53 protein-coding genes, 1 rRNA gene and 1 pseudogene (1 of these 55 only partly in view) are annotated in these 56,229 nt (G+C 55.5%); 28 read left to right on the top strand and 27 right to left on the bottom strand.

All coding sequences use genetic code 11. The annotated features are described in order from the left end of the window. Positions 1 to 710: the 5' portion of a glycosyltransferase family 9 protein gene (locus ACTJJ1_RS23915; protein ID WP_440835615.1), read on the bottom strand. 382 nt of this gene lie to the left of the window's left edge; only the first 710 of its 1,092 coding nucleotides appear in the window; the start codon lies at positions 708 to 710; its stop codon lies beyond the left edge, outside the window. 1 nt (position 711) lies between these two features. Next, positions 712 to 1,668 (bottom strand): polysaccharide deacetylase family protein, encoded by a 957-nt coding sequence (locus tag ACTJJ1_RS23910; RefSeq protein ID WP_440835613.1) that lies wholly within the window; start codon positions 1,666 to 1,668, stop codon positions 712 to 714. 212 nt (positions 1,669 to 1,880) lie between these two features. On the opposite strand from ACTJJ1_RS23910, the gene rfaQ reads away from it, so the two are divergent. From rfaQ to ACTJJ1_RS23895, 3 genes are read left to right on the top strand one after another with little or no spacing between them, the layout of a single operon-like run. Continuing rightward, a complete protein-coding gene (gene rfaQ, locus ACTJJ1_RS23905) occupies positions 1,881 to 2,963 on the top strand; it encodes a putative lipopolysaccharide heptosyltransferase III (protein WP_421414557.1) in 1,083 nt (360 codons plus the stop codon). After that, positions 2,960 to 4,087 carry a glycosyltransferase family 4 protein gene (locus tag ACTJJ1_RS23900; protein ID WP_440835611.1) on the top strand — a complete coding sequence of 376 codons (1,128 nt, stop codon included), beginning with the start codon at positions 2,960 to 2,962 and terminating at the stop codon, positions 4,085 to 4,087. The genes rfaQ and ACTJJ1_RS23900 overlap by 4 nt, the downstream gene beginning before the upstream one ends. Before the next feature lie 2 nt (positions 4,088 to 4,089). Beyond that, positions 4,090 to 5,187: a glycosyltransferase gene (locus ACTJJ1_RS23895; protein WP_409443919.1), complete on the top strand. Its 1,098-nt coding sequence runs from the start codon at positions 4,090 to 4,092 to the stop codon at positions 5,185 to 5,187. A gap of 33 nt (positions 5,188 to 5,220) precedes the next feature. On the opposite strand, the gene ACTJJ1_RS23890 is transcribed toward ACTJJ1_RS23895, so the two are convergent. Further along, positions 5,221 to 6,234, bottom strand: coding sequence for a glycosyltransferase family 9 protein (locus ACTJJ1_RS23890; RefSeq protein ID WP_020439994.1), 1,014 nt, complete (start codon positions 6,232 to 6,234; stop codon positions 5,221 to 5,223). Positions 6,235 to 6,358: 124 nt separating this feature from the next. Between ACTJJ1_RS23890 and waaA the strand changes: the two genes are divergently transcribed. The 3 genes from waaA to coaD are packed head-to-tail and all read left to right on the top strand — an operon-like array spanning position 6,359 to position 8,899. Beyond that, on the top strand, positions 6,359 to 7,636 hold the full coding sequence (gene waaA / locus ACTJJ1_RS23885; protein WP_006328922.1) for a lipid IV(A) 3-deoxy-D-manno-octulosonic acid transferase: 1,278 nt from the start codon (positions 6,359 to 6,361) through the stop codon (positions 7,634 to 7,636). After that, positions 7,637 to 8,410: a glycosyltransferase family 2 protein gene (locus ACTJJ1_RS23880; RefSeq protein WP_004953322.1), complete on the top strand. Its 774-nt coding sequence runs from the start codon at positions 7,637 to 7,639 to the stop codon at positions 8,408 to 8,410. It begins immediately after the preceding gene. Positions 8,411 to 8,413: 3 nt separating this feature from the next. Then, entirely contained in the window at positions 8,414 to 8,899 is a 486-nt protein-coding gene (gene coaD, locus ACTJJ1_RS23875) for a pantetheine-phosphate adenylyltransferase (protein WP_004953325.1), read from the top strand. On the opposite strand, the gene mutM is transcribed toward coaD, so the two are convergent. From mutM to radC, 4 genes are all read right to left on the bottom strand, one after another. Then, the gene (mutM, locus tag ACTJJ1_RS23870; RefSeq protein WP_004953327.1) at positions 8,900 to 9,709 is read right to left on the bottom strand and encodes a bifunctional DNA-formamidopyrimidine glycosylase/DNA-(apurinic or apyrimidinic site) lyase; all 810 of its coding nucleotides are present in this window, start codon (positions 9,707 to 9,709) and stop codon (positions 8,900 to 8,902) included. It abuts the gene before it with no gap. A 79-nt stretch (positions 9,710 to 9,788) separates the two neighbouring features. Continuing rightward, complete coding sequence (gene rpmG, locus ACTJJ1_RS23865) at positions 9,789 to 9,956, bottom strand: 50S ribosomal protein L33 (protein ID WP_002208990.1); 168 nt, start codon at positions 9,954 to 9,956, stop codon at positions 9,789 to 9,791. A gap of 11 nt (positions 9,957 to 9,967) precedes the next feature. Beyond that, a complete protein-coding gene (gene rpmB, locus ACTJJ1_RS23860) occupies positions 9,968 to 10,204 on the bottom strand; it encodes a 50S ribosomal protein L28 (RefSeq protein WP_004953342.1) in 237 nt (78 codons plus the stop codon). A gap of 263 nt (positions 10,205 to 10,467) precedes the next feature. Further along, positions 10,468 to 11,151, bottom strand: a complete 684-nt coding sequence (gene radC / locus ACTJJ1_RS23855) for a RadC family protein (RefSeq protein ID WP_013815028.1) — start codon at positions 11,149 to 11,151, stop codon at positions 10,468 to 10,470. Between the two features lie 180 nt (positions 11,152 to 11,331). On the opposite strand from radC, the gene coaBC reads away from it, so the two are divergent. The 3 genes from coaBC to slmA all read left to right on the top strand — a co-directional run bounded on the left by coaBC (position 11,332) and on the right by slmA (position 13,965). Continuing rightward, the gene (coaBC, locus tag ACTJJ1_RS23850) at positions 11,332 to 12,549 is read left to right on the top strand and encodes a bifunctional phosphopantothenoylcysteine decarboxylase/phosphopantothenate--cysteine ligase CoaBC (protein WP_020439996.1); all 1,218 of its coding nucleotides are present in this window, start codon (positions 11,332 to 11,334) and stop codon (positions 12,547 to 12,549) included. Continuing rightward, positions 12,527 to 12,985: a dUTP diphosphatase gene (gene dut, locus ACTJJ1_RS23845; protein WP_013815030.1), complete on the top strand. Its 459-nt coding sequence runs from the start codon at positions 12,527 to 12,529 to the stop codon at positions 12,983 to 12,985. Before coaBC ends, dut begins: the two co-directional genes overlap by 23 nt. A gap of 383 nt (positions 12,986 to 13,368) precedes the next feature. After that, complete coding sequence (gene slmA / locus ACTJJ1_RS23840; RefSeq protein WP_004953358.1) at positions 13,369 to 13,965, top strand: nucleoid occlusion factor SlmA; 597 nt, start codon at positions 13,369 to 13,371, stop codon at positions 13,963 to 13,965. A gap of 47 nt (positions 13,966 to 14,012) precedes the next feature. Here the strand turns inward: slmA and pyrE are convergent, their stop codons facing one another. Continuing rightward, complete coding sequence (pyrE, locus tag ACTJJ1_RS23835) at positions 14,013 to 14,654, bottom strand: orotate phosphoribosyltransferase (protein ID WP_004953362.1); 642 nt, start codon at positions 14,652 to 14,654, stop codon at positions 14,013 to 14,015. A 93-nt stretch (positions 14,655 to 14,747) separates the two neighbouring features. Then, positions 14,748 to 15,464 (bottom strand): ribonuclease PH, encoded by a 717-nt coding sequence (gene rph / locus ACTJJ1_RS23830; protein ID WP_122289672.1) that lies wholly within the window; start codon positions 15,462 to 15,464, stop codon positions 14,748 to 14,750. A gap of 126 nt (positions 15,465 to 15,590) precedes the next feature. On the opposite strand from rph, the gene ACTJJ1_RS23825 reads away from it, so the two are divergent. Beyond that, a complete protein-coding gene (locus tag ACTJJ1_RS23825) occupies positions 15,591 to 16,454 on the top strand; it encodes a YicC/YloC family endoribonuclease (RefSeq protein WP_006328929.1) in 864 nt (287 codons plus the stop codon). A gap of 54 nt (positions 16,455 to 16,508) precedes the next feature. Here the strand turns inward: ACTJJ1_RS23825 and ACTJJ1_RS23820 are convergent. After that, positions 16,509 to 16,815: pseudogene (locus tag ACTJJ1_RS23820) on the bottom strand (hypothetical protein). Positions 16,816 to 17,159: 344 nt separating this feature from the next. Here ACTJJ1_RS23820 and ACTJJ1_RS23815 point away from each other — a divergent pair. Next, entirely contained in the window at positions 17,160 to 18,344 is a 1,185-nt protein-coding gene (locus tag ACTJJ1_RS23815; RefSeq protein WP_004953372.1) for a NupC/NupG family nucleoside CNT transporter, read from the top strand. Between the two features lie 30 nt (positions 18,345 to 18,374). Here the strand turns inward: ACTJJ1_RS23815 and ACTJJ1_RS23810 are convergent, their stop codons facing one another. Further along, positions 18,375 to 18,809 carry a DUF3574 domain-containing protein gene (locus ACTJJ1_RS23810; RefSeq protein ID WP_062789484.1) on the bottom strand — a complete coding sequence of 145 codons (435 nt, stop codon included), beginning with the start codon at positions 18,807 to 18,809 and terminating at the stop codon, positions 18,375 to 18,377. A 298-nt stretch (positions 18,810 to 19,107) separates the two neighbouring features. Between ACTJJ1_RS23810 and ACTJJ1_RS23805 the strand changes: the two genes are divergently transcribed. Beyond that, positions 19,108 to 19,725 carry a trimeric intracellular cation channel family protein gene (locus tag ACTJJ1_RS23805; RefSeq protein WP_006320142.1) on the top strand — a complete coding sequence of 206 codons (618 nt, stop codon included), beginning with the start codon at positions 19,108 to 19,110 and terminating at the stop codon, positions 19,723 to 19,725. A 6-nt stretch (positions 19,726 to 19,731) separates the two neighbouring features. On the opposite strand, the gene ACTJJ1_RS23800 is transcribed toward ACTJJ1_RS23805, so the two are convergent. Further along, entirely contained in the window at positions 19,732 to 20,625 is an 894-nt protein-coding gene (locus tag ACTJJ1_RS23800; RefSeq protein WP_440835598.1) for a LysR family transcriptional regulator, read from the bottom strand. A 116-nt stretch (positions 20,626 to 20,741) separates the two neighbouring features. On the opposite strand from ACTJJ1_RS23800, the gene ACTJJ1_RS23795 reads away from it, so the two are divergent. Continuing rightward, on the top strand, positions 20,742 to 22,301 hold the full coding sequence (locus tag ACTJJ1_RS23795) for an MFS transporter (RefSeq protein ID WP_004953380.1): 1,560 nt from the start codon (positions 20,742 to 20,744) through the stop codon (positions 22,299 to 22,301). Positions 22,302 to 22,308: 7 nt separating this feature from the next. Here the strand turns inward: ACTJJ1_RS23795 and ligB are convergent, their stop codons facing one another. After that, the gene (gene ligB / locus ACTJJ1_RS23790) at positions 22,309 to 24,012 is read right to left on the bottom strand and encodes an NAD-dependent DNA ligase LigB (protein WP_440835595.1); all 1,704 of its coding nucleotides are present in this window, start codon (positions 24,010 to 24,012) and stop codon (positions 22,309 to 22,311) included. A gap of 284 nt (positions 24,013 to 24,296) precedes the next feature. On the opposite strand from ligB, the gene gmk reads away from it, so the two are divergent. Genes gmk through recG form a run of 5 tightly spaced genes read left to right on the top strand, consistent with a single transcriptional unit; the run spans position 24,297 to position 30,159 of the window. Then, positions 24,297 to 24,920, top strand: a complete 624-nt coding sequence (gene gmk, locus ACTJJ1_RS23785; RefSeq protein ID WP_004953384.1) for a guanylate kinase — start codon at positions 24,297 to 24,299, stop codon at positions 24,918 to 24,920. A gap of 54 nt (positions 24,921 to 24,974) precedes the next feature. Further along, on the top strand, positions 24,975 to 25,250 hold the full coding sequence (gene rpoZ, locus ACTJJ1_RS23780) for a DNA-directed RNA polymerase subunit omega (protein WP_004953385.1): 276 nt from the start codon (positions 24,975 to 24,977) through the stop codon (positions 25,248 to 25,250). A gap of 18 nt (positions 25,251 to 25,268) precedes the next feature. Continuing rightward, positions 25,269 to 27,380 (top strand): bifunctional GTP diphosphokinase/guanosine-3',5'-bis pyrophosphate 3'-pyrophosphohydrolase, encoded by a 2,112-nt coding sequence (gene spoT / locus ACTJJ1_RS23775; RefSeq protein WP_006320163.1) that lies wholly within the window; start codon positions 25,269 to 25,271, stop codon positions 27,378 to 27,380. A gap of 5 nt (positions 27,381 to 27,385) precedes the next feature. Further along, positions 27,386 to 28,081, top strand: coding sequence for a tRNA (guanosine(18)-2'-O)-methyltransferase TrmH (gene trmH / locus ACTJJ1_RS23770; RefSeq protein ID WP_004953390.1), 696 nt, complete (start codon positions 27,386 to 27,388; stop codon positions 28,079 to 28,081). Then, entirely contained in the window at positions 28,078 to 30,159 is a 2,082-nt protein-coding gene (gene recG / locus ACTJJ1_RS23765; RefSeq protein ID WP_004953393.1) for an ATP-dependent DNA helicase RecG, read from the top strand. The genes trmH and recG overlap by 4 nt, the downstream gene beginning before the upstream one ends. A 57-nt stretch (positions 30,160 to 30,216) precedes the next feature. On the opposite strand, the gene gltS is transcribed toward recG, so the two are convergent. Next, the gene (gene gltS / locus ACTJJ1_RS23760; RefSeq protein WP_004953394.1) at positions 30,217 to 31,428 is read right to left on the bottom strand and encodes a sodium/glutamate symporter; all 1,212 of its coding nucleotides are present in this window, start codon (positions 31,426 to 31,428) and stop codon (positions 30,217 to 30,219) included. Between the two features lie 241 nt (positions 31,429 to 31,669). On the opposite strand from gltS, the gene ACTJJ1_RS23755 reads away from it, so the two are divergent. Further along, the gene (locus tag ACTJJ1_RS23755; RefSeq protein ID WP_006328945.1) at positions 31,670 to 33,070 is read left to right on the top strand and encodes a nucleobase:cation symporter-2 family protein; all 1,401 of its coding nucleotides are present in this window, start codon (positions 31,670 to 31,672) and stop codon (positions 33,068 to 33,070) included. 131 nt (positions 33,071 to 33,201) lie between these two features. After that, a complete protein-coding gene (locus ACTJJ1_RS23750; RefSeq protein WP_440835591.1) occupies positions 33,202 to 34,863 on the top strand; it encodes an AsmA family protein in 1,662 nt (553 codons plus the stop codon). Positions 34,864 to 34,901: 38 nt separating this feature from the next. On the opposite strand, the gene fabY is transcribed toward ACTJJ1_RS23750, so the two are convergent. The 5 genes from fabY to typA all read right to left on the bottom strand — a co-directional run bounded on the left by fabY (position 34,902) and on the right by typA (position 39,825). Continuing rightward, positions 34,902 to 35,849, bottom strand: a complete 948-nt coding sequence (gene fabY / locus ACTJJ1_RS23745; protein WP_004953403.1) for a fatty acid biosynthesis protein FabY — start codon at positions 35,847 to 35,849, stop codon at positions 34,902 to 34,904. Between the two features lie 23 nt (positions 35,850 to 35,872). After that, complete coding sequence (gene dtd / locus ACTJJ1_RS23740) at positions 35,873 to 36,310, bottom strand: D-aminoacyl-tRNA deacylase (protein ID WP_440835589.1); 438 nt, start codon at positions 36,308 to 36,310, stop codon at positions 35,873 to 35,875. Continuing rightward, on the bottom strand, positions 36,307 to 37,197 hold the full coding sequence (locus ACTJJ1_RS23735) for a virulence factor BrkB family protein (protein ID WP_409443914.1): 891 nt from the start codon (positions 37,195 to 37,197) through the stop codon (positions 36,307 to 36,309). Before ACTJJ1_RS23735 ends, dtd begins: the two co-directional genes overlap by 4 nt. A gap of 49 nt (positions 37,198 to 37,246) precedes the next feature. Further along, positions 37,247 to 37,837: a glucose-1-phosphatase gene (gene yihX, locus ACTJJ1_RS23730; RefSeq protein WP_004953418.1), complete on the bottom strand. Its 591-nt coding sequence runs from the start codon at positions 37,835 to 37,837 to the stop codon at positions 37,247 to 37,249. 164 nt (positions 37,838 to 38,001) lie between these two features. Then, positions 38,002 to 39,825 (bottom strand): ribosome-dependent GTPase TypA, encoded by a 1,824-nt coding sequence (gene typA / locus ACTJJ1_RS23725; RefSeq protein WP_006328953.1) that lies wholly within the window; start codon positions 39,823 to 39,825, stop codon positions 38,002 to 38,004. Between the two features lie 370 nt (positions 39,826 to 40,195). On the opposite strand from typA, the gene glnA reads away from it, so the two are divergent. The 4 genes from glnA to ACTJJ1_RS23705 all read left to right on the top strand — a co-directional run bounded on the left by glnA (position 40,196) and on the right by ACTJJ1_RS23705 (position 44,500). Continuing rightward, positions 40,196 to 41,605: a glutamate--ammonia ligase gene (glnA, locus tag ACTJJ1_RS23720; RefSeq protein WP_004953429.1), complete on the top strand. Its 1,410-nt coding sequence runs from the start codon at positions 40,196 to 40,198 to the stop codon at positions 41,603 to 41,605. 188 nt (positions 41,606 to 41,793) lie between these two features. After that, the gene (glnL, locus tag ACTJJ1_RS23715; protein ID WP_004953431.1) at positions 41,794 to 42,843 is read left to right on the top strand and encodes a nitrogen regulation protein NR(II); all 1,050 of its coding nucleotides are present in this window, start codon (positions 41,794 to 41,796) and stop codon (positions 42,841 to 42,843) included. An 8-nt stretch (positions 42,844 to 42,851) separates the two neighbouring features. Then, positions 42,852 to 44,264, top strand: a complete 1,413-nt coding sequence (gene glnG, locus ACTJJ1_RS23710; RefSeq protein ID WP_004953434.1) for a nitrogen regulation protein NR(I) — start codon at positions 42,852 to 42,854, stop codon at positions 44,262 to 44,264. Positions 44,265 to 44,377: 113 nt separating this feature from the next. Further along, a complete protein-coding gene (locus tag ACTJJ1_RS23705) occupies positions 44,378 to 44,500 on the top strand; it encodes a YshB family small membrane protein (RefSeq protein ID WP_006320185.1) in 123 nt (40 codons plus the stop codon). A gap of 35 nt (positions 44,501 to 44,535) precedes the next feature. On the opposite strand, the gene hemN is transcribed toward ACTJJ1_RS23705, so the two are convergent. Together hemN and yihI are read right to left on the bottom strand one after the other, a co-directional pair. Then, entirely contained in the window at positions 44,536 to 45,909 is a 1,374-nt protein-coding gene (gene hemN, locus ACTJJ1_RS23700) for an oxygen-independent coproporphyrinogen III oxidase (protein ID WP_004953436.1), read from the bottom strand. A 182-nt stretch (positions 45,910 to 46,091) separates the two neighbouring features. Next, on the bottom strand, positions 46,092 to 46,640 hold the full coding sequence (yihI, locus tag ACTJJ1_RS23695; RefSeq protein WP_020440002.1) for a Der GTPase-activating protein YihI: 549 nt from the start codon (positions 46,638 to 46,640) through the stop codon (positions 46,092 to 46,094). A gap of 743 nt (positions 46,641 to 47,383) precedes the next feature. On the opposite strand from yihI, the gene yihA reads away from it, so the two are divergent. Beyond that, entirely contained in the window at positions 47,384 to 48,031 is a 648-nt protein-coding gene (yihA, locus tag ACTJJ1_RS23690) for a ribosome biogenesis GTP-binding protein YihA/YsxC (protein WP_004953443.1), read from the top strand. A gap of 275 nt (positions 48,032 to 48,306) precedes the next feature. Here yihA and ACTJJ1_RS23685 read toward each other — a convergent pair whose 3' ends face one another. Together ACTJJ1_RS23685 and polA are read right to left on the bottom strand one after the other, a co-directional pair. Continuing rightward, a complete protein-coding gene (locus tag ACTJJ1_RS23685) occupies positions 48,307 to 48,354 on the bottom strand; it encodes a spot 42 RNA, inhibition of DNA synthesis (protein ID WP_071892919.1) in 48 nt (15 codons plus the stop codon). Between the two features lie 208 nt (positions 48,355 to 48,562). After that, positions 48,563 to 51,364: a DNA polymerase I gene (gene polA, locus ACTJJ1_RS23680; protein WP_440835583.1), complete on the bottom strand. Its 2,802-nt coding sequence runs from the start codon at positions 51,362 to 51,364 to the stop codon at positions 48,563 to 48,565. Between the two features lie 499 nt (positions 51,365 to 51,863). On the opposite strand from polA, the gene ACTJJ1_RS23675 reads away from it, so the two are divergent. Further along, on the top strand, positions 51,864 to 52,760 hold the full coding sequence (locus tag ACTJJ1_RS23675) for an acyltransferase (protein WP_020440004.1): 897 nt from the start codon (positions 51,864 to 51,866) through the stop codon (positions 52,758 to 52,760). A gap of 43 nt (positions 52,761 to 52,803) precedes the next feature. Here the strand turns inward: ACTJJ1_RS23675 and dsbA are convergent, their stop codons facing one another. From dsbA to ACTJJ1_RS23660, 3 genes are all read right to left on the bottom strand, one after another. Then, positions 52,804 to 53,427, bottom strand: a complete 624-nt coding sequence (gene dsbA, locus ACTJJ1_RS23670; protein ID WP_004953465.1) for a thiol:disulfide interchange protein DsbA — start codon at positions 53,425 to 53,427, stop codon at positions 52,804 to 52,806. A gap of 29 nt (positions 53,428 to 53,456) precedes the next feature. Next, the gene (locus tag ACTJJ1_RS23665; RefSeq protein ID WP_041417270.1) at positions 53,457 to 54,443 is read right to left on the bottom strand and encodes a serine/threonine protein kinase; all 987 of its coding nucleotides are present in this window, start codon (positions 54,441 to 54,443) and stop codon (positions 53,457 to 53,459) included. Between the two features lie 103 nt (positions 54,444 to 54,546). Further along, positions 54,547 to 54,816 carry a YihD family protein gene (locus ACTJJ1_RS23660; protein ID WP_004953469.1) on the bottom strand — a complete coding sequence of 90 codons (270 nt, stop codon included), beginning with the start codon at positions 54,814 to 54,816 and terminating at the stop codon, positions 54,547 to 54,549. 151 nt (positions 54,817 to 54,967) lie between these two features. Here ACTJJ1_RS23660 and mobA point away from each other — a divergent pair, with 151 nt between their 5' ends. Both mobA and mobB read left to right on the top strand, forming a co-directional pair. Continuing rightward, positions 54,968 to 55,561 (top strand): molybdenum cofactor guanylyltransferase MobA, encoded by a 594-nt coding sequence (gene mobA / locus ACTJJ1_RS23655; protein ID WP_440835580.1) that lies wholly within the window; start codon positions 54,968 to 54,970, stop codon positions 55,559 to 55,561. Continuing rightward, on the top strand, positions 55,554 to 56,069 hold the full coding sequence (gene mobB, locus ACTJJ1_RS23650; RefSeq protein WP_440835578.1) for a molybdopterin-guanine dinucleotide biosynthesis protein MobB: 516 nt from the start codon (positions 55,554 to 55,556) through the stop codon (positions 56,067 to 56,069). Before mobA ends, mobB begins: the two co-directional genes overlap by 8 nt. A gap of 73 nt (positions 56,070 to 56,142) precedes the next feature. Here the strand turns inward: mobB and rrf are convergent. Beyond that, positions 56,143 to 56,229 (bottom strand): 5S ribosomal RNA (gene rrf / locus ACTJJ1_RS23645); the annotation flags it as partial.

The raw sequence follows: 56,229 nt of genomic DNA, 5'->3' as shown, positions 1-56,229 counted from the left end.
ACAACACGCACCTTGCCGTGTTTGGCCACCAGTTCGTCCGCCAGCCGGACGAAATGCGAGACCGGCCAGCAGCGTGATTCAGTAGAAGCGCCCAGTTGAAAACCAATAGTACAGTGCTCGCTACTTTTGATACCCGGCTGATAAGGCGCAGGGATTTCCATGGTGGGATCGTCACTGCGACAACCCAAAATTGAAATCAGCTCCAGCTTGCGGCGAATAAAATGACCGTAATAATGGAAGATATAATTGGTTAGCCAAGGTTCAAGCCCGCAAATCCCGGAGCTGTAGTTATCGCGGATAATATATTTCGCACCGGATAATACCGCGCTGATGATGTCGTACGGCAGATGCGAATGCAGGATTAGCGCCAAATCCGGCTGATGCTCGCGCAGTGACTTCAGCAGCGGCCGCATACTCTTGATTTTACTGTCCCAATACACCACGCGATCGTAGTAGCGGCCATTCTCCACCAGTTCCTGATTCTTCTTGTGCACCACCAGCGTAATGTGCGCATCGGGATAGCGTTCCCGCATCGCCCGCAGCGCGGGGGTGTTGAACATAAAATCACCCAACGCCGTGGTCGAATAGATGACGATATTGTCAAACTGAAGCCGACTGTCGAAAGTCGCCTTATCCTGGAAACGGCCGGACTTTGCGGTATAACGTCGCAAAAACCAATCCGCGACCTTAATTTTCCATTTTTTCGACATGTCAGTTCACTTTAAGTTGATAATATTCGGCCAGCGTCATGCCCACCGTACGCTGCTGTAGCCAGGCGAACAGCTGCTCTAAATCGCGATACAGCACTTCAATGTCCTGCTCGGTTTTAAACGTCGGGCTGCCGCCCGGCATAAACTCGGAAGAGTGCAGCATAAACTCGACGTAGTCATGTCCCTGCAACAGGCAACGTTCGGCCACCTGCTGCATTTTTTCCAGATTGCCACCACTTGGCCGCAACCAGTTTACCGACGGCGAACGCTGCTTGCCACGCAACCGATCATAACCCTGCTTGAGCGTATTCATCAGCGCAGAATGCTTATACTGGATGCTCATCGGCACTTCCAACAACGTTGAGGCTCCCGCTGCGGCGATATTTTCCGGATCGATAAAATAGGCCTGCGACGGGAAGTGCCGGTAGTCGGTACCGCCGTTCCCTTGCGGGTTGCCCGGCGAAAATTGCCAGTTGACGCGTGGCGTGACCGAGCAATCTACCTGATAACCATATTCCAGCAACAACGCCGCATAGTACTCGTTAAACGCCCAGCGCCCGGCGCGGTGGCTGAGCATTTTGGTCTGGAAGGCATCTTCCAGCAGCTTGGTCATATGATCGACCTTGGCGCGAATTTGTTCGGCCGGGTATTCGATCAGATAAGGTTTGTGCCGCCAGTCATCGTCGGTCAATGGCGTCAGAGGCGGGCTGTTCCAGGCGTGCAGGTGCATTCCTACTTCCCCGGTACCGCGCGCAATCACATCGCGGGCAAACTCGACGTATTCGGCATCTACCGCCATTTCATAGTTGGTAAGATACACCGGCTTGAAGCCATATTTCTCACACAACGCCTGAAAGCGCGGCAAAAAGCGCGTGTTTTCGGTCGAAATACGATCGTGGTTTTGCCACAGATTGTCGCCTTCGGTATCAATGGTGATGAGAAACGCCGGTTTAGTCATAAATATCGGGCCTGATATCAACAGAATGCATATATGTTACGCAGGGCGTTTCGCCAGGGCAAACGACTTTACTGCCTGGTTTGGACAACGTTGAAGGCCTTTTGTCTCTCCTTCGCGCTATTTTTTCACTTCGCGGCAAGAAAACCGTGCAACAGTAGCCACATGCGATCGGGTCATTTAGAATCAAATATTGGTTTCCCTGAAAGCGACTCATGATGAACGACGCGCCAGCCCTAGCTCCTGATACCTCGATACAGCGTATTCTGATCGTTAAACTTCGCCACCATGGCGACATGTTGCTGGTCACACCGGTCATCAATAGCCTGCAGCAAAACTATCCGCAGGCGCAGATCGACGTGCTGCTGTATAAAGAAACCCAGGATATGCTGGCCAGCCACCCGGCGCTGTCGAATGTGTTCGTTATCGATCGCCAGTGGAAAAAACAGGGTACGAAAGCTCATCTGCGCCACGAGCTTAACCTGATCCGGCAGCTCAAAGGCCAACGTTACGATCTGGTGGTCAATCTGGCCGATCAATGGCGCAGCGCCATTATCGCCCGCCTGACCGGCGCGCGCATTCGGCTGGGTTTCGATTTTCCCAAACGGCGAGGCTTCTTATGGCGTCATTGCCACACGCATTTGGTGCCGGTAAGCGATCACGCGCGGTTGCATACCGTTGAACAGAACCTGTCCCTGTTGCGGCCGCTCGGTCTGCCGACCCTCAGCCAGCAGGTGACCATGAGCTATCCGCCGCAGGACTGGCAGACCTGCGAGCAGTTGTTACGGCAGCAGGGCATTACCGGCGATTATATCGTGGTACAACCTACGTCCCGCTGGTTCTTCAAATGCTGGAGCGAAGAAAAAATGGCCGCCACTGTCAGCGCGTTGCAGGCCGACGGTCACCGGTTGGTGATCACCTCCGGGCCGGACACAAAAGAGCGGGAAATGGTGGAGCGCATTCTGGCGCTCTGCCCGACGCAAGGAGTCGTTTCGCTGGCCGGCCAGTTAACGCTGCGTCAGCTTGCCGCCCTGATCGACCACGCTAAACTGTTTATCGGTGTAGACTCGGTGCCCATGCACATGGCCGCCGCGCTGCAAACACCCTGCATTGCGCTGTTTGGTCCTTCCAAGCTGGTGTTTTGGCGCCCATGGCAGGTTAATGGCTGCGTGATATGGGCCGGGGACTTCGGCACCTTACCCGATCCGGACGCCATCAACACCGGCACCGATGAACGTTACCTGGACCTTATCCCTACAGACGCGGTGATTGCAGCCGCGCGGAGCCGGCTAGCATGAAAGCATTTCGTTTGGCGATCGTTCGTCAAAAATACCGCCCGGACGGTGGTGCCGAGCGTTTCGTCTCACGCGCTCTGGAAGCACTGGAGCAACAGAACCTCGATCTGAACGTTATCACCCGCGAATGGCAGGGTGAACCCCATCCGGACTGGCATATTCATTTGTGCAATCCGATAAAGCTTGGGCGCATCAGCCGTGAGCGCGGTTTTGCCGAGGCCGCCAGAGCGCTGTGGCAGAAAGAGAAATTTGATCTGGTGCAGAGCCACGAACGTATCCCCGGCTGCGATATTTACCGCGCCGGCGATGGCGTTCACCGCCGCTGGTTGCTGCAAAGAGCGCGTTTGCTGCCCGACTGGCGCCGCAAATGGCTGTTCTCCAACCGCTATCACCGTTACGTAATGTGTGCGGAACGTGCGATGTATGCCGCGCCGGAACTGAAAGCGGTCATCTGCAATGCGGAAATGATTAAACAGGAAATCATCGACGACTTTGGGGTCCCGGCCGATAAAATCACGGTGATCTACAACGCCATTGATAATCAAAAATTTCTGCCGGCCACGGCCGAGCAGCGGCAGCAATTGCGTCGGCAACACCAGATCCCTCAACAGGCGCACTGCCTGATTTTTGTCGGCTCCGGCTTTGAGCGCAAAGGGTTGGCCGCCGCCATCCGCGCCGTCGCGGCCACGGACAGTTATCTGCTGGTCGTCGGTAAAGATAAGGCTGAAAAGCGCTATCAGGCGCTGGCACAGTCACTAGGATGCGGCGATCGGGTGCGGTTTATGGGCGTGCAAAAACAGACGCTGCCGTTCTATCAGGCCGCCGATGCACTGCTGTTGCCAACGCTGTACGACCCGTTCCCTAACGTGATTCTGGAGGCAATGTCCTGCGGTCTGCCGGTCATCACCAGCACCACCTGCGGCGGCGCGGAATTTATCGCTCAAGGGCAAAACGGCTTCGTTACCGATGCTCTGGATGTCCCCGCCCTCGTCACGGCGATCAAGGCATTGCCACGCCAGGCACTGGGCTCCGCCATGGGTGAAGCCGCGAGAGCGCGTATCATGTCTGCCACCCCGGCGCACCTGTCGGAACAGTTGATCTCCCTTTATAACCGGCTGCTGGATTAACTATGCGTATTTTGATGATTATCGATGGCCTGCCCGGCGGCGGCGCAGAAAAAGTGGTGCTGACGCTGTGTCAGGGCATGCAGGAAATGGGCAATGACGTCAGCCTGATTTCGCTTCGCGACGTCTGTAACTACCCTATCCCGGCCGGCGTTCATTATCAGGTGGTTGCGGATCACAGCCGCACCCCCTGGCGAAAACTGACCGAGCTGTCACGCCGCGCCGCCGCGCTGGATCGGGTGATTGCCGATAACGAACGCCGGCAGGGTGCCTATGATTTGGTGTTCTCGAACCTGCATAAAACCGATCGCATCGTCAGCCGCAGCAAGCTGCTCTCCTCGGATCGCCTGTGGTTTTGCATCCACGGCATGCTATCGACTTCTTATCTCGGCCATCGCAAGGGCCTGGATCGCTGGCTGAAACAGCGGAAAATCGCCGGCGTTTATCAGGGCCAGAATATCGTCGCCGTCTCACAGGCCGTCGGTGACGATCTGCAACAAAACCTGCCTATCCACCCGAACCGGTTGGCAGTCATCAACAATCCGTTTGATATTGCCGCCATCGAACAACAGGCGGCGGAACCCTGTGAACTGGCGGGTCAGGAATATCTGGTGCACGTCGGGCGCTTTCATCCGCACAAGCGGCACGATCGCCTGTTGAAAGCCTATGCGCAATCGGGCATACAGGCGCCGTTGGCACTGATTGGCACCGGCAGCGAAGCCAACGTAGGGGAAGTGAAACAGCTGGCCAATCAGTTGGGCATCGCCGATCGCGTACTGTTCCTCGGCTTCCAGGCCAACCCTTATCCTTTTATTCGGCACGCATCGCTGCTGGTGCTCAGCTCCGACAGCGAAGGCTTTGGCAATGTGCTGGTGGAAGCGTTGTTATGCGGTACGCCGGTGGTCAGCACCCGTTGTCCAGGGGGGCCTGCGGAAATTCTGGAAAAAGCCGGAATGGATAACGCACTGGCAGAACTCAATGAAAAATCGCTGGCGGAAAAAATGGCAAAAATTTATGCCCAACCTCCGGAGATTAATCACCAGCAGTTGCTGAGCTATGGACTGAAATCTATTTGTCAGCGCTATTTGGCGCTCAAGAAATAAATAAGGGCAGGGAATTCCCTGCCCTTACTTTAATTAATCGAACGTTTGTATTTTTTGCCAGACATCGTCAACGGACACATCAATACAATCACCCGATTCGGTCTGCAGAATGTGATAACGCCCCGTCCAGGGATGCCAGGATTCTTTATCCGTATCGCCAAAAAAGACCACCATATCTTTATTCAACGCCGCAGCCAGATGCATCTGCCCGCCATCGCTGCACAATACCCTGTCGCATAAATCAAAACCGGCCAGTAATTCCCGCACCGAGGCCGTCGGGTAAAGCGCCACGCGTTCATTCTGACACAGCGCCAACAACTGCTCTGCACGTTTTTGGTCACCGATATCGTCAGGCGTCAACGTGCCTTGCGGGGACCAGAAAATCAGCACTGCGGTGTTCTGATCGGCGACTAAGCGATTGATAATTTCGGCATAGCGTTCTATCGGCCAGCGACGTTTAGGGCTGCGACTGCTGATATGGACCGCGCAAACTCGCCCGACAGGCGGCAAGAGTTTCTGCAAACGTTGCGCCGCCTGCTGGCGCTCTTCCGGGGCCAAAAACACGCGGACCGGCGGGATCGGGATGCGCTGTTCGGTAATCGCCGATAGGTAGCTGTAAGTATGCTCTACCTGATGCTTGCCGCTGAAATTTTCCTTACGGAAAGGATGATGAATATCAGGCGTACCTAAATCTGCGCCGATAATATTGCTTACCCCCGCCATTTTCGCCAACCGCAGGCTGTACTTGCAAGGAACCGGGTTGGCCAGGATCGCCGCGTCGAATTTTATTTTACGCAGCTTAAGAAAAATCATCAGACGCTCAAAATAAACCCCTAATGTCGTTTCATTTTTCGCCTTGTGCTTTGCCTTTTTATAGACGAAAACCTTTTCAAGGTGCGGGTTGTTTTTAACGACATCCTGGCTGACTTTATTGATTAACAGATAAAGTTTGGCATCCGGATAGGCAATTTTCACCCCTTCAATCAAAGGAGTCGTACAAACAAGATCGCCAATATTGTCACGGCGAATAATTAAAATATTCTTCATTCCAAGCCTATCAGCGAAATCTCTCGCCTGTTGTCTAAAACTGACACCAAAGGTTACCAAATTAGCGCCTTTCCCTTCCAGTTATGGTACTATTCTGACTAACCCATATAATGAAATTGATAGAATGTTGCTGCGTTTATATCAGGTACTACTCTACCTCATCCAACCCCTGATCTGGCTCCGCTTACTGCTGCGCAGCCGCAAAGCTCCAGCCTACCGTAAACGCTGGGCAGAACGCTATGGCTTCTGCGCCGGAAAAGTGGTGCCGGGCGGCATCATGCTGCATTCCGTCTCCGTGGGGGAAACGCTGGCAGCCATCCCGTTGGTCCGCGCGCTGCGACACCGCTATCCCTATTTACCGATTACTGTGACCACGATGACGCCAACTGGTTCAGAGCGCGTTCAGTCCGCTTTCGGTAAAGACGTTCATCATGTTTATCTGCCTTACGACCTGCCCGGCTCCATGCGCCGTTTCCTCGATCAGGTGAACCCCAAGCTGGTTATCATCATGGAGACCGAGCTGTGGCCAAATCTGATTAACGCGCTGCATCAGCGTCAGATCCCGCTGGTGATCGCCAACGCACGCCTTTCCGCTCGCTCTGCCGCCGGTTATAAAAAAATCGGCGGTTTTGTCCGCGACATGCTGCGCCGCATTACGCTAATCGCCGCGCAAAATCAGGAAGATGGCGAACGCTTTATCGAACTTGGCCTGAAACGCTCGCAGCTGACCGTGACCGGCAGCCTGAAATTCGACATTTCCGTCACTCCCGAGCTGGCTGCGCGCGCGATCACGTTACGCCGCCAATGGGCACCGCGTCGCCCGGTGTGGATCGCGACCAGCACTCATGAAGGTGAAGAAACCATTCTGCTGGCGGCACACCGCAAGCTGCTGGAAAAACATCCCGACCTGCTGCTGATCCTGGTGCCGCGTCACCCTGAACGTTTCTCTACCGCCAAAGAACTGGTGCAGAAAGCCGGTTTCAGCTACACCCTGCGCAGCAGCGGTGAAATCCCCTCCGGCAGCACCCAGGTGGTGATTGGCGATACCATGGGCGAACTGATGCTGCTGTACGGCATTGCCGACCTGGCCTTTGTCGGCGGCAGCCTGGTGGAACGCGGCGGGCATAATCCGCTGGAAGCAGCCGCACATGCCATTCCGGTGCTGATGGGGCCGCATATCTTCAACTTTAAAGATATCTGCGCCAAGTTATCGCAGGCCGAAGGGCTGATCACCGTGGCCGACGAGGACTCGCTGGTCAAGGAAGTCGCCACTCTGCTCACCGACGAAGACTATCGCCGCTATTACGGCCGCCACGCCGTGGAAGTGCTGTATCAGAATCAGGGAGCGCTGCAGCGCCTGCTGCAACTGTTGGAACCGCACCTGCCGCCACGGAGCCATTAAATGAGCGACCGCAAAAGCCTGTCGGTGGTGATCATCGCCAAGAACGAAGCCGGGCTGCTGCCGGATTGCCTGAACTCTGTGGCCTGGGCGGACGAAGTGGTCATTCTCGATTCGGGCAGCCAGGATGACAGCATCGCCATTGCCGAAAACCTCGGTGCCAAAGTGTTCGTCCATACCGACTGGCAGGGCTTCGGCAAACAGCGCCAATTGGCTCAAAGCTACGCCAGCCACGACTATATTCTGATGATCGACGCTGACGAGCGCGTCACCCCCGAACTGCGCCAGTCGATTGAACAGACCTTGGCCGCGCCTGACGACAATCAGGTCTACAGTTGTGCGCGCCGCAACCTGTTCCTTGGACGTTTTATGCGTCACAGCGGGTGGTATCCGGATCGCGTCAACCGGCTGTACGCCAACCGACGCTATCGCTATAACGACGATCTGGTGCATGAATCGCTCAATATCGGCGCCGCGAAAGTGGTGCCCCTCAGCGGCGATCTGCTACACCTGACCTGTCGCGACTTTTTCGCTTTCCAGCGCAAGCAGTTGCGTTATGCCGAAGAATGGGCCAATCAGCGTCATCAGGCCGGCAAGCGCTGCGGTTACTCCTCCATACTGACTCATACTCTCGGTGCCTTCTGCAAAACCTGGCTGCTGCGCGCCGGCTTCCTCGACGGTAAACAGGGGTTGCTGTTAGCCGTGGTCAACGCGCAATATACCTTCAATAAATATGCCGCATTGTGGGCATTGGGCCGCAACTCTTCAGAGAAGTGAATCATGACCAGTAAAGCCATTTATCCCGGTACTTTCGATCCCCTGACTAACGGCCACCTGGATTTGGTGACGCGCGCGTCATTGATGTTCGATCACGTCATTCTGGCCATTGCCGCCAGCCCAAGCAAAAAACCGCTGTTCACGCTGGAAGAGCGCGTGGCGTTAGCCACTCAGGTGACATCGCATCTGGATAATGTCGAAGTGTTGGGATTCAGTGAGCTGATGGCGCATTTTGCCGCCCACCAAAATGCCAATATTCTGGTGCGCGGCCTGCGTGCGGTGTCTGACTTTGAATATGAATTGCAGTTGGCGAACATGAACCGCCACCTGATGCCAACGCTGGAAAGCGTGTTCCTGATGCCTTCCGAAGAGTGGTCGTTTATCTCTTCCTCTCTGGTGAAGGAAGTGGCGCGCCACGGCGGCGATATCGCACCTTTCCTGCCGGACGTGGTCACCCAGGCACTGATGGAAAGGCTCGCCGTACAATAATCAGCGTTGGCAGCGACGGCAGAAGAAGGTACTGCGCTGCCCGTGTTTAGCGGATTCAATCGGCGTGCCGCACGCGCGGCAAGGCTCACCCGCACGACCATACACCTGCAATTCTTGCGCGAAATAGCCTGGTTTACCGTCCGACTGCAGGAAATCGCGCAATGTGGTACCCCCTTGCTCAATCGAGCGTAGCAATACCGCCTTGATAGTCTCCACCAGCAACTCAGCTTCCGTTTTGCTCAGCGAAGCGGCCGGGCGATCGGGCAGGATCCCGGCGGTGAACAGTGATTCGCTGGCGTAGATATTGCCAACCCCTACGACCAGCTTGTTATCCATCAGCCAGGGTTTGATCAGCGTGCGCTTATTGCGCGATTTTTCGTACAGGTAGGCGCCAGTAAAGGCTTCACTTAGCGGTTCCGGCCCAAGGTGGGCCAGCACATTGCTGTTCGCCAGGTCTTCGCACCACAGCCAGGCGCCAAAACGGCGGGGATCGGTATAACGCAGCGTCATGCCGTTGCTGATCACCAGATCAACATGGTCGTGCTTACCGGCTTCGGTTTCCTCAGCCAGCATACGCAGGCTACCGGACATCCCCAAATGGACGATAATCCAGCCGTGGTCCAGTTCAATCAGCAGATACTTGGCGCGGCGTTGTACGCTGCGTACCGGTCGGTCGCTCAGCGCCAGAATTTGCTCGGAAACAGGCCAACGCAGCCGCGCGTTGCGCACCACCGCATACTGAATGCTATGGCCGACAAGATAAGGTTCAATACCACGTCGGCTGGTCTCAACTTCTGGTAATTCAGGCATCTAGCGCTCTCCCGTCGGTTTTCTACCCTTATAAAACAAAAAACCCAGCCTAAGCTGGGTTTTTATTAATCCACTAAAATTATTTAATTTTAGCTTCTTTGTACAGTACGTGTTGACGGACAACTGGATCGAATTTCTTCAGTTCCAATTTTTCCGGCTTAGTACGCTTGTTCTTCGTGGTGGTATAGAAGTGACCAGTACCAGCAGAAGAAACCAGCTTGATCTTCTCGCGAACACCTTTAGCCATGATGCAGTTCCTTAATACTTCTCACCACGGGTACGCAGATCGGCCAAGACCGTCTCAATACCCTTCTTATCGATAACACGCATACCTTTAGCAGATACACGCAGCGTTACAAAGCGCTTCTCAGCCTCAACCCAAAAACGGTGTGAGTGCAGGTTCGGCAGAAAACGGCGTTTGGTCGCGTTCATTGCGTGGGAACGGTTGTTACCGCTCACCGGGCGCTTGCCAGTAACTTGGCAGACTCGGGACATGTCTATTCTCCAAAAATCAAATCAGCTCGAGCTTCGTATAGGGTATGGCCGCCTCGTCAGGCTTTTAGAGCCCATCTCAGCAAACTCCATACTGAGGAGACTCCCGTCATCAGGTCAGAAACCACACATCAGGTTAGAAACCTGCTGAGATAGGCTCTTACGCCAAACCCAAGATTCTCAAAGGTGGCGTAGTATACGCTCTGAGGCGTAAGTGCTCAAGTCCCGAACAGCTAAAGATCCCCGAAGGATCGCGAAAAAATCGCTTAAAGCCATCCGCGCTCGGCAAAAGAGACGCATTCACCCCGACCTATCACCAAATGATCGAGCACTCGGATCTCCAATAACAGGCAGGCATTAACCACATGCTCTGTTATCAAACGGTCAGCGTGACTGGGTTCAGCCTTACCCGAAGGATGATTATGCGCCAGAATAATGGCGGCCGCATTAGCCTTCAACGCTTCACGCACAATTTCTCTCGGGTGCACGACGACGCTGCTGATGGTACCAGCAAACATCTCCTGATGGCGAATAACGCGGTGCTGATTGTCTAAAAACAATACCAAAAATACCTCCCGCTCACGGTGCGCCAGTAAGCTTTGCAGATAATGCTGCGTTATTTTGGGATTGAGCATGGCGTTTTCCTGCGCCAGATGGCTGGAAAAGAAGCGAAACGCCAATTCTGAAATCGCCTGAAGCTGCGCATAGCTCGAATTGCCCAATCCTTTGTGGCTGCAGAAAACCTGATGGTCTGCCGACATCAGATGATACAGCGAGCCAAACTGCCCCAACAGCTGCTCCGCCAGTTGCATGACATGCAGGCCGGGAAACCCGGTACGCAGAAAAATCGCCAGCAACTCCGCATCGGACAGCGCCGCCGCGCCGTACCGCAGTAACTTTTCCCGGGGCGCTAACGCTCCCGGCCATAAGGTCATTACCTGACTGCTCATCATCACCCCCCGAAAGCGTCCAAGCATGCCATGCGGAACAAAGGGTAACGACAGGTGTTTGATAACATTGCGAAGTGCTGCGCAAAGCGCAATGTAACGAGCTGCAGAGACAGCGGAATCGCTCACCTGTCTGGCGGTTATGCTAAAATGGCGCATCTTTCGGTTTTCAATCGGACAATCATGATGACGGGACTTTCCGGCAAACATATTGTGCTTGGCATCAGTGGCGGTATCGCTGCGTACAAATGCCCAGAACTGGTGCGCCGCCTGCGTGACAGAGGCGCGGAAGTGCGTGTGGTAATGACCGGCGCGGCGAAAGCGTTCATCACGCCGCTGACGCTGCAGGCGGTTTCCGGCTATCCGGTCTCCGACGATCTGCTGGATCCCGCAGCCGAAGCCGCAATGGGTCACATAGAGCTCGGAAAATGGGCGGATTTAGTGATTCTTGCCCCAGCTACCGCCGATCTGCTGGCACGCGTCGCTGCCGGCATGGCCAACGATCTGCTGACGACCCTTTGCCTGGCGACCGACGCACCGATAGCCGCAGCGCCTGCCATGAACCAACAGATGTATCGCGCCACCGCCACCCAAGCCAATCTGCAAACGCTGCAGGCACGCGGCATGTTGCTGTGGGGCCCGGACAGCGGCAGCCAGGCTTGTGGCGATATTGGGCCGGGCCGCATGCTCGATCCCTTGAACATCGTCGATCTGGCGAACGGTTATTTCTCCGCTTCACAAGATTTGCAACATTTAAAGATTATGATCACCGCCGGCCCAACGCGTGAAGCGCTGGACCCGGTGCGTTTCATCAGCAATCACAGTTCCGGTAAAATGGGCTTCTCTATCGCCCAAGCCGCCGCCGCACGCGGTGCGCAAGTCACCTTGATTGCCGGTCCGGTCAACCAGCCGACGCCGCCGTCGGTAACCCGGGTAGACGTCATCAGTGCGCTGGAAATGGAACACGCAGTACAGCAGCGCGCCGCCCAGCAGGACATTTTCATTTCCTGTGCCGCCGTAGCCGATTACCGTGCCGGGCAGATCGCCGGTGAAAAAATAAAAAAACAGGGTGATGAAATCATCCTCAAAATGGTAAAAAACCCCGACATCGTTGCCGGCGTCGCCGCAATGACTAAAAATCGCCCCTTTGTCGTGGGGTTTGCCGCCGAAACCCAGAATGTGGAAGAATACGCGCGACAAAAACTGGCGCGTAAGAAACTGGATTTAATTTGCGCTAATGATGTATCGCTTGCAGAGCATGGGTTTAACAGTGACACCAATGCCTTGCACCTTTTTTGGCAGAATGGAGAAAAGCGCCTGGCGCTGAGCGATAAGGCACTCCTTGGCCAACGTTTAATAGACGAGATAGTCAGCCGTTATGATGAAAAAAATCGACGTTAAAATCCTCGACCCGCGTATCGGACAGGATTTCCCTTTACCGACCTACGCTACCCCGGGTTCAGCCGGTCTCGATCTGCGCGCCTGCCTGGACACCGCGGTTGAACTGGCGCCGGGTGAAACCACGTTGCTGCCTACCGGTCTGGCTATTCACATTGCCGACACCGATCTGGCGGCGGTGATCTTGCCGCGCTCAGGTTTGGGCCACAAGCACGGCGTGGTGCTGGGCAACCTGGTTGGCCTGATCGACTCCGACTACCAGGGCCAACTGATGGTTTCCGTCTGGAACCGCGGCCAAAAATCCTTCACCATTGAACCTGGCGAACGTATCGCGCAAATGGTCTTTGTGCCTGTTGTGCAAGCTGAGTTCAATCTGGTAGAAGAGTTCGACAGCAGCGAACGTGGCGCAGGTGGCTTTGGCCACTCGGGTCGCCACTAAGCGCAGCCCAAGACTTGATTGTCGGCAGGGAAATGTCGTCCGAAATCTTGCCGCCCAGAGAGAAGGACATTTCTATACCCAAGATAATTGAAGTTGCATCACAACAAAGCCGTGGCTTTGTTGAACAGCGCTTGCGCTGGCCCCTACGGGGTGAGTGGGTGCAGCCAACACAGATGCAGCTTCAAGTATGGCGGGTATATGGCAAGGTTTGTCCGGCAACGATTACAGTGCACACCAGGTCGCGCGGAGAACACAGGTCGTTAAGGCCGCTGACCCCAGCATCGTAAAAAAGCTATCACATAAGCCGCACAGAGATCTCTCTGCAATGGCCGGTGCGCGGGTTTCCGAAAGTCTAAGCAGTTTTAGCAAGGGTCTAATCAGACATGGCAGAAAAAGAAAATACCAAAAGGAACAGGCGCGAGGAAATACTGCAGGCGTTAGCCCAGATGCTGGAATCCAGCGACGGCAGCCAGCGTATCACCACTGCGAAACTGGCCGCTAACGTCGGTGTCTCCGAAGCTGCGTTGTATCGGCATTTTCCCAGCAAAACACGGATGTTCGACAGTCTGATCGAATTTATTGAAGACAGCCTGATAACGCGCATCAACCTGATCCTGCAGGACGAAAAAGAAACCTTTAACCGCCTGCGTCTGATCCTGTTGCTGATCTTGGGGTTTGCCGAACGTAACCCTGGCCTGACGCGCATCATGACCGGCCATGCGCTGATGTTTGAGCAGGACCGTTTGCAGGGAAGGATCAGCCAGCTGTTTGAACGTATAGAGGCGCAGCTGCGGCAGGTACTGAAAGAGCGCAAACTGCGGGAAGGCAAAGGCTTTGTCGTGGATGAAACGCTGCTGGCCAGCCAACTGCTGGCCTTCTGCGAAGGTATGCTGTCACGCTACGTGCGCTCCGAGTTCCGTTACCGTCCTACGCAAGACTTCGACGGCCGCTGGCCGCTGCTGGCGGCACAGCTGCAATAAACCGTTGTCAGGCGCGTTTTGGCGCGCCTGACAACGTGAATAGCGCGTTAAACCCCGTACTGTTCACGATAGGCGCGCACCGCCGCCAGACTCGCCGCCATTTCCGGTTTCTCTTCCAGATAAGCAATCAGATCTTTCAGCGTCACGATGGAAATCACCTTACAGTGATAGTCGCGCTCGACTTCCTGAATAGCTGAAATCTCCGCACGCCCGCGTTCCTGACGGTCCAGGGAGATCAACACCCCGGCCAACGTCGCACCGCTGGCACCGATGATTTCCATCGACTCACGGATTGCGGTGCCGGCGGTGATCACATCGTCCACCAGCATCACTCGGCCCTGCAGCGGGCTGCCCACCAAAGTGCCGCCTTCGCCGTGGGTTTTGGCTTCTTTACGGTTAAAGCAGTAAGGTACGTCGCGTTCATGGTGTTCCGCCAGCGCTACCGCCGTGGTGGTGGCGATCGGGATACCTTTGTATGCCGGGCCAAACAGCAGATCAAAATCGATGCCGGAGTCCATCAGCGCTTCGGCGTAGAAGCGTCCTAACAACGCGAGATCACGCCCGGTATTAAACAGGCCGGCATTAAAGAAATACGGGCTGGTACGGCCGGATTTCAGAGTGAACTCACCGAATTTCAATACCTGCTTGTTAAGCGCGAACTCGATAAACTGGCGCTGATAGGCTTTCATTACTGCTTCTCCTCGTCTGGGTCTGTTAGATCTGTTATTACTGCCACCCGATAGTCGGGCGTAAAAAAGGCGACTCTTCAGTCGCCTTAAAAATTACTCTGCCAGCGCCGCTTTCTGCGCCTGGAAGATGGTTTCGATGCCCCCTCGAGCCAGCGCCAACAGCGCCAACAGCTCTTCGTGGCTGAAAGGTTCGCCCTCGGCGGTGCCCTGCACCTCGATCATGCGGCCGTCTTCCATCATCACCACGTTCATATCGGTTTCTGCCGCAGAGTCTTCGACGTACTCCAGATCGCACAGCGCTTCGCCCTTGACGATACCGACAGACACTGCAGCCACCAGCCCTTTCATTGGGTTGGCCTTCAGTTTGCCCGCAGCAACCAATGCATTAAGCGCATCAGCCAGCGCAACGCAGGCACCGGAAATGGAGGCGGTGCGGGTGCCGCCATCAGCCTGCAGTACGTCGCAATCCAGGGTAATGGTGAACTCACCCAGTTTTTTCAGATCGACCGCCGCACGCAGCGAACGGGCGATCAGGCGCTGAATTTCCAGCGTACGGCCGCCCTGCTTGCCTTTTGCGGCCTCGCGAGCGTTACGGCTGTGGGTAGAGCGCGGCAGCATGCCGTATTCGGCGGTGATCCAACCCTGGCCCTGACCTTTCAGGAAGCGCGGAACGCCCTCTTCTACCGTGGCGGTGCACAAAACTTTGGTATCGCCAAACTCAACCAGCACTGAACCTTCAGCGTGTTTGGTATAGTGACGGGTCAGTGTCAGTGGGCGAACTTGTTGTGGTGCTCTGCCTGCAGGACGCATGGGTTCTCTCCGGCTTCTAATCTACGATTGGCTGCGCATTATACGGGCTTCGTGACGTAATGCCTATCCTGCCCGGAGGTCCAACGTTATAATCGTTCCATCTTTTCCTATTACGGGTACGCATCAATGATCCGCAGCATGACCGCCTACGCACGGAGTGAAATCAAGGGTGAATGGGGCAGCGCAGCTTGGGAGCTGCGTTCCGTTAACCAACGCTATCTAGAAACCTACATCCGTTTACCGGAGCAATTCCGCAGCCTGGAGCCGGTGATCCGCGAACGTATCCGTGGCCGTCTGACCCGTGGCAAAGTGGAATGCAACCTGCGCTTCGAGCTGGACCCGAGCGCGCAAAGCTCGCTGATCCTGAACGAAAAACTGGCTAAACAGCTGGTTGAAGCCGCCAACTGGGTAAAAATGCAGAGCGACGAAGGGGAAATCGATCCTATCGACGTCTTGCGTTGGCCGGGTGTGATGTCTGCTCAGGAGCAGGATCTGGACGCCATCAGCGCACAGCTGATGCAGGCTCTGGATAGCGCATTGGATGATTTCATCACCGCTCGCGAAAGCGAAGGCACCGCGCTGAAAGCCCTGATCGAACAGCGCCTCGACGGCGTCAGCGCCGAAGTGATCAAAGTGCGCGCCCAGATGCCAAACATCCTGCAATGGCAGCGTGAGCGCCTGGTCAGCAAGCTGGAAGAAGCTCAGGTGCAGTTGGAAAACACTCGCCTGGAACAGGAGCTGGTGTTGATGGCGCAACGTATTGACGTTGCCGAAGAGCTGGACCGTCTGGAAGCCCACGTAAAAGAAACGCATAACATCCTGAAGAAGAAAGAAGCCGTGGGCCGCCGCCTCGACTTTATGATGCAGGAGTTTAACCGCGAATCGAACACGCTGGCGTCCAAGTCGATTAATGCCGAAGTCACCACTTCCGCTATCGAACTGAAAGTGCTGATCGAGCAAATGCGCGAGCAGATCCAGAACATCGAGTGATATTTTCTTCACTAACCAAAACCCGCGCTATGCGGGTTTTTTTATGAACCAACCCTATATATACCTAGCCGCCTGCTGTTCGGTAATTAGCCCCAATTTTTGCAGTTGAACGGCTATGGCCCAAGTGGTGCGTTCAAATTCGCTGCTCAATGCCTCAAGCGTTCCGCCCTCTGCATAGCTCTCCTGCAGCCGCTCTTCCGGTGAGAGCTTTACTTTCTTCTGGCGCTCCGGCTCACTCGGCCAATGCAAACAGTAGCCGAATCGCCTCCGGCGAACCGGTCATTGACGCCGTACCCAGCAACTCCCCCGTCTCGGGGTTAATGCCATTTGCCAGCGCCCGCAACATTGCCTGTGTCTTCATATCCGCATCCTCATCCTGAGAAAGTAGGCCGTCTTTTGCGGCGAAATAGTGAACTCTTTTTCTCTCTCAGCGAGGAAAAAATCAATAGTTAAGCGGGATGACGTTCAGATTATGCGGGACAGATTCCAGCCGGCCCGCTCCATCGGCGATGGGTTTACAGGCATCTGCGCCGTAAAAGCGAGGCTTTTACGAAAAACTGCGACGATCACCCAGAGAATGACAATCCATAACCCATACCAGCCGCCCGAAGTATTTTGTTCTAATTATCACGTAAGGTAATGAAAGGCAGGCGAAGCTGTGGCTAAATGTGTTTTTTTCATGCCCGCAAGCCGTACGGACCCTTTATGCCGCAAATTCTGCAATTTATTTTCGCCCTGGTGGTGATCATCGCCCTGGCGTTGCTGGTCAGCAACGATCGCAAGAAAATCCGCCTGCGCTATATTATTCAGCTGTTGGTCATTGAAGGTGCACTCGCCTATTTCTTCCTGCATTCAGAAAGTGGCCTCAGCGTAATCAGACACGTCGCCGGCTTCTTTGAAACGCTGCTGACCTACGCAGCGCAAGGCTCCGACTTTGTTTTCGGTGGCATGAGCAAGGACGGGCTGGCGTTCATTTTCCTGGGCGTTTTGTGCCCGATTATCTTTATTTCCGCGCTAATCGGTATTTTGCAGCACTTTCGTATTTTGCCGCTGATTATCCGCCTGGTCGGCACCCTGCTGTCCAAGGTTAACGGCATGGGCAAGCTGGAGTCTTTCAACGCCGTCAGCACGCTGGTACTCGGTCAGTCGGAAAACTTCATCGCCTATAAGGGGATCATCGGCGATATTTCGCCGCGCCGCATGTACACCATGGCCGCAACCGCCATGTCGACGGTCTCCATGTCCATCGTTGGCGCCTACATGTCGATGATCGATGCGCAATACGTGGTTGCGGCACTGATCCTCAATATGTTCAGCACCTTTATCATTCTGTCGATCATCAACCCTTATCAACTGGACGATGAGCCTGAACTGAAACTGAACAAACTGCATGAAGATCAGAGCTTCTTTGAAATGCTGGGCGAATACATTCTGGCGGGCTTCAAGATTGCGATGATTATCGCCGCGATGCTGATTGGTTTTATTGCGCTGATCTCTGCGGTAAATGCTCTGTTCTCGGCCGTGTTCGGCATCAGCTTCCAGCAAATTCTGGGCTACGTGTTTTATCCGCTGGCCTGGTTGATCGGCATCCCGGCACAGGATGCGTTGCGGGCCGGCAGCATCATGGCGACCAAGTTGGTGGCCAATGAATTCGTGGCGATGATCGAGTTGAAGAAAATTGCGACGGAACTGTCGCCGCGCGGCCTGGGTATTTTGTCCGTGTTCCTCGTCTCCTTTGCCAACTTTGCCTCTATCGGCATCGTCGCTGGGGCGATCAAAGGGCTGAATGAACGACAAGGCAACGTGGTATCCCGCTTTGGCCTGAAGCTGGTCTATGGTTCAACGCTGGTCAGCCTGCTCTCGGCAGCCATCGCAGGGTTGGTGCTGTAAGTCAATATCCCGGCTCCGGCCGGGATCACCTCAGAACGCGACGCACACCGGCGCATCAACGCGCATCACCGAATCCTGCGCAAACTGCTGCTTATAGCTGCTGCGCAGCGCCTCGATGTTGGTTTCACTCTCCTTGCCCGGCGCATGTATCAGCATTAACGCCTTGCTGTTTTCGCGTGCCAGTTTGCCATCATTGCCCAGCCACTGCCCTTTGGCATCAAACACCGACAGACCGTCTTTAAAGCGCGGCGTTACCTGCCGATCGACAAAACCCTGCCACTCTGCTGCGGTAATCACCGGTCCGGTTGGGCGGTTCAAACCGAAATAGAGCGTGGTTTGGACCATCGGATCGCCGGTGCCGCAAACCTTCGGTTTTTGCTGCGTGGCATTTTGGGCCGTTGCAACACAGCCGCTCAACAACAGGGCGGTAACCAAGGCCGCCGCCAGCATGGGAGTATTTTTCATTTTATATTCATATTCCTCGATGGGCACACCCGTCATCAGCCTGAAATACACCGCCGATGCGCAGCGTAAAGATAGAATGCAAAAAGCATAGTCAGCTCTAGAAACTAACACGAAATATCTAATACCTGTATGGTCATTGAAAGGTTAAAAAAGGCCAATAACAAGTCAGATAAACCACTTCCAGATTAATTAAAGTAATCCGAATAGGCATTGGTTAGAAAAACTCAGTAGCGATATGCCCCGTCGGCGATTACCCTTTCGGCCTTACACTCACTCCCGCCCACCCTGTGAATACCTTATGTTACTGAGCATTCTTTATATCATCGGCATCACCGCCGAAGCCATGACCGGCGCGCTGGCTGCCGGCCGCCGCCAGATGGATATGTTTGGCGTGATTATTATCGCTTCGGCCACAGCTATTGGCGGTGGCTCGGTGCGCGATATGCTGCTCGGGCACTTTCCGTTGGGGTGGGTCAAGCATCCTGAATATATCGTGATTGTCGCCATTGCCGCGATTGTCACTACCTGGGTAGCGCCGCTGATGCGCCACTTGCGTCGCCTGTTCCTGGTGCTGGACGCCGTTGGCCTGATTGTATTTTCAATCATCGGGGCGCAGGTCGCTCTGGATATGGGCCACGGCCCTATCATCGCCGCCATTGCGGCTGTCATCACCGGCGTGTTCGGTGGCGTGCTGCGCGATATGCTTTGCAACCGCATCCCTCTGGTTTTCCAGAAGGAAATCTATGCCGGTATTTCCTTCGCCGCCGCCTGGCTGTACATCGGCCTGCAACACTTCAGCCTGCCGCATAACCTGGTCGTCATCATCACGCTGGTCGCCGGCCTGAGCGCCCGCTTGATCGCCCTGCGCTTTCGCCTGGGGCTGCCGGTATTCAACTACCAGCATCCAGACCATTAATACGGCTCACCTCAGAGGCAACATATGCTGCGCCAGGTAGTCTACAAAGACCCTCACCTTGGGCAGCATATGCCGGCTTGACGGCCACAGAGCTGAGAAAAATCCCTGCTCCTGCGTATGTTGATCCAACACCGCTACCAGTTGCCCGGCGTTAATGGCCGAACACAGCGTAAAATCCGGCAGGTAAGCGATGCCCAATCCTTCCTGGGTGGCGTGGATCAGCGCTTCAATGCTGTTGCAGCTCAGCGTCACCGGGATTCGTTGGGAAACCGGCTCTCCCTCAGAAAACAACCTCCACTCCTGCAGTTGCTGGCCCCCCGGGTAGCGGTAGCGCAGGCAGGCATGCTCGAGCAAATCTTCCGGCCCCTGCGGCACACCCCGACGCTGTAAATACTCAGGCGCACCCGCCAGTATCAACCGGAACGGCCCCAGCCGCCGGGCCATCAGCCGGGAATCCGCCAACTCACCGCTGCGAACCGCCACGTCGATTCCCTCGGCGATCAGATCCACCATCCGGTCATTGAAGTCCACGTCCAGCTCAACCTCGGGATAAAGCGCGCTGAAATCAGCAAGCAGAGGTACCAACATTCGATAGCCGATAGCCGGCATACTCACGCGCAGCTTGCCGCGCGGCGCATCGGAGATCCTCGCCATTTCGGCTTCGGCATTTTCAATTTCGCTGACGATGCGTTGGCAGCGTTCAAAAAACAACGCCCCCTCATCGGTGAGATTGATACGCCGGGTGCTGCGGTTAAACAGCCTGACGCCCAACGATTCCTCAAGCCTGGCCACGCTTTTCCCGACGGCAGAGGCGGACACGCCCAGCCGTTCACCTGCGGCGACAAAACTGCGTAGCTCGGCAGCGCGCACAAAGGCCAATAGGCCACTGAGGCTGTCCATAGGATCTCCAATTAGAGCGTTATTGTCCTTAAAGAGTGGAATATAGCCCCATTTTTAGCCAATTAAATCCACTTTATCATCCACCCCAACCGACAATACTGCCGCTGGAGCTCATCATGAACCATCCTCACCGTCTTCCAGACCCCGCTCCCGATCCGCAACGCTGGATTATCCTGTTCTCCGTCTGCCTGGCGGGGTTGATTATGCCGATTAACTTTACCGGCCCGGCAGTCTCTTTACCCGCTATCGCCGCCAGCCTGGGCGGCAGCGTAGTCGCCCTCAGTTGGGTCACCAACGCCTTTATGCTGACCTTTGGCTGCAGCCTGATGATTGCCGGCGCGCTCGCCGATCGCTTTGGCCGCAAACGCGTGTTCATCAGCGGCCTGGCGGTGCTTACCCTAAGCTCAATGGTTATGCTGACGGTGCAAGATATCATCGCCTTCGATGTGATTCGTGCGCTTCAGGGTATTGCCGCCGCAGCGGCGTTTGCCGGAGGAACCGCAGGCCTGGCTCAGGTATTCGATGGCGCAGAACGCGCCAAAGCCTTCAGCCTGTTGGGAACCACCTTTGGCATCGGCCTGGCATTTGGCCCGCTGCTGGCCGGTTTTTTGGTACAGCATTTTGATTGGCGCGCGATTTTTATCAGCGTGTCGCTGTTCAGCGCCATCGCCCTGTTCGCCGGTATACGCTATATGCATGAGTCGCGCGATCCCGCAGCGGCCAAACTCGACTGGCCCGGCGCGGCCACCTTTACGCTGGCTCTGACACTATTGACTTATGCCGTACTGCAAGCCCCCGACAGCGGTTGGAGCAACCGTGGAGTCATCGCCCTGTTCAGCGGCGCGCTGCTTTTCATGATTGCCTTTGTCGCGATCGAGAATCGCGTGCGCAGGCCGATGCTTGATCTGTCTTTATTCCGCTATCCGCGCTTTGTCGGCGTACAGTTTCTGGCGGCCGCCCCAGCCTATTCCTACGTGGTGCTGCTGGTTTTACTCCCGCTGCGCTTTATTGGCATCGAAGGTTACGGCACCCTGGAGGCGGGTATCGTTATGTTCGCACTCTCGGCGCCAATGCTGGTATTGCCTGTGCTTGCAGGCATGTTGGCGCACCGGTTTTCCGCCGGTATCATTTCCAGCCTGGGTTTACTGATCTGCGCCTTCGGCCTGTTATGGCTGGCGCAATATGCGCCGGGGAAACCCTTCGTGCTATTGATTCTGCCGCTGTTGACCATTGGCTGCGGCATCAGCTTGCCCTGGGGATTAATGGATGGCTTGGCTGTCAGCGTGGTACCGAAGGATCGCGCAGGCATGGCTACCGGCATTTTTAGCACCGTCCGCGTGGCGGGCGAAGGTATCGCACTCGCCGTGGTAGGCGCGTTGCTGGCCACCCTGGTTGAACAGCATCTACCGGGCTCTCCTCTGGCCAATGCGGCCGCCGGCGCCCATCGGCTGGCAATGGGCGACCTGCAACAAGCGGCGGCACTGCTGAATGTCGATACTGCGGCCTTGAAACAGAGCTACGAAGCCGCGTTTCATAACCTGCTGTATATTCTGGCATTAATGACGGCGATATCCGCAGGCATCGTTTTTATTTTCCTGCGTCATGCCTCACCCTCGCCGAGCACGCATCCACAGACCACAGACGCAACCTCACTTGTCGAGAGATCGACGGAGTAACAGCACATCACTGGGTTCCGACAAAACCTGTTATTTCCTGTGCCTCCAGCGTGCTGACCAGCGTCAGAAATGGCGGATGCTGTAGAAAACCGGTGATTTGCTCGGCCTTTTTCGCGCCTATCCCGGTCATTTTTCGCCACTCTCCTACGGGGAGTTGCCGTATCTGATGCCAGCTTTTCAGCGCCTGCGTTTGTTGCAGGCTCAGCGGCACGCCTAAGGCTATCAGCCAGCGAGCAAACGGCTGTTGTCGCGCCAGCTGAAATTGCCGGTGGATGCTTCGCCCGCGTTTATCACCGATGCCGGGCGCTGACATCAGTTGCTCCGGCGTCAACACCAACCAATCCAGCAAGTGCCGCACCAGCCCCTGATCAATCAGCACCTGCCAGGTAGATTCACTGACACCGTGCAGGCCGAGTCCCTGTGGGCCGCCCAACCACACCAGCCGCGCCAGAAACTGCTGGCGACACTCCGGCAGCCAGGTAAAGCAACTCAAAGCATGGTAGCGATCGGCAGCCGGCGCACTGGGCTCGATTCTTTCTGTGGCCCGCCAGGCCACTTTATCCAGACGCGGGATCCCATTCCCCATCAGGCTAATAGCCACCTGATCTCCGGGCACAACCGCCCACTGCCGCCAGCGGGGCAGCGATCCCAGGTTAACCCGCGAGACCCATTTATCATCCATCCTGAGAGGATCAAGTTTCAGCACCACGGCAATCTTTCCGGTACGGCCTACACTGAACTCGACATCATTGACCCTGGCGACCTGCTGCACCGGCGGATACTTCCAGGCAACCGCCCAATCACCGGGCTTTGCCTGCCAATAGCGCCCTTGCGGTGAACGCGCCTGATGAATCACCACGCCATCCGTGACGAAGGGCAATGCTTCGCGATACCAACGCTCACGCCATTGCCGCACGTCGTCCAGTGAACTCACGGGCTGTGAATAAGCCAACGCGAGAGGAAATCCCATTGCGGCAAGCTGCTGCAAACGCTGAGTCATTTCCTTTGGGCCATCCGGCCATGCCCAGACAAACAGACCTATCTGTTGCAAGACCGGCGAAAGCCGGTTTTTCATCAGCGCACCGGCTACCGTGGATCGGGCATTGATGCCGCCATGAATCTTTTGCTGATGACCGTTCACCATCAGAAAGAGTTCGCCCTGCAGAATCAACGTCGCCGGAGCGTCCTTCACCGCCGCCGGTATCGCCGGAATAGCCCGCACCTTTTCCAGCCAGTTTTCCCCCTGTAGCCCGTTTCCCCGGCTGACCGCCGCCGCCAGTTCCCCATCGCGATACACCAAAGTAATAGCTACGCCGTCCACCTTTGGCTGAACCCAGACATCGCTACGGCCTCGCAGCCATTGGTCCACGGCGGCAGGATCCGCCAATTTATGCAGCCCGGTGTGCGCCACCGGGTGAGGCGTCTTGCCCGCCGGTAAAAGCGAACTGGGCTCCTCGACCCTTTCCAGCCCGGCGCAACGGTGCCACAACTGCAGCTTTTGCCGCAGGCTGTCGTAGACCTGATCCTCAATTAAACTGTCACCCTGTTGGTAATAGGCCACATCCCAGCGTTCAAGCTGGTTTTTTAACGCGGTTATCTCCAGTTGCAGCCGCTCCGGCCGCCACGCCGGACAACTTTCCGCCCGCAGCGCACCGCAGAACATTAACCCGCCCAACAGCGTCATCCCGACCCGTATTCCATATTTTCGCATGGTGCACCTCCCTGATAACCGGCAGTAAAACCGGGTAGCGACGTCTCGGCAACGGCCAGTTGTCCGTGCTGCCAAGCGGCTCGAGAAAGGAAGGCTGCGTTACATGAAATCGCGGAAATTTGCCGATCCGCTGCGCAAATCCGCCGTTTAGCGGTTTTTTCAGCACAAAGCGGCGGGCAAAATGCGAGCTAACGCTGCACCCGGCGCGTTAGCCGTGTATACTGTGCGGAGAAAATACACATCCGCTGTTATTGGCACATCAACCGCTATCAACGAACATCATCATGGCTCAAGGCACGCTTTTTATTGTCTCTGCCCCCAGTGGCGCAGGGAAATCAAGTCTGATTCAGGCTTTGTTAAAGACGCAACCGCTGTACGACACGCAGGTTTCGGTTTCGCACACCACGCGCGACAGCCGCCCGGGTGAACATCACGGCGAACATTATTTCTTCGTCTCAAAAGATGAATTCCGCCGGATGATTGAGCAGGATGCGTTTCTTGAGCATGCTGAAGTGTTCGGCAACTATTACGGGACCTCACGCGCCGCCATTGAGCAGGTGCTGTCGACCGGCGTAGACGTCTTCCTGGATATCGATTGGCAGGGCGCACAGCAGATCCGCGCTAAAATGCCGCAGGCGCGCAGCATCTTTATTTTGCCGCCGTCGAAGGATGAACTTGGCCGCCGCTTGCGTGGCCGCGGGCAAGACTCCGAAGACGTGATCGCCAAACGCATGGCGCAAGCCGTAGCGGAAATGACGCACTACGCGGAGTATGATTATTTAATCGTGAACGATGATTTCGATCTGGCTCTGTCCGATCTGAAAACCATTATTCGCGCCGAGCGCCTGCGTTTAGGCCGGCAATTACTGCGGCATGACGCTTTAATCAGCAAACTATTGGCAGACTGAAGACAGTTTCAGTATTATGCCCAGTCTTTTCGTCACCTGTGGAGTAGCACAAATATGGCACGCGTAACTGTTCAAGACGCTGTAGAGAAAATTGGTAACCGTTTTGACCTGGTGTTGGTCGCTGCTCGTCGGGCACGTCAAATCCAGACTGGCGGTAAAGATGCACTTGTTCCGGAAGAAAACGACAAGTACACCGTTATCGCTCTGCGCGAAATCGAAGAAGGCCTGATCACCAGCCAGATCCTCGATGTTCGTGATCGTCAGGAGCAGCAAGAGCAGGAAGCCGCAGAAATTCAAGCGGTTACCGCAATTGCTGAAGGTCGTCGTTAATTAGACTGCGAGTCTGCCTTGTACCTGTTTGAAAGCCTGAATCTGCTGATTCAACGTTACCTGCCTGAGGAGCAGATTAAGCGCCTCAAACAGGCATACCTCGTTGCACGTGATGCTCACGAGGGACAGACACGCTCCAGCGGTGAGCCCTACATTACTCACCCGGTCGCCGTGGCCTGCATTCTGGCGGAAATGCGTCTCGACCATGAGACGCTGATGGCAGCGCTGCTGCATGACGTCATCGAAGACACCCCGGCCACCTACCAGGATATGGAACAACTGTTCGGCAAGAGCGTCGCTGAACTGGTTGAAGGCGTATCCAAGCTCGACAAGCTGAAGTTCCAGGATAAGAAAGAAGCCCAGGCGGAAAACTTCCGCAAAATGATCATGGCGATGGTGCAGGATATCCGCGTCGTGCTGATCAAGCTGGCCGACCGCACGCACAATATGCGTACCCTGGGTTCGCTGCGTCCTGACAAACGTCGGCGTATCGCGCGTGAAACCCTGGAAATCTACAGCCCCTTGGCCCATCGCCTGGGTATTCACCACCTGAAGACCGAGCTGGAAGAGCTGGGTTTTGAGGCGTTGTACCCGAACCGCTACCGTGTAATCAAAGAAGTGGTGAAAGCCGCTCGCGGTAACCGTAAGGAGATGATCCAAAAGATTCTCTCCGAGATCGAAGGCCGATTGAACGAAGCCGGCATTCCTTGCCGCGTCAGCGGGCGAGAAAAGCATCTGTATTCCATCTACCTCAAGATGCACCTGAAAGAACAGCGGTTCCATTCGATTATGGACATCTATGCGTTCCGGGTGATCGTGAAGGAAGTCGATACCTGTTACCGCGTGCTGGGCCAGGCCCACAGCCTGTATAAACCGCGCCCGGGCAGGGTCAAAGACTATATCGCCATTCCCAAAGCCAACGGCTACCAATCGTTGCACACATCCCTGATCGGCCCTCACGGCGTGCCGGTTGAGGTGCAGATCCGTACCGAAGATATGGATCAGATGGCAGAAATGGGGGTGGCCGCGCACTGGGCTTATAAAGAAAAAGAACAGGGCGAAACCGGCACTACCGCGCAAATCCGCGCCCAGCGATGGATGCAAAGCTTGTTGGAGTTGCAGCAAAGCGCCGGCAGTTCATTTGAATTTATCGAGAGCGTGAAATCCGATCTGTTCCCGGATGAGATTTACGTTTTCACCCCGGAAGGCCGCATCGTTGAACTGCCTGCGGGCGCAACGCCGGTCGACTTCGCCTACGCGGTGCATACCGATATCGGTCATGCCTGCGTTGGCGCCCGCGTCGATCGCCAGCCCTATCCGCTGTCGCAGTCGCTGAGCAGCGGTCAGACGGTGGAAATCATCACCGCACCGGGTGCCCGGCCAAACGCCGCCTGGCTGAACTTTGTCGTCAGCTCGAAAGCGCGCGCCAAAATCCGCCAGATGCTGAAAAACCTCAAGCGCGATGACTCGGTCGGCCTCGGCCGCCGCTTGCTGAACCATGCGTTGGGCGGCAGCCGCAAACTGGCAGAAATTCCACCGGAAAATATCCAGCACGAGCTGGATCGCATGAAGCTGGCGACCCTGGACGATCTGCTGGCTGAAATCGGCCTCGGCAATGCCATGAGCGTGGTGGTGGCGAAAAACCTGCAGGGTGACCAATCCAACCTGGGCACCTCCTCCGGGGTTCGTAACCTGGCGATCAAGGGCGCAGACGGCGTGCTGATCACCTTCGCCAAATGCTGCCGACCTATTCCGGGCGACCCGATCATTGCCCACGTCAGCCCGGGCAAAGGGCTGGTGATCCACCATGAATCCTGCCGAAACATCCGCGGCTACCAGAAAGAGCCTGAGAAATTCATGGCGGTAGAGTGGGATAAGGACATCGAGCAGGAGTTCATCGCCGAGATCAAAGTGGACATGTTTAACCATCAGGGCGCGCTGGCCAACCTGACGGCGGCCATCAACGCGGCCGAGTCCAATATTCAGAGCCTGAATACCGAAGAGAAAGACGGCCGGGTTTATAGCGCCTTTATCCGCCTGACCACCCGCGATCGCATCCATCTGGCAAATATTATGCGTAAAATCCGTATCATGCCGGATGTGATTAAAGTTAACCGTAACCGAAATTAGCGCCTATGAGCCCTGAACGCTATGCGCGGATTTGTGAAATGCTGGCAACCCGGCAGCCGGATCTGACGGTCTGCCTGGAACAGGTACACAAACCGCATAACGTCTCCGCCATTATCCGCACCGCCGACGCCGTCGGCGTGCATCAGGTGCATGCCGTGTGGCCGACCTCACGCATGCGTACCCTGGTTTCCTCCGCTGCCGGCAGCAACAGCTGGGTCAACGTAAAAACCCACCGTACCATCTCTGACGCAGTGACCCACCTGAAAGATCAAGGTATGCAGATTCTGGCGACCCACCTTTCCGCCCGCGCGGTTGATTTCCGCGAGGTGGATTACACCCGCCCAACCTGCGTGCTGCTGGGCCAGGAAAAAACCGGTATCACCGAAGAAGCGCTGGCCCTGGCCGACCAGGACATCATCATTCCGATGATCGGCATGGTGCAATCCCTCAACGTGTCGGTCGCCTCCGCCTTGATCTTGTACGAAGCGCAGCGCCAACGCCACAACGCCGGCATGTACCTGCGCACCCGCAGCGCGCTGGACGAAGAAGAACAACAACGCCTGCTGTTCGAGGGCGGCTACCCGGTGCTGGCCAACGTCGCCAAGCGCAAAGGGCTGCCGCGCCCGCAGATTGACCAACAGGGCCAGGTGGTTGCCGACGCCGAATGGTGGGCAACCATGCAGGCAACGGTACGCCGATGAAAGGCCGCCTGCTGGACGCCGTCCCTCTCACCACGCTTTCCGGGGTTGGAGCCAGCCAGGCGGGCAAGCTGGCCAAAATTGGCCTGGAAACCATTCAGGACCTGCTGCTGCACCTCCCGCTGCGTTATGAAGACCGCACTCGTCTCTATCCGATCAACGATCTGCTGCCGGGCATTTTTGCCACGGTGGAAGGCGAAGTGCTGCGCAGCGATATCAGTTTTGGCCGTCGGCGTATGCTGACCTGCCAAATCAGCGACGGTACCGGCTTGCTCACCATGCGTTTCTTTAACTTCAACGCAGCGATGAAAAACAGCCTGGCCGCAGGCCGGCGCGTGACCGCTTACGGTGAGATCAAACGCGGTAACCACGGCGCAGAAATCATCCACCCGGAATACCGCATTCAGGGGGAAAGCAGCGAGGTTGAGCTGCAAGAATCACTGACGCCGGTTTATCCGACCACCGAAGGCATCAGGCAAGCCACGCTGCGCAAGCTGACCGATCAGGCGCTGGAGCTGCTGGACACCTGCGCCATCGCCGAACTGCTGCCACCGGAACTCAGTGGCGGGCTGATGAGCCTGCCGCAGGCGCTGCACACCCTGCACCGCCCGCCGCCGGATATCCAGCTGGAAGATTTGGAACAGGGCAAGCATCCGGCGCAAAAACGCCTGATCCTGGAAGAGCTGCTGGCGCATAACCTCAGCATGCTGGCGGTACGCGCCGGCGCGCAGAGTTATCAGGCGCTGCCGCTGATGCCGGATGACCGTCTGAAACAACAATTTCTCGCCGAATTGCCGTTTTCGCCGACCGGCGCGCAAGAGCGCGTGGTGGCCGATATCGAAGCCGATATGCAAAAAGGCTTCCCGATGATGCGATTGGTACAAGGTGATGTCGGCTCAGGCAAAACGCTGGTAGCAGCGCTGGCGGCGCTGCGCGCCATCGCCCACGGCAAACAGGTGGCATTGATGGCGCCCACCGAGCTGCTGGCCGAACAACACGCCAATAACTTCCGCCAGTGGTTTGAACCGTTGGGGCTTGAAGTCGGCTGGCTGGCCGGCAAGCAAAAAGGCAAGGCACGCATTGCTCAGCAGGAAGCGATCGCCAGCGGAAAAGTGTCGATGGTGGTCGGTACGCACGCCATCTTCCAGGAACAGGTACAGTTTTCCGGCCTGGCGCTGGTGATCATCGACGAACAGCACCGGTTTGGCGTGCACCAACGGCTGGCTCTGTGGGAAAAGGGCGAGGAGCAAGGCTTCCATGCCCACCAGTTGATCATGACCGCCACGCCAATCCCACGCACGCTGGCAATGACCGCCTATGCCGATCTCGATACCTCGGTGATCGACGAACTGCCGCCAGGCAGGACACCGGTCACCACCGTCGCCATTCCTGACACCCGGCGCGCCGATATTATCCAGCGGGTAAAAAGCGCCTGTATGGAAGAAGGCCGGCAGGCGTACTGGGTCTGTACGTTGATCGAGGAGTCGGAGTTGCTGGAAGCGCAGGCGGCAGAAGCCACCTGGGAAGAGTTGAAGACAGCGCTGCCCGAACTGAAAGTCGCTCTGGTTCACGGCCGCATGAAAGCGCAGGAAAAGCAGGCGGTAATGCAGGCCTTTAAACAGGGCGAGTTACAGCTGTTGGTGGCAACCACCGTGATCGAAGTGGGCGTCGACGTACCGAACGCCAGCCTGATGATCATCGAAAACCCGGAGCGGCTTGGATTGGCGCAACTGCATCAGTTGCGCGGCCGCGTTGGCCGTGGCGCTGTGGCATCGCATTGCGTGCTGTTGTACAAAACCCCGCTGAGTAAAACTGCGCAGAAACGTCTGCAGGTTCTGCGCGACAGTAACGATGGCTTCGTGATTGCCCAGCGCGATCTGGAAATTCGTGGCCCAGGCGAGCTGCTTGGGACGCGCCAGACCGGCAGTGCGGAGTTCAAGGTGGCCGACTTGCTGCGCGACCAGGCGATGATACCGGAAGTGCAACGCGTCGCCCGTCATATTCACCAGCAATATCCGGAACATGCCCGCGCCCTGATTGAACGCTGGCTACCGGAGAAAGCGCGCTACTCCAACGCCTGACCCTCAGCCATAGACAAGGGCGCCAATGGCGCCCTTGCTTTACCTCTCGAACGTTATTCAGCCCACCGCCGGGAATACCGGCAACAGCAGATACAGCTTAATCACGATCGCGTTGGCGATATCGATAAAGAACGCCCCCACCATCGGCACCACCAGAAACGCCAGATGCGAGGGACCGAAGCGATCGGTAATCGCCTGCATATTGGCGATCGCCGTTGGCGTGGCGCCCATGCCAAAACCACAGTGGCCCGCAGCCAGTACCGCCGCATCGTAGTTTTTACCCATCACCCGGTAAGTGACGAAAATCGCGTAGAGCGCCATCACCAGCGTCTGCACAGCCAGAATGGCCAGCATCGGCAGCGCCAGCGACGCCAACTCCCACAGGCGCAGGCTCATCAGCGCCATGGCCAGAAACAGTGACAGGCTGACGTTCCCCAGCACCGACACCGCCCGTTCGAACACGGTGTAAAAACCGCTGAACGCCAGCGTATTGCTGAGGATCACGCCAACAAACAGCACGCAAACAAAGTTTGGCAATTCAAACACCGTGCCATTCAACAGACCGGCAATAAACTGGCCCAGGCTCAAGCAGATGGCGATCATCGCGATAGTTTCGATCATCACCAAGGACGTGATCAGTCGACCGCTTTCCGGCTTTTCAAAACCGCTAGGTTGCACGCTATCTTCCGGTGTGCCCTCCGGCGTAGAGGAGTGTTTCACCAGGTAACGCGCCACCGGACCACCGATCAGGCCGCCCAGCACCAGGCCGAAAGTCGCACAGGCCATCGCCACTTCGGTCGCGTTTTCAAACCCATAGCGTTCGATAAACAGCTTGCTCCAGGCTGCGCCGGTACCATGACCGCCGGATAGCGTAATTGAACCGGCGATCAGGCCCATCAGCGGATCCAAGCCCAGTATTTTCGCCATGCCTATGCCAATAGCGTTCTGCACCAGCAGCAGGCCCAGCACCACAAACAGGAACACCATTAGCGCTCTGCCACCCGCGCGCAACCGCGCCAGGTTGGCATTCAGGCCGATGGTGGCGAAGAAGGCCAGCATCAACGGGTCTTTCAGCGACATATCGAAGCTGATTTCCCAGTTAGCAAACTTTTTCAGGGCTAACAACAAGAGCGCCACCAGCAACCCACCGGCGACAGGTGCGGGAATAGTGTATTTTCGCAACAGCGGAATGCTTGTGACGCATTTGCCCCCAAGGAGCAAAACCAGCGTTGCCGCGACTAACGTGCCATAAGTATCAAGATGAAACATCCGGGTACTCCCTGTAACGGAAAAGATCCAATAAGAAATAATAAGTTATAGAAAACCGCTTAGTTTTTAAAACTTGATGAGGGTGGGATTAGAAGTAAAAAATGCTGAGAAGACAAGAAAAAATGAACAAAAATACGACATAAGCATTAATAACCCCGACGTAATATTAGGGCGCAACCGTTTGCTTTTGCGGGGTGGATCATTAAAATGCCTGCTTTGCCGTTTCTGGAAATGTCACATCATGACCATGCCATCCACCGAGCTTGATGCCGTGCAAAAAGCCGCCGTAACGCCCCACACCAGCGAACTGATTTATCGCCTGGAAGACCGCCCGCCGCTGCCGCAAACGCTGTTTGCCGCCGGTCAGCATCTGCTGGCGATGTTCGTGGCGGTAATTACCCCGGCTCTGTTGATCTGTCAGGCGCTCGGTCTGCCGGCACAGGATACTCAGCACATTATCAGCATGTCGCTGTTTGCCTCCGGCCTGGCCTCCATTCTGCAAATTAAAACCTGGGGACCCGTCGGTTCCGGCCTGCTGTCGATTCAGGGCACCAGTTTCAACTTTGTTTCGCCACTGATTATGGGCGGGCTGGCGCTGAAGAACGGCGGTGCCGACGTCCCCACCATGATGGCCGCGCTATTCGGCACGCTGATGGTCGCTTCCTGCACCGAGATCTTGCTCTCCCGCGTGCTGCACCTGGCGCGACGCATCATCACCCCGCTGGTCTCCGGCATTGTGGTGATGATTATCGGGTTGTCGCTGATTCAGGTTGGGCTGACCTCCATCGGCGGCGGCTATGCCGCGATGAGCGGAGGCAGCTTCGGCGCACCGAAAAATCTGCTGCTGGCCGGCGCGGTATTGGCGGTGATTATTCTGCTTAACCGCCAGCGCAACCCGTACCTGCGCGTCGCCTCGCTGGTGATCGCCATGGCGGTCGGCTACCTGTTGGCCTGGGCGATGGACATGCTGCCGGCAAGCCAACCGGCTCCGCAAACGGCGGCAGTCACCCTGCCGATCCCGTTGTATTATGGCCTGGGCTTTGACTGGAGCCTGCTGCTGCCGCTGATGCTGATCTTTATGGTTACCTCGCTGGAAACCATCGGCGACATCACCGCCACCTCAGACGTGTCGGAACAGCCGGTCAGCGGCCCGCTGTATATGAAGCGCCTGAAGGGCGGCGTGCTGGCCAACGGCCTGAACTCGATGCTGTCGGCGGTGTTCAACACCTTCCCCAACTCCTGTTTTGGTCAGAACAACGGCGTGATCCAACTGACCGGGGTTGCCAGCCGTTACGTCGGTTTTGTGGTGGCGCTGATGCTGATCGCGCTGGGCTTGTTCCCGGCAGTGGCCAATTTCGTGCAACATATTCCTGAGCCGGTGCTTGGCGGTGCTACCCTGGTAATGTTCGGTACCATCGCAGCCTCCGGCGTGCGTATCGTGTCACGCGAAAGGCTGAACCGCCGCGCAATCATGATCATGGCGCTGTCGCTGGCCGTCGGCATGGGCGTTTCTCAGCAACCGCTGATCCTGCAGTTCGCGCCCGACTGGCTGAAAACCCTGCTCTCCTCAGGCATTGCCGCCGGCGGCATCACCGCCATCGTGCTCAACCTGGTGTTCCCGCACGAACACGAGAAGCCATAATCCGCCACGCTGCCTGCCACAAACGGCCGCTTGCGGCCGTTTTTTATTGCCTATCAGACCATTGCACTTGAGATGCCCGGCCAATTGCGGCATAAACAGGGTATCTTTTTTGACCGACGCGGATGTAGACGATGAAATTTATCGGAAAACTGTTGCTGACGTTGCTGCTGCTGGTAGTGCTTGCCATTGTGCTGTTGTACGTCGTGGGGCAAACCGGCTGGGCGGCGGGCTGGCTTAGCCGTTGGATCAGCGACAACAGCGAATATCGCCTGTCGGTGGCAAAAATCTCGCACTCATGGAATCAGCCGGGCCAAATCAGCCTGGAAGACGTCCAACTGGCCAAAAATAACCAGCCGCAGGCGTTGGTCGCCAAACGGGTAGATCTCGGCCTGAGCCTGCGCCAAATCACTGAACCGCGCTATTTTCACAGCGTAACGCTGCGCGACGGTACGCTTACCGTTCAGCCGCAAGCCGCGATACTGCCGGTGCAGGCCGATGTGTTGCAGTTGAGCAATATGGCGCTGCAGTCCAACGATGAAACCTGGCAGCTCAATGCGCAGCAGGTCAATGCCGGCATTACGCCCTGGCAACCCAAAGCCGGCCACCCGCTGGGAGAAAACAATCAGTTCCAGTTCAGCGCCGGCTCGATGACGCTGAACGGTATCCCGACTTCGCAGGTGCTGGTACAGGGTGAACTTAAACAGAACCAGCTGAAACTCAACAACTTCGGTGCCGATCTGGCTCAGGGTGACCTGACCGGTGTTGCCAGCCGCGCCGCCGACGGCAGTTGGCAAGTGGAACGCCTGCGGCTGAGCGGTGTGCGCATGCAAACTCCGATGACGCTGGCCGAATTCTGGCAACGCTTTACCGCCCTGCCACCGGTCACTCTCAAACGTTTTGATCTGATCGACGCACGACTGGAAGGCAAAGAGTGGGCGTTCAACGATCTCGATCTGTCGCTGCAGAACATCACCTTCCAGCAGGGCGACTGGCGCAGCGAGGACGGTTCGCTGAACTTCAACGCCAGCGATCTGATCAATGGGGGTTTCCACCTGATCGACCCGATCATGAATATGCGGCTTTCACCGGCCGGTATCGCCATTCAGCAGTTCACCAGCCGCTGGGAAGGCGGATTGTTGCGCACCTCCGGCAACTGGCTGCGCGCCAACAATCGCCTGCAACTGGACGAAGTGGCCGTCGCCGCACTGGAATACACTTTACCTTCAGATTGGCGCGCACTGTGGCTGAAACCGCTGCCGCACTGGCTGGCGGAGGTTTACGTCAACAAGCTGACCACCAATCGCAACCTGATCATCGATATTAATCCGGACTTCCCGTTCCAGATCACCGCACTGGACGGCTACGGCGGTAACCTGCTGTTGGCACGTGACCACCAGTGGGGCATTTGGTCCGGCACGCTGAACCTGAACGGCAGCGAAGCCACCTTCAACAAGATTGACATTAGACGCCCATCGCTGGCGCTAAACGCTAACGACGGGCAGATCAACGTCACCGACCTAAGCGCCTTTATGCCAAAAGGATTACTGGAAGCCAAAGCCACGGTCGAACAGCTGCCGGGCAAACCGTTTACGCTGTCGTTGAACGGCCGCTCGGTGCCGGTGAATACTTTGCAGCAATGGGGATGGCAGCCGGTGCCGCTGGAAGGTGACGGAAATCTGCAGTTGCAGTTGAAAGGGTTGCTGAACAGCGATGGCCCGTTTAAATCTTCACTTAAGGGCGAACTGCAGGCCACCGCCGGCGATGGCCGGACGGTCGACCAACAGTTACCCTAGGCTTTCACGCCCTCTTCTCAGGGAAGAGGGCCGATAACTCAGCTTTCTATCGCCTCAGAGCCGCCCTGGTCCAGGGGCGCGTCCGACTCGGCCGGCAGCACCATATACGTGCCTTCAAATATCGCGCCTTTATCGTCGTCACCGAACAGATGCACCTCCGCCTGCACCCGTGCGCGGCGGCCCCGCGCCAGACGTGCCAGATCGCCGCTCAGCGAGCTGAGATCCGCCACCGCGCGCGGTCTGCCGGTGATAGGTTTGCTGTAGCGGATATGCGCATCTGCCAGAATAATGGTGCCGCCCAGATGGCGCTCACGCAGCAGCAGCCAGATAAGCCCCCAGGCGGTCAGCGTGGCCAGAGAGAACAGGCTGCCGGCAAACAGCGTATGATGCGGGTTCTGATTGCCAATCTCCGGCATGGTGGTGACGAAACGCTGGCCGGTATACTGGCTGATGCGCACCCCCATTTTCTCGCTGAGCGGGATATGATCGTACCAGGCCTGCTGCAGCTGGCCGCACCAATCGGGGCGATGCAGAATATCGTCCAGCGTGGCCACCGGCTTAATCATCAGGAAGTGGCGGATTGGGGTGGTTTGCGGCGCGGTGATCTCGCCCTGATTGACGAAACCCAGCTTGGCAAAGAACTCCACCGCATCCTCACGGGCGCTACACACCACCCGCTTTACCCCTTCCTGACGCGCCACGGACTCCAGCGTCATCGCCACCAGCGTGCCGAGGCCTTTGTCCTGCACCGTAGGGTCTACCGCCATAAAGCGGATCGCCGCCTCGTTGTCGGCATTGATATACAGCCGCCCGATAGCGACAATTTTACCGCTCTCATCCACCACCATCTGATGGTGCGCCATGGCGTCGTAGGCATCCTTTTCCGAACCCACCGGTTGGTGCAATGGCTTGCGCAGCATTTCCCAACGAAACTGGTAATAATCCTTCAGCTCTTGTTCTGTTACGGGTACTCGTAGGTGATACATAGACGCCTTCTCTCTCAAAATACTTAGACTTGAAGCCAAAACGTCACCGGTCCATCATTCACCAGCGCCACTTGCATGTCGGCGGCGAACTCCCCGGTCTGTGTTTCTACGCCGCGTTCGCGGCACTGGCCAACAAAATATTGATACAACCGATCGGCCTCCTGCGGTACTGCACCACGTGAGAAACTCGGGCGCATGCCTTTTTGGGTATCGGCCACCAGCGTGAACTGCGAAACCACCAACAGGCTGCCTCCCGCCTGCTGGACATTGAGATTCATCTTGTCGTTCTCGTCGCCAAAGATGCGATACCCCAGCACGCGTTCACACAGGCGCACGGCTTTTTGCTCGTTATCGTCCTGCTCCACGCCCAATAACACTAACAAACCGGAGCCAATCTTGCCTACCGTCTCTCCCTTGACCGTGACGCTGGCGTTTAACACCCGTTGTATTAACGCAATCATAACTGCCCTTCTTGTGTCTGATCCTGTTGCTCCGTCTTTTTCCGGCGGTAGTCACGGTATTCCCCGAGGGTAACGGTGATTTCCGCGCCGAGTAACACGATACACCAGCTCCAGTAGACCCACAGGAATAAAATCGGGATCACCGCCAGCACGCCGTATATCAGCTGATAAGACGGGAACATGGTGATATACAGCGCAAAGCCCTTCTTACCGAGCTCAAACAATACCCCGGCCACCAGCGCGCCGATCAGCGCATCTTTGGGCGGCACACGCACCGTCGGCACGATGCAATACAGCAGCCAGAACGATACCCACGACAGAATTAACGGGAAAATTCGCAGTACCTGATCCACCAGGCTGTTCACACCGGTCTGCGCCAGCCAATTGAGCGACAGCAGATAGGAGCTGATAGCCATGCTGGCACCCACCAACAGCGGCCCCAGAGTCAGCACCATCCAATACACCGCAAACGAGAATACGATTGGCCGTTTGTTCTTGCTGCGCCAGATAGTATTCAGCACGCTGTCCACCGAGGAGATCAGCAGCAGCGCGGTGACAATCAGCCCGCAGGTACCGACAGCGGTCATTTTGTTGGAGTTGGCGACAAACTGCTCCAGATAACTTTGGATCACGTTGCCGGCGGCAGGCATGAAATTAGAGAAGATAAAGCTTTTCAACTGGACGCTGATGTCGGAAAACATCGGGAATGCGGCAAACAGTGCGAACACCACGGTAATCAGCGGCACCAGCGACAGCAGGGAAACATAGGCCAGATGGCCCGCCAGCATGGTCAGGCCATCGTTATCGACGCGTTGGAACAGCAGCCGCCCGAAGGTGACACTGGGTTTGATCGCAGAAGACAACTTTTTACGGCGGAAAAACGACATGGTCACTCCTTGATGTCAGTTTGTACGCCTTAAGCTTAACCCTTCGCGGTCATTGGGCAAAATAAGCAGGCACCACGTTACGGTCGGTCACGTGCACTGTTTTGATTCCCAGCGCCTGTGCGGCGGCGACGTTATCCGGATGATCGTCGAAGAACACTGCGGCTTCCGGCGGCGTATTTTCGGCGTTGAGTACGTGCAGATAGATGTTGGCGTCCGGTTTGCGCATACCGATGTCCTGAGACAGATACAGATGATCGGCGGCCTCGGCCACTTCCGGATAATGCTGCGGCCAATAGTTGCAGTGCAGACGATTGGTGTTCGACAACACCACCACCCGGTGACCTTCGCTGCGCAGGCGCTTCATGATATCGATCACCTCCGGACGCAGGGCGACAAACACCGCCTGCCAGCCGGTAGCGAACTGCTCAAAACTGAGGGCGATACCCATTTCATCACTTAGCCGTTCGGCAAAATCTTCGTCGCTGATTTCACCTCGCTCATGCTGCTGGAACAACTCACCCAGGGTGAAACGCTCAGACAATACCGCCAGCGGCGTGCCACTCAAATTGCTCCATACACCCAGTACACGTTTGAAATCGATATCGACAATCACATTACCTAAATCAAAGATATACAACATAGTCCTCTCCTGATGGGCCGGTGAGATTTCACTGTAGCGGGAAAAGGGGGGGCTGAACAGAGAGCCGACGGAAAAGCGCATAGCGCACGGCAGAAATGGGGAAAGGCAGAGGAAAAAACTCAGGGCGCAGAACGCGCCCTAAGCATAGAACACTCAATCAGCGATTAAGCGTCTTTAGGACCGCGGCTTGCACGCTTACGATCGTTTTCCGTCAGGTGACGTTTACGAATACGTACGGACGTTGGCGTTACTTCTACCAGTTCGTCATCATCGATGAATTCCAGAGCTTGCTCCAGAGACATCTTGATAGCCGGAACCAGAGTAGTGGCTTCGTCAGTACCGGAAGCACGCATGTTGGTCAGCTTCTTACCGGTCAGGCAGTTTACGGTCAGGTCGTTGGAACGTGAGTGAATGCCGATGATCTGGCCTTCATACACTTCCGCACCGTGACCCAGGAACAGCTTGCCGCGATCTTGCAGGCCGAACAGGGCGAACGCTACCGCTTTACCCTGGCCGTTGGAGATCAGCACGCCGTTCTGACGCTGGCCGATTTCGCCCTGGCGTACATCGTCGTAGTGGCTGAAGGTGGAGTACAGCAGACCGGTACCGGAAGTCATGGTCATGAACTCGGTACGGAAGCCGATCAGGCCACGCGCAGGGATCAGGTAATCCAGGCGAATACGACCTTTGCCGTCTGGGATCATGTCCTTAACGTCACCTTTGCGCTCACCCATGGCTTGCATGACTGAACCCTGGTGCTGTTCTTCGATATCCAGCGTCACGTTCTCGAACGGCTCTTGCATGCGGCCATCGATTTTACGGTTGATAACTTTAGGACGGGAAACCGCCAGCTCGAAACCTTCGCGACGCATGTTTTCGATCAGAACCGACAGGTGAAGTTCACCACGGCCCGATACGCGGAATGCGTCAGCATCTTCGGTTTCTTCAACGCGCAGTGCCACGTTGTGCACCAGCTCTTTGTTCAGACGGTCGAGGATCTGACGTGAAGTCACGTACTTGCCTTCTTTACCGCAGAACGGAGAGGTGTTGACGTTGAAGTACATGGTGACGGTAGGTTCATCAACAGACAGCGCCGGCAGCGCTTCAACAGCGTTGGTGTCGCAGATGGTGTCAGAGATGTTCAACTCGCCCAGACCGGTGATAGCGATGATGTCGCCAGCTTCAGCCACGGCAGCTTCGATACGTTCCAGACCCATGTGGGTCAGAACCTTAGCGACTTTACCGTTACGGGTTTTGCCTTCGCTATCAATGATAGTGATCTGCTGGTTAGGTTTAACCTTACCGCGCTTGATACGGCCGATACCGATAACGCCAACGTAGTTGTTGTAGTCCAGCTGAGAGATCTGCATCTGGAACGGCGCTTCGAGCTCAACCTGCGGCGCAGACACGTGGTCTACGATCGCCTGATACAGCGGGGTCATGTCTTCCGCCATCTCGTTGTGGTCGGTGCCCGCGATACCCATCAATGCAGAAGCATAGATGATTGGGAAGTCGAGCTGCTCATCGGTCGCGTCGAGGTTAACGAACAGGTCGAAGACCTGATCGACAACCCAGTCAGGACGTGCGCCCGGACGGTCAACCTTGTTGATTACCACGATCGGCTTCAGACCATTAGCGAAGGCTTTTTTGGTCACGAAGCGGGTTTGCGGCATTGGGCCATCCATTGCATCCACAACCAGCAGCACCGAGTCAACCATTGACATCACACGCTCAACCTCGCCGCCGAAGTCGGCGTGTCCTGGGGTATCCACGATGTTGATGCGGTAGTCTTTCCAATTAATGGCGGTGTTTTTTGCGAGGATGGTAATCCCACGCTCTTTCTCCAAATCGTTGGAGTCCATTACGCGTTCGGTGGCTTCTACACGCTCTCCGAAAGTACCGGATTGTTGCAGCAGCTTATCAACCAGGGTGGTTTTACCATGGTCAACGTGGGCAATAATGGCGATGTTACGCAAATTTTCGATCACAGCTTTGCCTCAGGCATTAGAAATAGCGCGCTATTGTACACGTATTAAGCGAGGTACTAAACAAGATCACAACAGTCTCTTATAAACAACTGTGTACAGGTCAGTTTGTGATCCCTTTCACGGTGCAAAAAGCAGCAGTTGGTGCACTTTTGCACCATTACAGTGCCCCACACTGCGTTATTTGCACCATATAGGTGCAATGCGTCACTGATGGTGCATACTGATTCTGTGCAAAACCCGCGCAGGAAGGCGATTAAAGCGCTTTTGCAAAGTTGGCACAGTTTTCGCTTTAGTCTATTCAAGGCAAAAACAGCCAGTTCCACAGATTCGTTCCACGACGACGACAATAATAAATCCGGGAGAGTTAAGTATGTCCGCTGAACACGTTTTGACGATGCTGAATGAGCATGAAGTGAAATTCGTAGACCTGCGTTTCACTGACACCAAGGGTAAAGAACAACACGTCACCATCCCTGCTCATCAGGTGAATGCCGACTTCTTCGAAGAAGGTAAGATGTTTGACGGCTCCTCGATCGGCGGCTGGAAAGGCATCAACGAATCTGACATGGTGCTGATGCCTGACGCCAGCACTGCGGTGCTGGATCCGTTCTTCGAAGAATCCACCCTGATTATTCGCTGCGACATTCTCGAGCCAGGCACCATGCAGGGCTACGACCGTGACCCGCGTTCCATCTCCAAGCGTGCAGAAGACTTCCTGCGCTCTTCCGGCATCGCGGATACCGTGCTGTTCGGGCCAGAGCCTGAGTTCTTCCTGTTCGACGATATTCGTTTCGGCAGCAGCATCCGTGGTTCCCACGTGGCTATCGACGATGTCGAAGGCGCATGGAACTCCGGCACCAAATACGATGGCGGCAACAAAGGCCACCGTCCGGCAGTAAAAGGCGGTTACTTCCCGGTTCCTCCGGTCGACTCTTCACAGGACATCCGTTCTACCATGTGTCTGACCATGGAAGAAATGGGTCTGGTGGTCGAAGCGCACCACCACGAAGTGGCAACCGCGGGTCAGAACGAAGTGGCAACCCGCTTCAACACCATGACCAAGAAAGCCGACGAAATCCAAATCTACAAATACGTGGTTCACAACGTGGCTCACGCATTTGGCAAAACCGCGACCTTCATGCCGAAACCTATGTTCGGTGATAACGGCTCAGGTATGCACTGCCACATGTCGCTGTCCAAGAACGGCACTAACCTGTTCGCTGGCGACAAATACGGCGGCCTGTCTGAAACTGCCCTGTTCTACATCGGCGGTATCATCAAGCACGCTAAAGCGATCAATGCCCTGGCCAACCCGACCACCAACTCTTACAAGCGTCTGGTCCCAGGCTACGAAGCGCCGGTCATGCTGGCTTACTCAGCCCGTAACCGCTCCGCTTCCATCCGTATCCCAGTGGTTGCCAGCCCGAAAGCGCGCCGTATCGAAGCCCGTTTCCCGGATCCAGCGGCTAACCCGTACCTGTGCTTCGCGGCTCTGCTGATGGCAGGCCTGGATGGCGTGATTAACAAAATCCACCCTGGCGATGCCATGGACAAAAACCTGTATGACCTGCCGCCGGAAGAAGAAGCTGAAATTCCAAAAGTTGCAGGCTCTCTGGACGAAGCGCTGGCTGCACTGAGCGAAGACCGCGAGTTCCTGACCCGTGGCGGCGTATTCACCGACGACGCAATCGACGCTTACATCGACCTGCGTAAAGAAGAAATGGACCGCGTTCGCATGACGCCGCACCCGGTTGAGTTCGAACTGTACTACAGCGTTTAAGCCTTTACCGCGCCATCTGCGGATGGCGCACCAAATTTTATTTGTCGTTTTTTTGTTGCCGTGGAAACTTTCAGCCCATCTTCGGATGGGTTTTTTTCTCCACCGTATTTTCTGCAACACTATTCCATACCGCTCGCATCACGGATGGAGTAGCATAGATGCACTAAAAAGGTGCAGGAGTCTGCTGTATGGCAACTGGCAAGCTGCCCGATGCTGGGCAGATCCTCAATTCTCTCATCAACAGCATCCTGCTGTTGGATGATGATCTGGCGGTTCATTACGCCAATCCGGCAGCACAACAACTGCTGGCGCAAAGTTCCCGTAAACTTTTCGGTACACCGTTACCCGAGCTGCTCGGCTATTTCTCGCTGAATGTCGATCTGATGCGCGAGAGCCTGCGAGCCGGCCAGGGCTTTACCGATAGTGAAGTGACCCTGGTGGTTGACGGCCGTGCGCATATCCTCTCCCTGACCGCTCAGGCGCTGCCTGAAGGCTATATCCTGGTCGAGCTGGCGCCAATGGATAACCAACGCCGTCTCAGCCAGGAACAATTGCAACACGCCCAGCAGGTGGCGGCCCGCGATCTGGTCCGCGGCCTGGCGCATGAAATCAAAAATCCGCTTGGCGGCCTGCGCGGCGCTGCACAGTTGCTGGCCAAGGCACTCCCCGATCCGGCGCTGACCGAATACACCAAAGTGATCATTGAACAGGCCGATCGCCTGCGCAACCTGGTCGATCGCCTTCTGGGGCCTCAGCGGCCCGGCCAGCACATTACCCAGAGCATTCATCAGGTGGCGGAACGGGTATGCCAACTGGTGTCGCTGGAGAAACCGGACAACGTGACGCTGGTGCGCGACTATGACCCCAGCCTGCCGGAAATGGCGCACGATCCGGATCAGATAGAACAGGTGCTGCTGAACATTACCCGCAATGCCCTGCAGGCTCTGGGCGCTGAAGGTGGCACTATCACACTGCGCACCCGCACCGCGTTCCAGATCACTCTGCACGGCACTCGCTACCGATTGGCGGCACGTATCGATATCGAAGATGACGGCCCCGGTGTTCCAGCGCAGTTGCAGGACACCCTGTTCTACCCGATGGTCAGCGGCCGCGAAGGCGGCACCGGCCTGGGTTTATCCATCGCCCGTAATCTTATCGATCAGCATTGCGGAAAAATTGAATTTAACAGTTGGCCAGGACATACCGAATTCTCGGTTTACCTGCCTATTCGCCAGTGAGGTTTTCTATGCAACGAGGGATAGTCTGGATCGTCGATGACGATAGCTCCATCCGCTGGGTGCTTGAACGCGCGCTCACTGGAGCGGGTGTGAGCTGCGCCACCTTCGACAGTGGCAATGCAGTGCTGGAAGCATTGGCCACGCAAACTCCCGACGTGTTGCTGTCTGACATCCGCATGCCGGGTATGGATGGTTTAGCGTTACTCAAGCAGATCAAACAGCGCCACCCTATGCTGCCGGTCATCATAATGACCGCGCACTCGGATCTGGACGCCGCCGTCAGCGCCTATCAGCAAGGGGCGTTCGATTACCTGCCCAAGCCGTTTGATATCGACGAAGCGGTGGCGCTGGTCGAACGCGCCATCAGCCATTATCAGGAACAACAGCAGCCGGCGCGTAGCCAGCCGGCCAACGATCCGGCGGCGGACATCATCGGCGAAGCGCCGGCGATGCAGGATGTGTTTCGCATCATCGGCCGCCTGTCGCGCTCGTCGATCAGCGTGCTGATCAACGGCGAATCGGGGACTGGCAAAGAGTTGGTGGCCCATGCCTTGCATCGCCACAGCCCGCGCGCCAAATCGCCTTTTATCGCGCTGAACATGGCTGCGATCCCCAAAGACCTGATCGAATCCGAACTGTTCGGCCACGAGAAAGGCGCGTTCACCGGCGCCAATCAGATCCGTCAGGGGCGTTTTGAACAGGCCGACGGCGGCACGCTGTTCCTGGACGAAATCGGCGATATGCCGCTGGACGTGCAGACGCGCTTGCTGCGCGTGCTGGCAGACGGTCAATTCTACCGGGTCGGCGGTTATGCGCCGGTGAAGGTAGACGTGCGTATCATCGCCGCCACGCACCAAAACCTGGAGCTGCGGGTACAGGAAGGCAAATTTCGCGAGGACTTGTTCCACCGCCTGAACGTGATCCGCGTGCACTTGCCGCCACTGCGCGAGCGCCGTGAGGATATCCCACGCCTGGCACGTTACTTCCTGCAGGTAGCGGCAAAAGAGCTGGGCGTTGAAGCGAAGAATCTGCATCCGGAAACCGAAACCGCGCTGACCCGCCTGCCATGGCCAGGGAATGTGCGTCAGTTGGAAAATACCTGTCGCTGGTTAACCGTGATGGCCGCCGGACAGGAAGTGTTAATTCAGGATCTGCCGAGCGAGCTGTTTGAAACCTCCGTACCGGAAGCCGCCGGCCACAGCCTGCCGGACAGCTGGGCTACGCTGCTGGCGCAGTGGGCCGATCGCGCCCTGCGTTCCGGTCATCAAAACCTGTTGTCGGAAGCACAACCTGAGATGGAGCGTACGCTGCTCACGACCGCGCTGCGTCACACCCAGGGGCATAAGCAAGAAGCCGCCCGGCTGCTGGGCTGGGGCCGCAATACCTTAACGCGGAAATTGAAAGAGTTGGGAATGGAATAGCTTGCGTAATTGATTATAAAAAACACAATCAAGCGCACAAAAAAACGGCTATTTCAGGCTTTACAGCCTGCATGGTCGCAGTATGATCGGGTCGCACACTCTGGAGGCTCAGGATGTTGGACTCATTCATCGTATTTATTTCCCAAGGCGCAGAGCTTGGCTCTTCCGCCAGCCACACGCCGCAGGCAGCCGTTGCTGCGGTGCTGTGCGCAGCACTGATTAATTTCTTCAGTTGAAAAAGCGGCCGCATCAGCGGCCGTTTTTTTATGCATCAAATCACCCGCGAGAACTGCTGAGTGCGCGCCTGCTGACGCAGATAGAGATCAAAGCACATGCAAATATTGCGGATCAGCAAACGGCCGCGCGGGGTTACGCGAATTCCCCGTTCATCACGCTCCACCAGCCCATCGCGTTCAAACGGCGCCAACAACTGCAGGTCTTCGGCAAAGTAAGCGGCGAAGTCGATGGCGAACTGCTGTTCTATCGCGCGATAACCCAATTGGAAATTGCAGATCAGCGTTTTAATCACTTCACGCCGCAGGCAATCGTCTTCCGTCATCGTCAAGCCACGCCACAGCGCATTGCCCTGCGCCTCAACGCTGCTGTAATAGGTCTTCAACTCTTTCTGGTTCTGCGCATAGCTGTCGCCTAACATGCTGATGGCGGAAACGCCCAACCCCAACAGATCGCTGTCGCCCTGAGTGGTGTAGCCCTGGAAGTTGCGGTGCAGCTTGCCTTCGCGCTGGGCTACCGCCAGCTCATCGTCCGGGCGAGCAAAGTGATCCATGCCGATAAACTGATAACCGGACTCGGTCAGGGAAGCGATGGTCTGTTGCAAGATATCCAGTTTCTGCTGCGCGCTTGGCAAGTCGGCGTCCTTGATCTTGCGCTGTGCGGCGAACAGACTCGGCAAATGCGCATAGTTGAACACGCTGAGGCGATCCGGGTTTAGCTCCGCCACCCGCTCCAGGGTGAAAGCAAAACTCTCCGGCGTCTGTTTTGGCAGCCCGTAAATAAGATCGATATTGGTGGAGTTAAACCCCAGCGCCTTGGCGCGGGCGATCAGGGCAAAGATAAATTCTTCATCCTGCTCACGATTAACCAGCCGCTGAACCTCTTTATTGAAGTCCTGCACCCCCATGCTCAGGCGGTTGAAACCTTCGCTGCGTAAATGATCGAGTACGTCCAGTTCAATTTCACGCGGATCAACCTCGATCGACATTTCCGCATCGGGCAAGAAATCAAAGTGTTGCCGCAGCATCGCCGTCAGTCTGCTGATTTGCGACTTACTTAGGTAGGTGGGCGTACCGCCGCCCCAGTGCATCTGGCCAACCTTGCGCCCGGCAAACAGCGGAGCGCGCTCGGCGATTTCACGCGCCAGTACCGCCAGGTACTCATCAGCCTTGTGGGTCTGACGCGTCACCAGCTTGTTGCAGCCGCAGAAATAACAGAGTTTATGGCAGAACGGAATATGTACGTACAGTGACAACGGACGTTCAGGATAACGCGCCGCGGCGCTTTGAAACGCCGCTTCGTCGTAGCCCTGGTTAAACTCCAGCGCCGTGGGGTATGAGGTGTAACGCGGCCCTGAATAGTTATATTTCTGGATCAGGGCCAGATCCCAGACGATTGCCTGCTCTGACATGCTCACTCCTTCCGATATTTTTTCCTACCGGGCCGGGAAATGGGCAGTTGTCTACGCTGTCTGGCCGCGGAAGCGCTGCGAAAACGCGTTTTGCGTTTAGACAGCCGCCATAGTTTACCGAATAACCACAGCAGATAACACATCAAGAGTAGGGCTATTGCCAGGATCGGCCACATGGCACGTTAAAATACGTCTTTCGGGTTACCGCTTTTCAGCAGTTTCAGGATGTCTTCCTGCTTTTCTTCTTTTTCATCGTCTTCGTCGTCGCCCAGCTCAATGCCCAATTGCTCCATCAGCGCATCGATGCGATCCAGCGTCTGGTCAACGTAAGCCTGGTCTTCGGCGTTCAGCGTCGCACCGTCGTCGATACGATCCAGCAATGCATCCAAACGCTCGTCATTTTCCAGCTTCGCCAGCTCTTCTTCCGGCGACAGGCGCGGTTTGGCTGCGGCCTTCGGCTTAGGCTGCGGTTTGGCTTTTGGTTTAGCTTCAGCCACCAGCGCTACCGGCACTTTGCTGCCAATACGCGGATCTTTGACCTGCGCTTCGGCCTTGTTTTTCTGATTAGCGGACTCAACCTGAGTGCGAGAACCGGAAGCGAGACCACGGCGTTTTTTCAGGCGCTTGCGCTCACGGGCTTCCTGATCGAGCTCCACACGGCTTTTCTTTTTCGATTTCGACGTCGCCGCGCTACTGCGTGGGGCGCGAGGTGCTTTTGATGGTTGGTTCATGGCGTACGCTCTTAGGTATGTAGATTCAGTATAGAGATGCTATACGATTGCGGCGGAATCTAGCAGAAAGCGGACAAAGAAAAAAGGCGGCAGGTTAAACCTGCCGCCTATTTCTCACCCTCTTTCGAAGGATATTCCTGCCACGCGTTCCGTGCGCACACTCAACATCCTGGTTTTTCCCTCTGCTATAAACGCATTCCCTGCTACTACGTCCTTCATCCTGAAAGGGAAATCGTCCATGGCGCAATCCGTTCGCATCCGCTCTCCCTGAGCGCGCTTCCTGCGGGCATCCAGATTGCAATAACTTCACCATCCTTATGCTGTTCACACATTCAGGTGCAAACAAGGCGTTCCTGCTGGGGTCATCCTGTCACTCATTGCACTTCCCGTGCGCTCCCTGAGATTTGTCACCCTTCCCGGATGTTCCTTACTCCTGCACAGCCTTGTGCTGCGATCTACTTTACGCGATCAAAGGTGACGCTCAAGGTATCTGCCGTGGAATGCCAACCCTCAATAACACAGAAAAATGTTAACTTTTTGTTTTTTAATAAAAAGAACAAAAATCACTTTCGAATAAAGCGACATTGCCCACTATTCGAATGGCAAATGTCTCACACACTCAATGCGGCGTGACTGCCACGCCCTGCTGGCCCGGCGCTTAAAAACAGAGAAACACACCATTTTTGCCGCTGATGCAGTTATAATCGCCAACCAGTTAGCCATCCTCGCGGAGACGAAAAATTTTGACCAGCAAGAATTACAATTATCATGTGACCCATTTCGTCACCAGTGCGCCCGATATTCGCCATCTGCCGGGGGATGAAGGTATTGAAGTTGCGTTCGCCGGTCGTTCCAATGCCGGTAAATCCAGCGCGTTAAATACCCTGACCAATCAGAAAAGCCTGGCACGTACCAGTAAAACGCCGGGCCGTACCCAGCTCATCAACCTGTTTGAAGTGGAAGAAGGCATTCGCCTGGTCGACCTTCCGGGTTATGGCTACGCCGAAGTTCCCGAAGAGATGAAACGCAAGTGGCAGCGGGCGCTGGGTGAATACCTGCAGATGCGCAACTGCCTGAAAGGCTTGGTGGTGCTGATGGATATCCGCCACCCGCTGAAAGATCTCGACCAGCAGATGATTCAATGGGCGGTGGATGTCGGCACGCCGGTGCTGGTTCTACTGACCAAAGCGGACAAACTGGCCTCCGGTGCGCGTAAAGCGCAGCTCAATATGGTGCGTGAAGCGGTAGTGCCGTTTATGGGCGATATCCAGGTAGAAGCCTTCTCCTCACCGAAAAAAATCGGTGTCGACAAGCTGAGCCAGAAGCTGAATACCTGGTTTAACGAGATCCCGCCGGAAGTTCTGCCGGAAGACGACGCCGCCGGCGAGTAATCTGCCGCAGGTGCCGAGATAACCGATGTGGAAACACATCGGTTTTTTTATGCCTAATTTTCAAAGCCTTTGGCGTTTTCGTTATCTAATTACAGTTTTGACAAAAAACCATCATAAATTCTTATGATGACTTATTGGCAACGACAGAGTTCGCGGGCAATGACAGAGAAGCGTCAGGCAGAAAAATGCGGGGATGAATAAGAAAAAACTATGATTTGGCGTTGTTTTTACAATAAAAAACGCCCCAGTCAATACTGACTGGGGCGGCTAAATATTCAGCCAAATCCGATTACGTGAAGTAAAAGGTCTGAAAGATAGAACATCTTACCTCTGTACCCTACGCCTGTAACTCTACATGATTTTTTCGCAGTGCAAAAGAATTTTTTGTAGTTTACTTACACAACTTAGCGCGTAATAACGGCGAGGTTGGGGAAACAATCGCCGTATCTTGTAGCTAAATTACGAAAAGTGCTTAGGTTATCACCAGTTAGCTCATCAGCGATGATGATTAACGGGTAAGCGGCCGCATTATCAATGGGCTTCATCCCAGTTGGCACCCACGCCGACGTCCACTTTCAGCGGTACCGCCAACGTCATGCTGTTTTCCATCAACTCGCGGATGCGCTGGCTGGACGCTTCAATCACTGACTCATGTATCTCGAACACCAGTTCATCGTGCACCTGCATGATCATGCGCACCAATGGCTCATCCTGACCTTGCAACCAGGCGTCCACCTCAATCATCGCGCGCTTGATGATATCGGCTGCCGTCCCCTGCATCGGGGCGTTAATCGCCGCACGTTCGGCGGCCTTGCGACGCATGCCATTACTGGAACTGACGTCCGGCAGATACAGGCGACGACCATCCAATGTGCTGACATAACCCTGTTCGGCAGCCTGTTGACGTGTGCGCTCCATATACTCCAGCACGCCCGGATAACGCTCGAAATAAAGATCCATATAGCGCTGCGCTTCGCCGCGCGGAATCCCCAACTGACGCGCCAGGCCGAATGCGCTCATGCCGTAAATCAGGCCAAAGTTGATCGCTTTGGCGCTGCGGCGCTGTTCGCCGGTCACCTTGTCCAACGGCACGCCAAACACTTCGGCTGCCGTAGCGCGGTGGATGTCTTTACCCTCGGCAAATGCCTTCAGCAGCCCCTCATCCTGCGACAGGTGGGCCATGATGCGCAGTTCAATCTGCGAATAGTCGGCCGCGACGATGCGGTAGCCTTCAGGGGCAATAAATGCCTGCCGGATGCGGCGTCCTTCGTCGTTACGCACCGGAATATTCTGCAGGTTAGGATCGCTGGAGGAGAGGCGTCCGGTTGCCGTCACCGCCTGATGGTAGGAGGTGTGCACCCGCCCGCTAAACGGGTTAATCATCAACGGCAGCTTATCGGTGTAGGTGGTTTTCAGCTTCGCCAACCCACGGTATTCCAGAATCACCTTCGGCAACGGATAATCCAGCGCCAGCTCGGCCAACACTTCTTCGTTGGTCGATGGTGCGCCACCAGGCGTTTTCTTCAGGACCGGCAGCTTTTGCTTTTCATACAGGATCGCCTGCAGTTGTTTGGTCGACGCCAGATTGAACGGCTCTTCCGCCAGTTCGTGCGCCTGAATTTCCAGCTCGGCCAGTCGCTTGGTCAACTCGATCGAGTGGGTGGCCAAAATACTTTGGTCAATCAGCACCCCGGTGCGCTCGATATGCGACAGAACCGGCACCAGCGGCATTTCAATCTCATTGAACACCGTCAACAGCTCGGCGCTTTCTTTCAACTGCGGCCACATCGCCAAATGCAACTGCAGAGTGACATCGGCATCTTCGGCCGCGTAAGGCGCCGCCTGCTCCAGCGCAATCTGGTTGAAGGTGAGCTGCTTTTTGCCCTTACCTGCGATCTCTTCAAAGGTAACGGTTTTATGGCCGAGATAGCGATCGGACAAACTGTCCATGTCGTGGCGACCGCCCACGCTGTCCAACACATAGGATTCCAGCATGGTGTCGAAGGCAATGCCGCGCAGGGTGATGTCGTAACGCGCCAACAAACCCATATCAAACTTCAGGTTCTGACCGACCTTCAGCGCTTTCTCGTCTTCCAGCAACGGTTTCAGCGTTTCCAGCACATAAGCGCGATCCAACTGCGCCGGCGCATCGAGATAGTCATGCGCCACCGGCAAATAAGCGGCTTCGCCCGGCGCAACGGCAAAGGACAGGCCGATCAGGTTGGCGGTCAGGGTATCCAGACCGTCGGTTTCGGTATCGAAGGCAAATACTTCGGCTTTTTTCAGCTTTTTGAGCCAATCAGCGAAAGTCTTCTCATCCAATATGGTGACGTAACCTTCTTGCGACAGCGTCGCTTCCGCAGCCACTTTTGGGGTGTCTGCCACTACGCCGGCAGGTTTCGACGCACTGACCGCCTTCGCGCCGGAGCCTTTTTTGCCTTCCAGCCAAATGCCGGCTTCAACATCCGCCAGCCAACGTTTGAATTCGTACTGTTTGAACAACTGTTGCAGCGCGTCAACGTCCAGCGGAGAGACTTCGAGTTCTGCGCAGGAAAGATCCAGCTCGACATCGGTTTTAATCGTCGCCAGCTTATAGGAGAGGTACGCTACCTCTTTATTCTGTTCCAGCTTGGCTGCCATGGTCTTGGCGCCACGGAAGTTGAGCGTGGCGATGTTGTCCAGGTTGGCATAGAGTGCATCCAGCCCACCAAGCCCCTGTAACAGCGCCTGCGCGGTTTTCTCACCCACACCTGGCACACCTGGGATGTTATCCGAGGAGTCGCCCATCAGCGCCAGGAAGTCGATAATCAGCGCCGGCGGAATGCCGTACTTATCGCACACTTCTTGCGGACCAAGAATGGTGTTATTCATGGTGTTGATCAGCGTCACGTTCGGTGTGACCAACTGCGCCATATCTTTATCGCCCGTGCTGATCAACACCGCATGGCCGGCCTTTTCGGCTTCCAGAGCCAGCGTGCCGATAACGTCATCCGCTTCTACGCCAGGCGTGACCAAAAGCGGAAGGCCCATGGCCTTGACCATTTTGTGCAGTGGCTCGATTTGAGCGCGCAGATCGTCCGGCATCGGTGGCCGATGTGATTTGTACTCTGCGAACAGCTCATCGCGGAAGGTTTTTCCTTTGGCATCAAACACCACCGCAACATGGCTTGGCTGGTACTGCAACAGCAGGCTGCGCAGCATATTCAGTACGCCGTACATTGCTCCGGTCGGTTCGCCCGCGGAATTGGTCAGCGGAGGGAAGGCGTGATAAGCACGGTAGAGGTAAGAGGAACCGTCAACCAGGATTAATGGGTTTTCTGCAATCTGGGCCATAGCGTTTCTTTATCGTGATCGGACATAGCGGTAAGCATGCCATAGCTGGCCGCCTGAGACGAACCTTAGCGTGCATTACGGATGAAAATGATGTGATTATGCGAAGCGATCCGCAAGATCCTACCTGTGGATAACTTTGTGCATAGAAAAGACAACAGATTATAACGATGCATTTATCGTTATAATTGAAAATAAAATTCCTATTGAAATCACCGTGTTAAATGGTGTTATTTTGAAGAAAGGTATTTATCGACTTTTACACAATTTGTGGATATAACTTGCGCTCGATTTTAATCGCACTATTAATCAAATTTGGCAACTCAATTACCCTAGCACAAGATGAGCAAGTTGCACGAAAACGCAGCAAATGATTATTTATTCATCTATAAAAACTGTTGCTGTTAGTGAGCGCTTTCCCCCCATAATTTCTGTTAAAATATTTTTTTGTTCATGCATATCGGCATGTAACGCTGTTCCCACCGACCATCAGCCCATAATCATGCTTAGACTGCTATCCCCTGTTATTTTTATATTTTCGGCACTGCTCGCCATTTTGGTGACCATGCTGTGTTCGATCCCCATCACATTGGCCGGTATCGTTAAGCTATTGATCCCCTATCCTGTCATCTGGCGACAGACCTCCGCCTTTGCCGATTTTATGATGTGGTGCTGGTGTCAGGGATTGTCGCTGTTATTGCGCATTAACTGGCAGCTACGTTGGGATATTGAGGGGCTGGAAGGGCTGGACCGTAAAAACTGGTATCTGCTTATCAGCAATCACGAAAGCTGGTCGGATATTGTCGTGCTGTGCGTGCTGCTCCGTAACCATATTCCCATGAATAAATACTTTCTCAAGCAACAGTTAGCCTGGGTGCCTTTTGTCGGCCTCGCCTGTTGGGCACTGGATATGCCATTTATGAAACGCTATTCGCGCGCCTATTTGCTCAAGCACCCGGAAAAACGCGGCAGGGATATCGAAGCCACACGCCGCTCCTGCGAGAAATTCCGAAAACGTCCGACCACTATCGTCAATTTTGTGGAGGGTTCCCGCTTTACTGAAGCCAAGAAAATTAAAACCCGCTCCCCCTATCGCAATTTACTGGCCCCAAAGGCCGCCGGTATTGCTTTTACGCTCAGTGCATTAGGCAAGCAGTTCGATAAAGTGTTAAATGTCACCCTGCTTTATCCGGAGAATAGCGAACGGCCTTTTAGGGATATGCTGTGCGGCCGATTAAAGCGCATTGTGGTAAGAATCGAGCTGCTGCCGATCGATGAAACCCTGCATGGCGATTACTTTAACGACAAGCTCTTTAAACGGCGTTTCCAACTGTGGCTGAATACGCTATGGCAGGAAAAAGACAGGCTGTTGGATAAGTTAAAGCGGCAATACAGTTAAAAAAAACGCCGGCTCAGCCGGCGTTCTTCACTTTCAATCTCAGTTATTTCTGCTGGCTGAGGAATTTAACCACGTCGGCGAATTGCTTCACGTAAGCATCCATCGAGCTGGTGTCCAGGCCATCATTTTTAACCATAAACTTACCGTTCACAAATACTGCCGGAACACCGCGCAGCTGCAGATCTTCCGCAGCTTTCTCCTGTTGAACCACCAGGGATTTCACCACAAAGCTGTTCCAGGCCGCATCGTAGTCTTCCGCACTCACGCCGGCTTTGACAAACACGTTACGGATATCATCAGGGGTTTGCACGGTCTGAGTTTTTTGTACGGCTTCAAACATCAGCGGGCTCACTTTATCTTCCACACCCAGCGCCATCGCAACCGCCCAGGCCTGAGTCAGCTGTTTACCCAGCGGCCCCAGAAACTCAACGTGGTATTTGGTCATTTTGGTGCCTGCAGGCAGCGCTTTTTTCACGTTCTCGGAAACGTGGTAAACCTGCTCGAACTGATAGCAGTGCGGGCAATAGAAGGAAAAGAACTCCAGCACCTGAGGTTCACCGGTCACCGGTTTGTCCAGGGTTACATACTGAGAACCATCGCTAAACTGCGCAGCCGAGGCACTGAATGCCATTACCATGCCAACGAGCGCCAACCATATTTTCTTCATAAGACTAAACTCTCCATTGTGTTAAAGCTTCAATACATTGGCATCAGCTGCAGAGGAGGTTCCTGCAACAGCTTAACCTGTTCAGTGAATGCCGCGGTCTGAGATAACCAGAAATCAGACTCCGCCATCCACGGAAAACTTTTAGGAAATGCGGGATCCTGCCAACGGCGAGCTACCCATGCCAGGTAGTACACCATTCGCATGGCACGCAAAGGTTCGATCAACGCCAACTCACTCTGATCAAACTCGGCAAACTCTGAGTAAGCCTCCAGCAAAACATCCAGCTGCATCAGGCGATCACGGCGCTCACCGTGCAACAGCATCCACAGATCCTGTACCGCCGGCCCATTGCGCGCATCGTCAAGATCAACAAACAGTGGGCCATCACGCCACAGGATATTGCCCGGGTGACAGTCACCGTGCAAACGCCGCGGCTGCCAGTCCAGATGCCAATGGTGTTTTATCGCCTCAATCAGAGCGTCCGTCGCAGTCAGGAAGCTGTCGCGCTGTGCCTTGGGCAACAGTTTGCAGCCAGCCAGCACTTCACGCGGCGCGGTGAGATATTCTTCAATCCCCATTGTAGGACGCTCCGCAAACAGGCTTTCACTGCCCACCTGATGAATACGCCCCAGGAAACGGCCAACCCACTCCAGTTGATCGAGGTTGTCTATCTCATACTGACGCCCGCCAACGCTGGGAAATACGGTAAAAAAGAAACCGCTGTGCGTATGTAGCGTATTGCCCTGTAGAGCCAGCGGCGCAACTGCAGGGATCTCCGCCTGAGCAAGATCCCCGGCGAACTGGTGTTCTTCAATAATTTGCGCCGCATTCCAACGTTCGGGCCGGTAAAACTTCACCACGTAGCGCTTACGATCTTCGTCCATAAACTGATAAACGCGGTTTTCATAGCTGTTCAGCGCCGTTAGCCCGGAATCTACACGCAGGCCAACCCCTTCCAGCGCGTCCATAATCAGGTCGGGCGACAGGGTTTGAAAATTAAAAGCGGAGTTGTTCATAACAACATTCAGTTTCATTGGGTGACAGCACTGTGCCGGGAATGAGAAATAGTAGCATTAATGACAAATTTCACGAGCACTGGTTCACCGTACCGCACAAATGCTAATCCTTTATAACGCCACGGGCGCGCAGCAAGGCCGTTTTAAAGTCTTCTTCGTAATCCTTTTTCAGCCCTGGGATCTGTTCCGTGCCGGCGCTGCCGCGCATTTTCAGATGGTAGATAAGAATATCATCACTCAGTTCAGCCAAATCCCCCTGAAAACCGGCTTCTTGCGCCAGCTTTTGCAAAAACTGAATCAGGTTGAGATCAGGATCTTCCTGCCAGGCCGGGTGTAACAGCTCAATCAGCTCGTTTACGCGGTGCGTTTTCATCGCAATACCGTCCAATAGAATGAATAAGCACACAAAGTAACAGGCTTACCAACGCAGTGAAAGAAGCAGCTTGTCAATAAAGGTAAATCCTGATGCCGCACCGGCTTTAGCGCTACAATCAGGACGTTAGCCACAATGCAGGATGAGAAATATGCACGAGGACATTACCGGCATTATTCTGGCCGGGGGACGCGCCACGCGAATGGGTGGGGAAGATAAAGGCTTGGTTCAGGTTGCCGGAATACCGATGTATCAGTACGTGCTTGCCCGATTACAACCGCAGGTAGGCTCGATTGCCATCAGCGCCAACCGCAATCAGGCCCGTTATCAGGAAAGCGGCCTGCCGACGATCGGCGATCTGACCACTGACTTTTCCGGTCCTCTGGCCGGTATATTGGCCGGGCTGAAATACGCCGCCACTGAATGGGTGGTATTTGTTCCCTGCGATGTGCCCGATTTTCCCACCACGTTGGTCGAACAACTCTGGCAGCAAAAAGGCCCGGCTCTGGCCGCCTATGCCAGCGATGGGGAGCGGGCACATCCAACGCTGGCACTGTTGCACACCAGCTTGGTGCCCCAGTTAGCAGGCTATCTGGCTAGAGGGGATCGCAAGCTAATGCTGTTTCTGGACGCAGCAGGCGCGCGCCAGGTAACGTTCATTGGTCAGCAAGCCGCATTCCACAACCTTAATACGCGAGAAGACTGCCTGCGCTGGCAGCAGGAAAAAGGATTCCCTCATGAATAACCCCCCCCCTCCTTTGCTGGGCATTGCTGCCTATAGCGGTACAGGTAAAACTACCCTGCTTAAGCAGCTAATACCGTTATTGAGACAGCGGGAAATCCGCGTAGGACTGATTAAACATACGCATCATGATATGGATGTAGATACGCCAGGCAAAGACAGTTATGAATTACGTAAAGCAGGCGCCGATCAAACATTGGTCGCCAGCGATCGTCGCTGGGCACTAATGACAGAAACACCGGAGCAATTACCGCTTGATCTGCACTATCTGGCCAGCCGATTTGATCGTGACAAGGTAGATGTAATTTTAGTGGAAGGGTTTAAACACGAGCCGGTGAGTAAGATCATTCTGTATCGTGAAGATATAGGCAGGCCGCTGGAGGATATGCTGGATAAGTTTGTCATTGCCGTAGCCAGCGATCGGCCTGTTACAGGGGTTAAATCCCTGGATATTAACCAGCCAGAGGCAATAGCTGAGTTCATCGTCGAGTGGCTGAAAGGCGCAGCGTAGCTGCGCCCGGAGTTTCCTGGCCCAAAAGCAAAAAGCCCCATGCTTTCGCATAGGGCTTGTTGCTTTATTTGATGCCTGGCAGTGTCCTACTCTCGCATGGGGAGACCCCACACTACCATCGGCGCTACGGCGTTTCACTTCTGAGTTCGGCATGGGGTCA

This window comes from Serratia sp. 22264 (genome assembly GCF_052045345.1).
In the GTDB taxonomy this organism is placed as follows: domain Bacteria; phylum Pseudomonadota; class Gammaproteobacteria; order Enterobacterales; family Enterobacteriaceae; genus Serratia; species Serratia plymuthica.
This window is presented reverse-complemented; position numbering and strand designations above follow the sequence as displayed.

Excerpts from the sequence above, each read along its gene's own strand:
- mobA (WP_440835580.1), top strand. The coding sequence starts at position 54,968 with ATGCACGAGGACATTACCGGCATTATTCTGGCCGGGGGACGCGCCACG.
- gltS (WP_004953394.1), bottom strand. The coding sequence starts at position 31,428 with ATGTTTCATCTTGATACTTATGGCACGTTAGTCGCGGCAACGCTGGTT.
- ACTJJ1_RS23825 (WP_006328929.1), top strand. The coding sequence starts at position 15,591 with ATGATCCGCAGCATGACCGCCTACGCACGGAGTGAAATCAAGGGTGAA.
- ACTJJ1_RS23665 (WP_041417270.1), bottom strand. The coding sequence starts at position 54,443 with ATGAACAACTCCGCTTTTAATTTTCAAACCCTGTCGCCCGACCTGATT.
- ACTJJ1_RS23660 (WP_004953469.1), bottom strand. The coding sequence starts at position 54,816 with ATGAAAACGCACCGCGTAAACGAGCTGATTGAGCTGTTACACCCGGCC.
- radC (WP_013815028.1), bottom strand. The coding sequence starts at position 11,151 with ATGAGCAGTCAGGTAATGACCTTATGGCCGGGAGCGTTAGCGCCCCGG.
- ACTJJ1_RS23900 (WP_440835611.1), top strand. The coding sequence starts at position 2,960 with ATGAAAGCATTTCGTTTGGCGATCGTTCGTCAAAAATACCGCCCGGAC.
- rpmB (WP_004953342.1), bottom strand. The coding sequence starts at position 10,204 with ATGTCCCGAGTCTGCCAAGTTACTGGCAAGCGCCCGGTGAGCGGTAAC.
- glnG (WP_004953434.1), top strand. The coding sequence starts at position 42,852 with ATGCAACGAGGGATAGTCTGGATCGTCGATGACGATAGCTCCATCCGC.
- ACTJJ1_RS23895 (WP_409443919.1), top strand. The coding sequence starts at position 4,090 with ATGCGTATTTTGATGATTATCGATGGCCTGCCCGGCGGCGGCGCAGAA.
- rph (WP_122289672.1), bottom strand. The coding sequence starts at position 15,464 with ATGCGTCCTGCAGGCAGAGCACCACAACAAGTTCGCCCACTGACACTG.
- gmk (WP_004953384.1), top strand. The coding sequence starts at position 24,297 with ATGGCTCAAGGCACGCTTTTTATTGTCTCTGCCCCCAGTGGCGCAGGG.
- hemN (WP_004953436.1), bottom strand. The coding sequence starts at position 45,909 with ATGTCAGAGCAGGCAATCGTCTGGGATCTGGCCCTGATCCAGAAATAT.
- ACTJJ1_RS23675 (WP_020440004.1), top strand. The coding sequence starts at position 51,864 with ATGCTTAGACTGCTATCCCCTGTTATTTTTATATTTTCGGCACTGCTC.
- coaD (WP_004953325.1), top strand. The coding sequence starts at position 8,414 with ATGACCAGTAAAGCCATTTATCCCGGTACTTTCGATCCCCTGACTAAC.
- rpoZ (WP_004953385.1), top strand. The coding sequence starts at position 24,975 with ATGGCACGCGTAACTGTTCAAGACGCTGTAGAGAAAATTGGTAACCGT.
- mobB (WP_440835578.1), top strand. The coding sequence starts at position 55,554 with ATGAATAACCCCCCCCCTCCTTTGCTGGGCATTGCTGCCTATAGCGGT.
- ACTJJ1_RS23755 (WP_006328945.1), top strand. The coding sequence starts at position 31,670 with ATGACCATGCCATCCACCGAGCTTGATGCCGTGCAAAAAGCCGCCGTA.
- yihI (WP_020440002.1), bottom strand. The coding sequence starts at position 46,640 with ATGAACCAACCATCAAAAGCACCTCGCGCCCCACGCAGTAGCGCGGCG.
- pyrE (WP_004953362.1), bottom strand. The coding sequence starts at position 14,654 with ATGAAAGCCTATCAGCGCCAGTTTATCGAGTTCGCGCTTAACAAGCAG.
- ACTJJ1_RS23815 (WP_004953372.1), top strand. The coding sequence starts at position 17,160 with ATGCCGCAAATTCTGCAATTTATTTTCGCCCTGGTGGTGATCATCGCC.
- slmA (WP_004953358.1), top strand. The coding sequence starts at position 13,369 with ATGGCAGAAAAAGAAAATACCAAAAGGAACAGGCGCGAGGAAATACTG.
- ACTJJ1_RS23735 (WP_409443914.1), bottom strand. The coding sequence starts at position 37,197 with ATGTCGTTTTTCCGCCGTAAAAAGTTGTCTTCTGCGATCAAACCCAGT.
- rfaQ (WP_421414557.1), top strand. The coding sequence starts at position 1,881 with ATGATGAACGACGCGCCAGCCCTAGCTCCTGATACCTCGATACAGCGT.
- trmH (WP_004953390.1), top strand. The coding sequence starts at position 27,386 with ATGAGCCCTGAACGCTATGCGCGGATTTGTGAAATGCTGGCAACCCGG.
- ACTJJ1_RS23795 (WP_004953380.1), top strand. The coding sequence starts at position 20,742 with ATGAACCATCCTCACCGTCTTCCAGACCCCGCTCCCGATCCGCAACGC.
- rpmG (WP_002208990.1), bottom strand. The coding sequence starts at position 9,956 with ATGGCTAAAGGTGTTCGCGAGAAGATCAAGCTGGTTTCTTCTGCTGGT.
- ACTJJ1_RS23705 (WP_006320185.1), top strand. The coding sequence starts at position 44,378 with ATGTTGGACTCATTCATCGTATTTATTTCCCAAGGCGCAGAGCTTGGC.
- ACTJJ1_RS23890 (WP_020439994.1), bottom strand. The coding sequence starts at position 6,234 with ATGAAGAATATTTTAATTATTCGCCGTGACAATATTGGCGATCTTGTT.
- polA (WP_440835583.1), bottom strand. The coding sequence starts at position 51,364 with ATGGCCCAGATTGCAGAAAACCCATTAATCCTGGTTGACGGTTCCTCT.
- recG (WP_004953393.1), top strand. The coding sequence starts at position 28,078 with ATGAAAGGCCGCCTGCTGGACGCCGTCCCTCTCACCACGCTTTCCGGG.
- ACTJJ1_RS23910 (WP_440835613.1), bottom strand. The coding sequence starts at position 1,668 with ATGACTAAACCGGCGTTTCTCATCACCATTGATACCGAAGGCGACAAT.
- glnA (WP_004953429.1), top strand. The coding sequence starts at position 40,196 with ATGTCCGCTGAACACGTTTTGACGATGCTGAATGAGCATGAAGTGAAA.
- waaA (WP_006328922.1), top strand. The coding sequence starts at position 6,359 with ATGTTGCTGCGTTTATATCAGGTACTACTCTACCTCATCCAACCCCTG.
- ACTJJ1_RS23750 (WP_440835591.1), top strand. The coding sequence starts at position 33,202 with ATGAAATTTATCGGAAAACTGTTGCTGACGTTGCTGCTGCTGGTAGTG.
- mutM (WP_004953327.1), bottom strand. The coding sequence starts at position 9,709 with ATGCCTGAATTACCAGAAGTTGAGACCAGCCGACGTGGTATTGAACCT.
- dut (WP_013815030.1), top strand. The coding sequence starts at position 12,527 with ATGATGAAAAAAATCGACGTTAAAATCCTCGACCCGCGTATCGGACAG.
- ACTJJ1_RS23810 (WP_062789484.1), bottom strand. The coding sequence starts at position 18,809 with ATGAAAAATACTCCCATGCTGGCGGCGGCCTTGGTTACCGCCCTGTTG.
- ACTJJ1_RS23805 (WP_006320142.1), top strand. The coding sequence starts at position 19,108 with ATGTTACTGAGCATTCTTTATATCATCGGCATCACCGCCGAAGCCATG.
- ACTJJ1_RS23880 (WP_004953322.1), top strand. The coding sequence starts at position 7,637 with ATGAGCGACCGCAAAAGCCTGTCGGTGGTGATCATCGCCAAGAACGAA.
- dtd (WP_440835589.1), bottom strand. The coding sequence starts at position 36,310 with ATGATTGCGTTAATACAACGGGTGTTAAACGCCAGCGTCACGGTCAAG.
- coaBC (WP_020439996.1), top strand. The coding sequence starts at position 11,332 with ATGATGACGGGACTTTCCGGCAAACATATTGTGCTTGGCATCAGTGGC.
- yihX (WP_004953418.1), bottom strand. The coding sequence starts at position 37,837 with ATGTTGTATATCTTTGATTTAGGTAATGTGATTGTCGATATCGATTTC.
- ligB (WP_440835595.1), bottom strand. The coding sequence starts at position 24,012 with ATGCGAAAATATGGAATACGGGTCGGGATGACGCTGTTGGGCGGGTTA.
- fabY (WP_004953403.1), bottom strand. The coding sequence starts at position 35,849 with ATGTATCACCTACGAGTACCCGTAACAGAACAAGAGCTGAAGGATTAT.
- glnL (WP_004953431.1), top strand. The coding sequence starts at position 41,794 with ATGGCAACTGGCAAGCTGCCCGATGCTGGGCAGATCCTCAATTCTCTC.
- dsbA (WP_004953465.1), bottom strand. The coding sequence starts at position 53,427 with ATGAAGAAAATATGGTTGGCGCTCGTTGGCATGGTAATGGCATTCAGT.
- ACTJJ1_RS23800 (WP_440835598.1), bottom strand. The coding sequence starts at position 20,625 with ATGGACAGCCTCAGTGGCCTATTGGCCTTTGTGCGCGCTGCCGAGCTA.